The sequence below is a fragment of the Vibrio sonorensis genome, from assembly GCF_001854765.1.
Classification (GTDB): Bacteria; Pseudomonadota; Gammaproteobacteria; order Enterobacterales; family Vibrionaceae; genus Vibrio; species Vibrio sonorensis.
Genome location: NZ_LJJE01000036.1, coordinates 288356 through 339397 on the forward strand (window position 1 = coordinate 288356; position 51042 = coordinate 339397).

Consider the following 51042-nt stretch of genomic DNA (forward strand, 5'->3'; position numbering starts at 1 on the left):
AAATTAATGTAAATAAACATTCCCCTAACAATTATGGAACATTAGCTACAATTAAATTTAGTTAGTGTTCTATTTCTTAGGGGGAAGCATGAAACATTACCTTTCCTGCGTCGCTATTGTTTTGCTTTTTAGCGCCAGTTCGATGGCCTCTAGCGTTTCGGTTACGCCCTATATCGTAAATGGAACCAATGCGAATTTAGTAAATTACCCCAACTTCGCCAGTCTTTTCTATCGAACCAGTTCTGTCTATAGTACATCAAGCTTTTGTGGAGCTACCATGATCAACTCCCAGTATGCACTGACGGCGGCTCATTGTATTTATGGCGAGTTCAATACCATGCTCTATACCGTTGTAGTGCCTAATCTTGAAGATGAAGACAATTTTTTATCGGCGGCCCAAGTAAAGGCCGTTGAGTTCTACTATCCAGACGATTATGTCGAATCGCAATCTCAGTTATGGCCAAATGATATCGCTATTATTAAAGTAGAGGCTGGGCTGACCGTGCCCGACTATTTTAGCTTGCTAAACAGCACAACTGATACTAACTATCCGGCTGGTAGCGGGTATAAAGCGGTAGGCCACGGTAATGTCGCAACTAATCAGACTGGTGGCAGTGTCCTTTTAGAAACCGATCTAACTTTTGTGGACAATACCACTTGCAGAGGGATATACGGGAACGCCCTTAGTAGTAAGCAGATCTGTTTTGACGGCGTGATAGGGGCGTCTAGTCTTAAAAATGCTACCTGCTCAGGTGATTCGGGTGGCCCTGTTTATCAGTATGTGGGCAGTCAATACATTCAAATTGGCCTCACGAGTTTTGGACCAGCGGTTTGTGGTAACCCCAGCTCTCCGGTCGTAGCCGTTTTCACTGAAGTTTACGACTATATTGGATGGATATCTAATGTCATTAATGGGTTAGAAACCCCTAAATACTACATTACTACGCAAAATGGGGTACGTTCTTTAGTGGACAATTCTGGACATATGGCCGCGACAGAACCCACTCCTGTGCAAGAAAACACAAGTAATCAGACTGGAGGTGGGGGAGGAGCTGTTGAGGAAGGGCTCTTATTCGCTATCCTATTCCTCAACTTTTTCTATAGACGCCATCGGTGGAGAAAAAGCTGACAAGCGGTTAACGAAAGATCTATCACTACTGCTTCTCAATTATGAGACTCGTTCTATAAATGACTGATATATAGTTTCTTTATTTATCCTTGTCATAGTATTCTGCGGTTAAATCGTACAGGGGAAGTTGACTAATTGTAACTAAACGATAGTTTTAGTTACTCAGTTAGTCGATCCGGGGAGTTCTGATATGGAAAACCATAATATGCATAAGATTACTCTGCTGTCTGATGTCAGCATGCAGTCCAAGTTGTTTAAAGACTCACTGGAAAAAGGGATAGAACTTAATGTAGAAATCGTCTCTTTGGAAGAGTTGGCTGATGATACTCGTCAAGCAAGTTTGGCAGCAGATTATATTCTAATCGATTACCATTATTTGGATGATGATCATTTTGAAATATACAACCAAGCCAAACAAGCCATTCATAGTAGTGCGAAAGAAGTCGTTATCAACTGTCCGCAACAAGTACCGTCGACCACCTTGTTTAAGTGGAGAAACCTCGTTGGTGTCTTTTACATAGACGATGATTTAGACCTTCTTCTCAAAGGTATGAGTAAAATCATGCAAGATGAGATGTGGTTGTCTCGCAAGGTTGCACAAGATTATATCGAGCATTTCCGTTGTGCTAATAATGTGACCACCTCAAAAGCGTATGCAAATCTTACTAAACGTGAAAAAGAGATTATGCGCCTGCTTGGCCATGGAGCTTCCAATCTTCAAATCGCTGAAGAGCTGTTTGTTAGTGAAAATACGGTAAAAACCCATCTTCACAATATCTTTAAAAAGATTAATGCGAAGAACCGTCTGCAAGCTTTATTATGGGCCAACAACAATATCTCGCTGGAAGAACGCGTTTAATAAGCGAGTCCAATTGCAAAAAGGAGCCCTAAGGCTCCTTTTTTAATGGCTAGTAGATGCAGAGAAACTAGTCGTAGATGGTAGGGATAGGCGCTCGTTTGTGTTGAGTCGCTTTGTAAATAGCCACTAAGCGCTCAGAAACAGCGGCTTCTACGGGTTTCCCTTCTAGGAAATCATCGATTTGCTCATAGCTTAAGTTGAGCGCGTCTTCGTCCGCTTTTTGTGGGTCTAGTTCTTCTAGGTCTGCGGTTGGTGTCTTTTGAACAAGAGACTCAGGTGCGCCAAGGGTAGCGGCGACTTCGCGAACTTGTCGTTTGTTCAAACCAAATAGCGGGGCGAGGTCGCAAGCACCATCACCAAACTTAGTGTAAAAACCAGTGATGTTTTCCGCCGAATGGTCGGTTCCCAGTACCAATCCATTGACGTAACCAGCAATCTCGTATTGTGCCACCATTCGAGCTCGCGCTTTTACGTTGCCCTTGACGAAATCAATTTTTGCTTTGTCATCAGGAAGTAAGCCAGTGCTTTGCAAAGCTTGATGAGATGCCGAGTGAAGTCCGTCTACGCCGTCTTTAATGTTTACCGCAACAGAATGTGTTGGCTTGATAAAAGAGAGGGCTAATTGCGCTTCGTCCTCGTCCTTTTGCGTTCCATATGGCAAGCGCACTGCGATAAACTGATATCCACCGTCAGTTTCCTGATTGAGTTGGTCTACAGCAATTTGGGCTAATCTACCCAAAGTGGTGGAATCCACTCCGCCGCTGATGCCAAGAACCAATGACTTGCAGCCCGCAGCTTGAAGCTTCGATTTGATAAATGCGACTCGTCGGGTGATCTCAAAGTGAGGATCGATAGATGGTAGCACTCTCATTTCATCCCGAATTTGCTGTTCCATAGGTTTTCCTTTCTGCAAGCAATGTAAATTAAGGTTTTAGTGGTAGTATACCGTCTGTTGTGAGTGTCTCAAGTCCCCGTTTTGAATGAATATTGGAGAATTGAGTTTGTTATTAATTCATTGTGTTTTTAGAGACAACGCTAATGTGTGAAAGGGAAGATAGATGACCAAAATAGCTGTATTTGGCAGTGCGTTTAATCCGCCGAGCCTAGGACATAAAAGCGTCATTGAGTCACTAAGTCACTTTGACAAAGTATTACTTCTTCCAAGCATTTCCCATGCTTGGGGCAAGCAAATGTTGGATTATCAAATACGCTGCCAACTTTTGGATGCTTTTATCTCTGATCTTGCACTGGAAAATGTAGAACGCAGCCGAGTAGAAGAGCGGTTGCATAAGCCCGATGAAAGTGTCACTACCTACGCCGTGTTGAGTTCTTTAACAACAAGTTTTCCAGACGCTGACATTACGTTTGTTCTTGGGCCAGATAATCTCTTCAATTTTTCAAAGTTCTATAACGCTAAAGAGATCACCGAGCGCTGGAACGTATTGGCATGCCCTGAACGCGTAAAAGTAAGAAGTACAGATATCAGGAATGCGATATTACAAGGAGAAAGTGTGGAGACACTGACAACACCCAGTGTGGCGACACTATTGCAGCAGGGCAAATACTATCGGTGATACTCTCCTAAATTAGGAGAATATATGAGCCTGACTGGTTTAATTTTACTTGCTAGTGCGCTGCAATCCGATATCACACCCTGCCCGAATAGCACCCACACTAACCCGTCAAAAGACGTTTCAGTTCTACTTAAACCCAGTCGTTGTGATATTGAACTATCTCTACCTTTGCAGCGTAACTCGGCCGAATTTCATCTTGATAACCAGTCCGTAGATTATTCATCTTATTGGGGAAGCTGGCTGGTTGATACAGGCTCCGAACCGTTACTCTCTCAATCGTATCACTCAAACTATTTTGGAGTGGGTATATGGATGCCAGAAGATTTGAGTGAAGAGAGCGCACATATGAACACAAAGGAGTGGCTAGAGAACCAAGGTCTTCAATTCTCTTTAGGTTTTGGCGATCTCAATAGTGGTGAACCGCGTCTGCGGTTGGACTATCGCTGGCATGAAGTCTATCAGGCGATGTAATGATGAATGTTGAACTGCCATTTTAACTCGATAGACGCAGATCGTCCTTATGCGTTTTGCCAAACAAACCTTTAACCCGCATGAACCATTCTTTGGCTAGCCGCTTTTGTTTTGTGTATGCGCCGGATTAACGCGCACACAAAAATGACGCTTTGCAGTAATACAATGCTAGGTGCTGGCGCACTATCTATGTGGAAACTGAGGTAAACCCCGGCAAACATAGTGAGCAGGTTTACCAACGTCGCCACCCAAAGCATATTGGAAAACTCGCGTACGGTTAGAAAAGCAATCGCACCGGGAGCAATAAGGAGCCCTATAGCCAAAATAAGGCCAACAGCGTTGAGTGTCGCAACAATAGTCAGGGATAAAAACGTGAGAAGGGAGTAGTGCAGTAATTTGATGTTCAATCCACTTACTCGGGCTTGTATCTCGTCAAATGCGAGCAGTAGGTAGTCTTTCCAAAATAGTATTAAGCCAGTAGTGACCACAAGTGAGACGATGCTCGCTGTGATGATTTCACCTTTGTCTACCCCAAGCATATTACCAAACAGAATGTGATCGAGGTGGGCGTAGGTATCTAAAGCCACGTAAAGAACAATACCAGCGGCAAACATGCCGGAAAATACCACCCCCATGACAGTGTCTTGTTTAAGTCGTGAATTCGAAGCAAAAAAGCCAGTCAGTGTGCTACAAAGCATGCCGGCGACGAATGCGCCAATCAAAATTGGGATACCGGTGACATAAGCTATAACAATACCAGGTAAAACGGCGTGGCTTACCGCATCTCCCATTAACGCCCAGCCTTTCATTACTAAAAAGCAAGAAAGTAAAGCGGTAGGGACGGAGATAACTAAGCAGATCAAAAATGCATTTTGCATAAATGGAAACTGGAAAGGCATGGTTAAGTCCATCGTTATGCTCCTTGGGCTGACGTCGTTTCGAGGTGATGGCAAGAGTTTGTTTTGCTTAGATGAGTTAACGCCTCTTTAGAACGGCGCTTCGCCGCCCAGTAACCGTGTTTTGGAGCCAGCAAAAAGGTAACAATAAAAACAACGGTCTGTAAGCAAACAATAATCCCACCCGTTGCCCCGTCTAGGAAAAAGCTACTATAGGCGCCGATAAAACTAGTGCTACTACCAATCAAGACAGAGACAAGAATCAATCTTGGGAATCGGTCACATAAAAGGTAGGCGGTGGCGCCCGGTGTCACAACCATAGCAATAACCAACAAGGCCCCAACGGTTTGCATCGCGGCAACGACACATGCCGACAATAGAGTGAAGAAAACCGCTTTTAGTAAAGCAGGGTTTAGGCCAATTGAGCGTGCGTGGTTTTCGTCAAAGAAGGTCACCATTAAGTCCTTCCATTTAAGAAGTAAAATGCCCAAAGTAACGAAACCGATGATAGCGAGCTGAAGGGTATCACTCGGGGTAATCGCCAAGATGTTGCCCATGGTGATGGTCTCGACACTGACAGAAATCGGGTTGATAGAAATAAGAAACAAACCTAGAGCGAAAAAGGAGGTAAAAACAAGGCCAATTATCACGTCGATCTTTAGCCCTGAACGCTCTGATAAAAACAGCATAGAGCCCGCTGCGATGCCTCCAGAGATAAAGGCGCCGAAAGCGAAAGGTAGCCCGATGATATACGCTAGAGCAACACCGGGAACAACAGCGTGAGCAAGAGCATCACCGATAAGAGACCAACCTTTCAGCATTAAGTATGCCGAAAGAAATGCGCAGACGCCCCCAACCAACGCCGACACCCACATGGCATTTGTCATATACCCATAAGAAAAAGGTTGTAGCAAGATATCAATCACGGCGAAGCTCCCCTTTGTCGGTAGTGACATGCCTGCCACCGTATTGAACAAACGGACGCTCGTCATCGGTAAGAATAGTGAGCTCTCTAGCATCCTCATCATCGTGTAGCGCATCTCCTCCCAAGGTGAAGTGACGAAGAACGCCGCCAAATGCCCGTTGGAGATTTTGCTTTGTATAAGTGGTTTCAATTGGCCCCGAAACGAGTACCGTTTTATTCACCATTATGGTGCGGTCGCAAAACTCAGGTACCGAGCCTAAGTTGTGGGTAGAAACCAAAATAACGTGGCCTTCTTTTCTTAACTCTTTAAGAAGAGCAATGATCTGATGTTCAGTTTGGACATCAACTCCAGTGAAGGGCTCATCGAGTAAGATCACCTTAGCTTGTTGGGCAAGAGCTCTGGCGAGAAACACGCGTTTTTTTTGTCCCCCAGAGAGCTCGCCAATTTGCCGTTGCCTAAAATCGATCATATTGACGCGCTTAAGCGCCTGTTCAACCGCTTGGTGATCCGACGCTTTGGGCTTGCGAAGCCAGTTCATATGACCGTATCGACCCATCATAACGACATCTTCAACAAGGACGGGAAAACTCCAGTCGATCTCTTCTGACTGAGGAACATAAGAAACGAGGTTTTGCTTAAGCGCCTTGTTAACTGACTGACCGAGGATCTGAATCGCCCCCTGAGCGGTTGGAACGAAGCCCATAATCGCTTTGAACAGGGTGGACTTACCGGCGCCATTGACCCCTACTAGCGCCGTTACCGAACCACATGGTACAGAGAAGCTTGCATTGTGTAAGGCGGTATGGCCATTTCGGTAAGTAACCGTTACATCATCTGCTTGAATGCCTAGTGGTGAGTTTAATGCTGCCTGATTCATAGTCATTAGTTTGTGTTGGGTCGCGTTTTATGGCGAATTAAAAGAGACATCGCCCCACCTAAGAAGCGGGGCGATGAAATTAGTTTACAGAGCTAAGCCCTTTTGCAACGGTTTCCGAAGTTACGGTCAAAAGATCTAGGTATGTTGGAACCGGACCATCACTAGTCGAAAGAGAGTCGACAAACAACTCGCCGCCGTAATGCGCACCCGTTTCTCGGGCAACTTGTTTAGCCGGAGAAGTGTTAACCGTTGATTCACAGAACACGACAGGGATGTGGTTCTTTTTCACACCGTCAATAACAGAGCGAACCTGCTGAGGAGTGCCTACTTGATCGGCGTTCATTGGCCACAAGTACAGTTCGCGAAGGCCGAAATCTTTAGCTAGGTAGCTAAACGCACCTTCGCACGTTACCAACCAGCGATCGCTATCAGGGATCTGAGCAACACGTTCTTTAAGAGGCTCAATAGTGGCACGCAATTTCGCTTTGTAAGCCGCAGCATTTTTTACATAGATAGCCGCATTGTTAGGATCGTGCTCAGCAAAAGCTTCTACGATGTTATCGATGTAAATCAGCGCATTATCTAGTCCCATCCACGCATGTGGATTTGGCTTTCCTTGATAAGAACCCGATGCGATAGGAATAGGGTTAATACCTTTGGTCAGTGTCACCGCAGGCACGCCATCAAGGTTGGCTAGGAATTGTTCGAACCAAAGTTCTAGGTTCATACCATTCCACAAAATTAAGTCGGCATCCGAAGCGCGAACAATGTCTTTTGGGGTCGGCTCGTAACCGTGAATTTCAGCGCCAGGCTTTGTTACCGAAACGACTTCTGCAGCATCTCCGGCCACGTTGGAAGCCATATCTGCAATAACAGTGAATGTGGTGACTACTTTCATTTTATCTTCATCTGCGTGAGCAAAAGACGAAGAAGCAATAAGCAGCGATGCAGCAAACGCTAACTTGAGCTTGGTCATAATTATCTCCTTGTGAATACCAAAACTATCAATTCGCGTGTTTAAAATGTGCTAGCCTAGGATTCATACAAACTTGCGAACGATTTGCAACTGCTGGGGATCTTATTGCGAATGATTCTCAATTGCAAATAAAAACTAATGAAAAATAATGTGTTATAAAAAACGGACAATAAAGTGAGTAATGGAGCAACAATAATAAGAGAAGGGTTAGAGCAGATTTTAAGGTCTGAAGGGATCCGAATTACCCAGCAAAGAGTCGCGATACTTTCCGCGCTTGCTGAGTCAGAAGACCATCCAAACGTTGAAGAACTGCACGAGAGAGCGCGGAAGCTCAACCCCAACGTCTCGCTGGCAACTGTATATAGAACAGTTGCTGTGCTAGAAGAGCAAAAGGCGATAATCCGAAACGAATTTGAAGGGGCAAGTGCTCGGTATGAGCTAGCCAGTAAAGAGCACCACGACCATCTTATTGATGTAGAAAGCGGTGATGTTATCGAATTCTATTCCGAAGAGATTGAAGCGATTCAAGAAAGAATAGCCAAAGAAATGGGGTACGACATCGTTTCACACCGCCTTGAGCTATACGTGCGAAAACGCAAAAATTAGGTGATTAACCTTTTTAGACGACAACGAAGGTCAGTGCAAAGCACTGGCCTTATTTATATGTACAAGCCTGTTCGCTTTGTCTTTGGCAGTTTGCGCGCGGCACGAGCCGTTTTTATTGACGTTTAAATCTAACATGCATTTTAGGTGGGAATGCTTTAGAATGCGCGTTCGACTTATTGAGAGGTTCATCGGTATTTGTACCTAAAAGTAAGTCGAACATACTGATTTTGTTGTTTCTTATTGATTTAAAAGAAACCTTAACTTTCAAGTGTTGCTTGGTATGCAACACCACTGTAAAGGAATTTACATGCCTATTATTACTCTTCCTGACGGCAGTCAGCGCGAATTTGAAAACGCCGTAACTACTCTTGAAGTTGCTCAATCTATCGGTCCTGGTCTTGCAAAAGCGACCATTGCTGGTCGTGTTGATGGCAACCGCGTAGATGCTTGCGATCCTATTGAACAAGACGCAAGTCTTGAGATCATTACTGTAAAAGACGAAGTAGATGGTCTTGAAATTGTTCGTCACTCTTGTGCTCACCTTTTAGGTCACGCACTTAAGCAGCTTTACCCAGAAGCAAAAATGGCGATTGGTCCCACCATCGACAATGGCTTCTACTACGATATCGATCTAGATGAATCTCTAACCAATGAAGACTTAGAGAAGATCGAAAAGCGTATGAAAGAGCTGGCGAAAACCAAGTATCAAGTTATCAAGAAAAAAGTGAGCTGGCAGGAAGCACGTGACACGTTTGAATCACGTGGCGAACCGTACAAAGTGGAAATCTTGGATGAAAACGTCGCGCGCGATGATCGTCCAGGTCTATACCACCATGAAGAATACATCGATATGTGTCGTGGCCCACACGTACCACATATGGGTTTCTGTCAGCACTTTACGCTGATGAATGTTGCCGGCGCGTACTGGCGTGGCGACAGCAACAACAAAATGTTGCAACGTATCTACGGCACAGCTTTCCACGATAAAAAGGCGCTAAAAGCGCACCTAACTCGTTTGGAAGAAGCGGCAAAACGCGACCACCGCAAACTGGGCAAGCAGCTAGACTTGTTCCACATGCAACAAGAAGCTCCAGGTATGGTGTTCTGGCACCACAATGGTTGGTCTGTTTTCCGTGATTTAGAAGTATTTATTCGTCAAAAACTGACGGAATACGACTACCAAGAAGTCAAAGGCCCACTGATGATGGACCGCGTACTTTGGGAACGCTCTGGTCACTGGGATAAATACGCCGATGCGATGTTTACCACGCAATCAGAGAACCGTGACTACGCGATCAAACCGATGAACTGTCCGGGACACGTTCAGATCTTCAACCAAGGTCTAAAATCGTACCGCGACCTACCACTGCGCATGGCTGAATTTGGTTCATGTCATCGCAATGAGCCATCGGGTGCACTTCACGGTATCATGCGTGTGCGTGGCTTTACTCAAGATGACGCTCACGTGTTCTGTACTGAAAGTCAGATTCAGGATGAGGTTATCGGTTGTATCAAGATGGTTTACGATACATACCAAACCTTTGGTTTTAATAATATCGTCGTTAAACTGTCAACTCGTCCAGAAAAACGCGTTGGTTCAGATGAGATCTGGGATCAATCAGAAGAAGCGCTGAAGAACGCGCTAAACTCAATGGACATTGCGTACGAAATCCAAGAAGGCGAAGGTGCATTCTACGGTCCTAAGATCGAGTTTACACTTTACGATTGTCTGGATCGTGCGTGGCAGTGTGGTACAGTTCAGCTAGACTTTAACCTGCCGGGCCGTTTGGGTGCGACTTACGTCGACGAAAACAACGAACGTCAGGTACCGGTGATGATTCACCGTGCAATTTTGGGCTCTTTAGAGCGTTTTATCGGTATTCTTATTGAAGAGTACGCAGGCTTCTTCCCAACGTGGTTGGCTCCGGAGCAAGTGGTAATAATGAATATTACTGATAAACAGTCTGATTATGCTCAGGAAGTTGCGCAAAAACTGCAAAAAAGTGGAATTAGAGCCAAAGCGGACTTGAGAAATGAGAAGATTGGCTTTAAAATCCGCGAACATACATTGAAGCGTGTACCGTACATGTTAGTTTGTGGTGACCAAGAAATGGAAGCTGGCGAAATCGCAGTACGTACTCGTAAAGGTAAAGACCTCGGTAAATTTAAAGTGGATGACTTTATTGCCTACATCCAAGACGAGATCTCTACCCGCAAGCTCAATCTGGAGGAATAAGCTATTAAAGGCGGAAGACGCGGCCAACAACCGGCCAAACAAAATGCTCATCGTTTAAACGGTGAAATTCGTGGCGTTCGTGAAGTTCGACTAACAGGCGCTGACGGTGAATCAGTAGGCGTTGTATCAATCCAACAAGCGGTAGCTGCTGCAGAAGAAGCAGGTATGGATCTTGTGGAAATCAGCCCAAATGCTGAGCCACCTGTCTGTCGTGTTATGGACTATGGCAAATTCCTCTTTGAGAAGAGCAAAGCTGCTAAAGAGCAGAAGAAAAAGCAAAAGCAGATTCAGATTAAGGAAGTAAAATTCCGTCCTGGAACTGATATTGGAGACTATCAGGTAAAACTACGCAACCTGACGCGTTTCCTAGAAGACGGCAACAAAGTGAAGGTAACAATTCGCTTCCGTGGCCGCGAAATGGCTCACCAAGACATCGGTGTTGACGTTCTAAACCGTCTTAAGGAAGACACTGCAGAACTTGCTGTAGTGGAATCTTTCCCTAAGAAGATTGAAGGTCGTCAGATGATCATGGTGCTGGCCCCTAAGAAGAAGTAATTAAAGGCTTACAAGTAGTAACACCCAGTCGTTGCACTTTTGTTTTGCAAGAGATGGCGGCTGGGTTTTATTCGCCCTGATTACGTGTTTATTAAACTACTACAATGCGGAGTTATTCATCATGCCTAAGATGAAAACCAACAAAGGTGCTGCTAAGCGTTTCAAGAAAACTGCTGGTGGTGTTAAATACAAGCGCGCTACTAAACGTCACATCTTGACTAAGCGTACTACTAAGAACAAGCGTCAGCTACGTCCAAACTCTCTACTTCCAAAATGTGAAGTAGCAGCAGTTGCTCGTATGATGCCATACGCTTAATTCTTTTTAGTTTAATTATCGTTTAGTTTAGGAGAAGCATAATGCCTCGCGTAAAACGTGGTGTACAAGCTCGTGCACGTCATAAGAAAGTTCTAAAACAAGCTAAAGGTTACTACGGTGCTCGCTCTCGCGTATACCGCGTAGCTTTCCAAGCAGTTACTAAAGCTGGTCAATACGCTTACCGTGACCGTCGCAACAAGAAACGTCAATTCCGTCAACTATGGATTGCACGTATCAACGCGGCATCTCGTCAAAATGGTCTATCTTACAGCCGTTTCATCAACGGTCTTAAGAAAGCATCTATCGAGATCGATCGTAAGATCCTTGCTGATATCGCGGTATTCGACAAAGCTGCATTTGCAGTTCTAGTTGAAAAAGCAAAAGCTGCTCTTTAATTAGCAGTTAGGTTTAAGAAAAGGAGAGCATTCGCTCTCCTTTTTTATTACTCACTCAACACAAATATGCCCAAGGATACCAAAATGGAAAAAGTGGCGGTTTTTGCCGATGTCCAAAACATCTATTACACGGTGAGAGACAAATATCAGGCGAACTTTGACTACAATAAGTTTTGGTGTGCGATAACCTCGCATGGCAGTGCGCCTTATGCAGCAAGGGCTTATGCTATTGCTTCTAGCGACCCCAAGCAGAGGCAATTTCACCATATCCTCAGAGGTATTGGTTTCGACGTAAAACTCAAGCCCTATATACAGCGCTCAGATGGCAGTGCAAAAGGCGATTGGGATGTCGGGATCGCACTGGATGTATACGAAATAGCCTCACAGGTAGATAAAGTGATTTTGCTATCTGGCGATGGGGATTTTGAAATATTGGTGGAAAGAATACAGTCGCGCTTTGGCGTAACAGTAGAAGTGTACGGGGTGCCCGGTTTAACGGCCAACAACTTGATTAATCGCTGTGACCGCTACGTGCCGATTGAAGAAGAGTTATTGATCAGACGGTGATTGGTCTTCAGTAGGACTTTGATGCTCAGTGCTGAGCGTTTCATCCGCTTCCATTTTTGCTCGTTCAGCCTTAGAGATATAGCGTGGCTTATTGCTCTTATGCAATTTAGCGTTTTTCTTCTTTTGCTTGTTTTTTAAAATCTGATTGATTTTCTTTTTGCGGTTCATAGTCATTGCTTGAAGGTTGGGTGCTCAGCCCTGATTATACAACGATTTTCCAGTGACTTCTCAGCTTACTTCTTTTCGCATTAACACACCTTGTAACACCCAAACACGCTTGTTTGAGAAATGTATCGATGCACTTACAAAGTGAACACCATTCGTAACCTATAAGCCTTTGTTATTGAGTAAGATATTTTTTGTCCGAACGATACCTGAGTTTTTCGGATATGCAAACTCCAGAATGGAATAGGGCTTTTGTCCAACATTTGTGGACTCTCTGATTTTGGGAAACCTAACCCTCCCCCCGTCTCCTGTGCTCTTGTTATGCTCCTGAGTACAGGGGACATTTTTTTATCCTCTTGTCACTAAATGTCAGTGAACCCTGTTAGATTTAATAATCTACCGTTAACTTTTCAGCATTCAACTAACTGGTTGGATATATCGGTGTTGTATGGAGGAAGACATGGATCAAAATCGCGCTTTAGTGGAACTGGTGAACATAGGTGACAAGTTAGCTAGTCGGTTACAGGAGGTAGGCATTAACAATGAACAAGACCTTAAGTTTTACGGCGCGGTTGAGGCGCACAAGCGTCTGTGCAGTTTATACCCGAATGAGACACTTGCTGTTTGCTATTATCTCTATTCGTTCGACGGTGCAATAAGTGATACGAACTGGAGGGATCTTAGCAAAGAAAGGAAAAAAAAGTTGCTAAATCAATTGCTTTAGGTTTTTATTCACACTTCGTCGTTGGCTGAGGGTCTGGGATGAGTAAAACTCAAAAGTGGATACTACCAATTACATCGGTGGTAATAGCAATTGTTGCAACATGGCTTTTTTTGGTTCAAAACAATCAGGCTGTACCTCCGGACTTTGATTGGATCCAAGGTAAAAAGGATAACGACTGGTCAACGAGTCTACCTAATGAAGCAGGCTTTCAGCTTCAACCGCTTTACGATTTACATCAATACGTAAATGGGAAAAACCCCAAAAAGCGAATTCAATCTATTTTGATAGTTCAAAACGGAAATCTAGTCTTTGAACAGTATTACGCCGTTCCAGCTGTCAATGATGGCACTCCTATGCCGCAGCATTTTCCGCCAGCGTACGATACGCCACATCAAATGCGTTCAATTACGAAGACCGTTACCTCGACACTTGTTGGTCATTTGGTCTCCCGAGGCCAGTTAAATGTCGACGCACCACTTTACGCTTTCTATAACGAAATGAACCAGCCCTTAGATGAAGACAAACAGAGTGTGACTATTGAGCACGCGTTGAACTTTAATACAGGGATCAATTGGAAGGAGTGGGGCGTTTATCCAAGTGATGCCATGCAGATGTGGTTATCTGACGACCCTTATGCCTACATATTGAGTAAGTCAATGGCTTATCCGGTAGGAGAACACTTTGAATATCAAGGTGCAATGAGTGTATTACTTGGTGGCGTTGTAGAAAAAATACTAGGTAAAAGTTTGGCTAAAGCCGCAGAGGAAATCTTGTTTGAGCCGATGGGATTTGAAGGCGTCGAATGGTTTACTCACGAAGTCACCCACCAACATATGGGCTCGTCAGGTTTGTATCTTCGCAGCCGAGACCTCGCAAAGTTGGGTCAACTTTATCTCAATCAAGGTGAGTGGAATGGTGAGTTCATCTTCTCCCCTGAATGGGCAAAGGCGAGTCTTGAGCCCAAAGGAAAGTTCTGGCCAGACAAAGCAATCCAGTATGGCTACAACTGGTGGTTTCCACTCATGATGGAAAATGGCGAAAAGATTAAGATAGCTGCAATGAGGGGGAGCGGTGGTCAGGAAATGGTTATTCTCCCCGATCACGATCTTATATTTGTTATGACATCGGGTGCTTACATTGGACAAGACGAAGACTTTCCTTTTGAACTAATAGCAAAGTTTGTCTTACCTTCACTTGGTATTGAAGAAGTGAAGTATCAGCGATAAATCGTTGCGATATCGTTCTGAGAATAAAAAGGAGCATTAATGAAACTCTACGGTAGGTTAACTTCGTTTAACGTGCAGAAAGTACTGTGGCTTTTGGAAGAGCTAGCGCTGGATTTTGAACACGTTCAGGTAGGTGGCCGATTTGGAGGCCTAGATGACGCCGACTTTGAAAAGCTCAATCCGAATAAGAAAGTGCCTGTATTGATCGACGGGGAAAGGGTGATTTGGGAATCTCATACTATTTTGCGCTACTTGGTGGCAGAGTACGGACAGACTTCACTTTATAGCTCATGCCCATATCATAGGTCTTTGTATGAGCGCTGGATGGATTGGACACACACGGTTTTCCAGCCGGCATTTATGGCGGTTTTTTGGGGTTACTATCGAATGCCGCCAAGTAAGAGGGATATGCCAGTGATTGAGGAAAAACTGCTTGAGTGCCAACAATATTTGAGCACGTTAGAAAAGGAGCTAGCTGGTCGAGAGTATCTAGTGGGTTCGAATTTTAGTCTGGCCGATTTAACCGCAGGCGCAGTTATATACCGATTAACAGAACAAGGATTAGAGATAGAGCTCCCCCCAAGTGTTGCACAGTGGTTTGACCGTTTGAAACAGAGAAAAGGCTATCAAAAGTACATAATGAGCGATTTTACTGAGTTGCGGGCTAGGGAGGACTATTAAAATATGGAACTGATTAAGGCAAACCAGCTTTGGAAAAGCAGTTTTCAGGAAATGTATCAAGACTTTTTAAGTCACGACCCCGAAAATGCCAACTTTTATCGCGATGGTGTACTGGACTATTCGCGATATGTGAAATCGCTGGAAGATGAAAGTCAGGGCATCAATTTAAAATCAGGATACGTCCCTTGTAGCCATTTTTGGTTGATAGAAGAAAAATCGATTCTCGGCGTCATTCGCATTAGGCACCACATTAACAATGAGTTTCTATCTTTTGAAGGGGGACATATTGGCTATGACGTTGCCCCTTCACATCGAGGAAAAGGTCATGGTAAAACCATGCTACGGCTTGCTCTTCCGGCCGCCAAAGCGCTCGGTATACAAACCGCGCTAATTACCGCAGATGAAGACAACTATGCATCGCGAAAGATCATTGAAGCAAATGGCGGCGTGTTTGATAAAGTCATTCAAGGAAAAGTGTTTCCTGAACCGATCGCAAGATATTGGCTCAAGATTGAATAACAGGACTAACTGATTTGGTCCATTTGTTGGGCTTGTGCTATTGGTTAATTAATTCGAGGAAACGATATGCCAATAGCCCACTGCCACTACATGCCATCCGAGGGAATAGAAATCGACGCGCAGCGCGTTCTAAATCGTTGGAAGCAGCTTGCTCACTGCAACAGTGAGGAGATGACATTGATAACCAGCGCCATCTCTCAGCAAGCGGGAAAGCAATACAAAGTTGTGTGTTATCTCTATCTTCCGGATTGCTGGGAAAAAACGCAAAGCGAAAAGTTGCAAACAGCGCTGTCTCATGCGGTATCAAAAGAATTGGGGTTTTCAACACAGCATGTGATAGTGATGCGAGGTATATTGAGTTCCGGTTTTGTCGTAGAAAATGGCCACATAGTCAACTGGTAAAGGAGCAAGTTGAATTGATTATTAAAATACGCAAAGCAACCTCGGCAGACGCCAAGCAGATAGCCGAACTTTCTCAGGGTTTGGGTTATCATGCTGACCCAGAAACTCGTCTAGAGCTTGTTGAAAAGGTAATCACATGTGCTTGCCATACGGTGATCGTGGCCGAGGTAGATAAAACGCTCGTAGGTTGGCTTCACGCATTTTATTCTCCTAGAGTAGGTTCGCCAGCGTTTTATGAAATAGGCGGAATGGTGGTTGATGACAAGCTCAAAGGTAAGGGGATAGGCAAGCAATTAGTTCATTACGTGCAAGCTAAGTATCCCGGTGAATGGCGTGTAAGAACCAATGAAGTAAGAGAAGATGCGATTGCCTTTTATCGCGCTCTTGGCTTCTCACAAATCAAACACCAGCTAGTATTTAGCCAACAACCAGAGAGATAAGTGATGTTAGTTAGAGCGGTAGATAAGCGAGACTTAGCAGACGTGGCCGAAATCCATAAGGTGACATTTGTCCGTCAAGGAGACTCGTTAAAATGGCTTTCGTGCGCTTATCAAGCTTATCCCAAGTCATTGATGTATATCGCATGTGAGGGAACGGAAATCCTTGGCTTTGTTATCTGGACGCAAAAAAGTGGCTTTCGCAAGGAGGCAGTGCTCGAACTGGAACTGTTAGCGGTTAAGCCAGAATCGCAAGGAAAGGGTGTCGCTAAGCAGCTTATCTCAGATTCAAAGAGACAGGTTGAAAAAGTGCTCAAGGATCAAGGTTCGACTTTGAAACACATCCTAGTTACCACTCGCGCAGACAATTATGCTCAACAACTGTATAGAAGCACTTTAGGCGCAGAAGTGGAGTTTACTATTCCCAACCTTTATTCCGCCGATGAAGTTCTTATGATCGCAAGGAATGTCGAAGCGTAAGCTGGCGCTTCCCCTCCAATTAGGGCTATAGATAGTCTGCTCGGTCTCTAATTCAATACGCCAGGTAGTTAAGTAGTTTACTTTTTCTATTCCAAGTGCTTGTAATTTCATATGTTGTTAGACAATATGGCAGTCGTCACTTTACGACCCGTATCCCGAGGTCGAACCACTAGGAAGCGATTTATGCGCAAGGCAGCGCAAATCCATTTAATTTGGAGAAAAGTTCATGAAGATAAGATTGGCGACGAAAGAAGACTGCCACACCTTAATGCAGTTTATTGGTGCAAAGGCAGAGTTCGATCGCTCAATGAAGGGATTTGACGGTGAAATTTCTACTAACATAGAAAAGATTGAAATGACGATGTTTGGCGAAAGGCCTTTCGCTGAAGCACTGCTTTTTGAAGGACACGGCCAAACTCAGGGGTTTGCCCTGTATCACTTTCGTTATTCGTCGTTTCAAGGTGCCCCTTCAATCTGGTTAGATGATCTATATGTAGTCTCTGAGTACCGTTCAAACGGGGTAGGAGAGGCGCTAATGAAAGCCGTTAAAGAGCGTTCAGAAGTACTTGGGTGTACACACCTTGCTTGGACAGCAAGCCCAATTAACTATAAAGCGCACGCTTTTTATGAGCGCATTGGTGCAGAAGTTGATCGAATGGAAGGTGAGCGCCCTTTCTATCGTTGGTAAACCAAGATTCCTCCTGCCTTGTGAGTGCATAGGGTAGGGGTAACATCCTAATTGTGTCTATATCTGTCCTTGCGAATTACGGTTAAAACAAAACCTCCTGACAACCCCTGTCTTTGCGTTCTGCTTCAATGGTATTCAACAACCACCCTACATAAAGGTCAGCTTATGATTATTAACCACGTTTCAGTCGGTGTATCAGAGTTATCTTCGGCGATCGAATATTACGATAAAGTTTTAGCCACCTTAAACATTACGCGCAGTGCTTATGTTGAAGGTATCGCGGCTTCCTACGGAAGTGACTTTGAGTTTTGGATCGGCTTGCCGCATGAAGGCGAATTTAGCACTGGTAACGGCGTCCACATAGCGTTTAATGCATCGAGTATAGAAGCAGTGGGGCGTTTTTATCAGGCGGCGATTTCGTCTGGTGGCGTGTGCAAAGGCAAACCCGGATATAGGCCAGAGTATGGCGAGGGCTATTACGCCGCCTTTGTTACCGATCTCGATGGTAACAAGTTAGAAGCAGTCATAATTAAAGATGACTAGCAAAGGAAACCCCGCACGCAGTAGCCGTTTGCCCTAAGTTATTGACATAGCGCTAAGTCTATATGAGAGTGATATTGTTACTGACTCATAAGAGACAAGGAGAGCAATATGAGTGAAGAATACCGAGGAAGTTGCTTGTGTGGCTCAGTACAATTTTCGGTAACGGGTTTTGATGACCATGCGGCGCATTGTCACTGTAGTATGTGCCGCAAATTTCACGGTTCAGCGTTCGCGACTATTGTCGAGGTAAAGGGGCTGAAGTGGATTTGCGGTGAAGAAAACTTGAAGGAGTACCAAGCGCCTAACGGGACGATTCGAACCTTTTGTCAGGAATGTGGCTCTAGTATAGGGTTTCGCGTCAAAGGCGCAGATCGAAGAGAGATAGAAATTGCGATTGCCGCTTTTGATGATGCCATCCCTGTAAAACCAGATGCCCACATTTATACCGCCTATAAAAGTAACTGGTACCCAGTTGAAGATTCACTGCCAAAATATCCCGAAGGAAGAGAGAGTTAGCTGTCACTATTAACCACTCTACTGACATAGAGTGTCACTGCTGCAAGCTTTAATAGTGACCCTACAAGTCTGAGTAAAAGGCGGGTAGCGGTGGTATTAGCGTAAAAATTGCTGATATCTTCAAATAATTAGCAGTTATGGCAATTCATTTAGGGAAAAAAATGAAAATAGAACAAATAAAAGGTTTCTTAGTACACGGCTTAACAGTAGAGACAAAAAACCACGATGAGTTTAACGGACAAGGAAAAATCGCACCGCTTTGGCAAGATTTTTACACTAGGGCAGCTCCAACTTTACCAGAAAACTCAAATGTTTATGGGGTTTATCACAGTTACGAATCGGACTTCAATGGTCAGTACAGCGTGACCGCTGGAGCCGATACTTTAAAAGATCAGCAAGTGACAGGCTGCACACCCGTAGAAGTTAAAGATGGGACCTATGCTATCTTCGAAGCAGAGGGAGCAATGCCAGCAATAGTGGTCGATCTTTGGGGAGAGATATGGAATTACTTTTCTCAACCCGACTGTCCACATCAAAGATCGTTTACCACTGATTTTGAGCACTATACCAGCGCGCAAAGTGTAAAGATTTACATTGCCTTGGAATCAAAATAGCAAACAGGACTAGCCTTAGTGAGTGACAAAATTGACACCAATTCTTTATATCAATTAAGGGATTATGAACCAACTGATACTCAGAGTGTCACTCGCTTATGGCGTGATGCCTTGCAATCGGTTCTACACCAGCCTCCAGTACATTCATTCGATTCTCAAGCTTACTATCTACAAGAAATACTGAGCAACAAATACAAAATTGTTGTGGCAGTTAATGACAAGAACCGACCAATAGGGTTTATTGCTTTTTCAGAAACAGAAGTCGATCAGCTCTATGTTGATACCAGTAGTCATAGGCAAGGAGTGGGAAGTACACTACTAAAATTGGCTCAAGATTCAGCGCTTTTTGCACTGACGCTGCGCACATTCAAAATAAACCAACCAGCGATAGAGTTCTATCACAAACACGGATTCCACTTTACCGCAGGGAACTACGACAATGAAGAAGGCTTGGAGGACATAGTTGGCAGATGGATAAAGTAACAGTTTTTGCAAATGATGCTGAGGTACAACTGAGAAAAGCGACATCAGAAGACGTTGAGTATTTGATGAGGCTAAGGGATTTGACAATGACCCCTTACCTTAAACAAGCCCAGATGGATACCGACTATAAATCGATGCGGCAGCGAGTAATGTACCATTTTGAGGGGGCACATATCCTAGTTCTAAAAGACTTACCAGTAGGATTGTTCAAGGTGGTGTTTAATCAGGCTGAAAACCTTTGGAACCTAATTCAAGTTCAGATTCACCCAAAGTATCAAGGGTTGGGAATAGGAGGGGGACTTCTGGATTCTCTGTTATCTAAAGCGAAGTCGACAGGTGCATGTGTTGAGCTCAGTGTGATTAAAACCAATCCAGCCTATCGTCTTTATCGCCGAAAAGGTTTTGAGCTGGTGAAATCTACCGAGCAAGAGTGTATTTTAAGAGCGTACCCCTAAATAGAAAACGTGAAATGATAAAAAAAGTACTGCCAGAAGAAGTACCTATCTCCTTGCTCTTGGAAGCGGATCCCGATAAAAAAAGTATCGCCAGCTATTTGGATGGCTCAGATTGTTACGTGGTAGAGGAAAATGGACAAACGGTTGCCGCTTGTGTTTTGAAAGCGATCAGTAGCAGCGATATCGAATTGTTTAATATCTCGGTAAGTCCATCGCGACAGGGGGAAGGGCTTGGCAAAGATCTTTTAAGCCAAGTAATTGAGCGAGTGAAAGCAGATAAGTGTTATCGCCAAATGGTGTTAGGGACAGGGACCTTTGGTTATCAGCTTACTTTTTATCAGAAACTGGGTTTTAGAGTGACGGGCGTGCTCCGCAATCACTTTTTGGACAACTATCCCGAACCCATTTTCGAACATGGGTTACAGCACAAAGATATGTTGAGGTTATCTATAACTCTGAACCCTGAGAGAGAAGAATGAGATTAGAGAAAGCGACACTCAATGACAAAGATGAATTACAAGCGTTAGTGTTAAGAGTGTCGGAAGCGATTTTAAAACCCTACTTTGAAGGTGATGGATGGACATTTTATCTCGCCACCATTAATCCCAGTGTAGAGTCAGCCCTGCAGGATCCCAATTTTTATACCGTAAAGCTGTTGTGTGACGGTGAATTGGTAGGTTTTGCTGCCATTCGCGACAGCAACTACATTACACAACTTTTTGTAGAACCGAGCAAGCAAGGTAAAGGCCTTGGTCGACGATTGCTTGATGATTTAATTAACTCGTCTTTTGCAGATGCGATAGAGCTCAAGTCTTCTATTGCAGCGGTGAACTTCTATCAAAACAACGGATTTGAAATTGTTGGAGAAGAAGGGAACCACAATGGCATTCGATATGTGCCCATGAAGAAACAACTAAGTAGACAATAACGTAAGGGTAAGTGGTATGCCGCATTGTATCGTTGAACATTCTTCCCAGCTTACAGCTCGTTGTAAGCCAGAACATATCCTCAATGCCGTCTATCAAGGCGCGCTAAATAGTGGGCTTTTTGAAGGACCAGACATCAAGACCCGTTTACAGCCTTTTTATCACGCGTGGACAAAAAATCAACATGGTGAATTTATTCACGTTGTGGTGAAGATCTTAACTGGAAGAGACCGAGATCAAAAGAAAGCCCTTTCTAATATGGTACTTAAGGAATTGGAAACGTTGGGTTTGTCTCACCTATCTCTGACCGTAGAAATCGTCGATATAGATACAGCGAGTTATTCAAAGAAGGTGATAGATTAACAGGAGTAGATGAATGAATCCGTGGTTAGACTGGGCGAAACAATTGCAAGCGATCAGCCAAACAGGGCATGCTTACAGTAAAGACGATTACGATCTAGAGCGCTTTACGCAAATTGGCGATATAGCTCACCAAATGTTTGCAGAGTTATCGGATACACCCGTAGAGAAAGTGAAAAACCTCTTTATCTCTGAAAGCGGTTATCCGACGCCAAAAGTTGACCTCAGGGCTGCGGTAATAAAAGATGGCCAAATACTTCTGGTAAGAGAACGAGAAGATGGGCGCTGGACACTACCTGGTGGTTGGGCAGATGTATGTGAAACACCTTCGCAAGGCGTTGTCAGGGAAGTGTTTGAAGAGTCTGGCCTAGTAGTAGACAATCCAAGGCTGATTGCGATAAAAGACCGAGCGGTTCACGATTACACACCTGTCTTCGCTTTCCATATTTACAAATTCTTTTTTCTTTGCAATTACGTTTCTGGTGAGCCTACGTCGAACATAGAAGTGTCCGAAGTAGGTTACTTCTCGCCAAATAACCTACCACCATTATCAGAGAGCCGAGTGTTAGAATCCGATATAGAGACGGCCTTCTCGTGCCACAATAATCCTTCAGTTCAGGTTTATATTGACTAGTTTACCTTTGCTTAACTATCTGATATAAAAGAAAAATGTATTCTTTAATGTCTTGGTGATGGAAATGAAAAACCTGCCCGTTTTAAAGCAACCAGAGGGCAGCCTGATCTGCAGCCCCTGCTGTATTTTGGCATGTGCTACGTGTTTGATAAGTATCAGTCCAGTTCAATACGCCTTCAGGGTCTGAACTTAGATAGTATGACCTTCGCTGGGGAAACACTTGCGCTGGACTCTTTAACACCCACATTAGACAATGCGTACAAACTGCATGATCTGACCGGAATTTTAACACCGGGAGCCAAGCCAATTTACAAAAAGGGCGGCAATTACAATTCGTTAGCAGTGATGGTCTACCTATTGCGACAAATAGGGCTTAACTGCCGTGTGGTTGCGCAATCACAAGATACCTTACAGTTTTTACATGACACTTTCCCAGTCGAGTGTCAATTGCTGGAAGAACTAAATGCCTATCCTGAACTACTTAGCTCTCAAGAACTGAATGACGGGAATATTACCCCAGACAATGGATTGCTAATTACTCTAATTGGCTATGACAATACCACGCACTACGTTGTTAATAACAAGCAAGGGTTATGGTTTGAATCACTGCTACCCGAAGACTATTACCCTTGGGATTCAATTGAAAAGTGGCATGAATCGAGCAATAAACGCGAGGGTGCTTATTGGACGGGGGTCTCAATTCAAGTGACTGATTAGATTAATTATTTTTAATCTAACGGAATTCTCGGAAATGAAACTCTGTTATTGCTTTAATTAGCGAGTTTCATATCAGGAGTGTAACTTATGAATCAATTGTTTGATTACCACCTAGAACACAAGGTAGGAGATAGACAAATTGTTGCGGTGGTTTGCGCTGGTGGGATGACTTCGAGCATGTTGACTCAAAGAATGCAGAAGCATTTTGACGAGTTAAACATGCCTTATTACGCAATGTATGCATCCATACAGGCGTTAATCGATCCAGACTTTCACGCTTTGTATCTAGATAAACTCGCTATGGTGTTTACTTCTCCACAGGTCGCACATTATCACGATCAAGCGAAAGCGGCGATGAAGTCTATTCCAGTGGAAAAGATCGAACCTAGAGTGTTTGGAACTATGGACTACCAGAAGGTAGTTTCAATAGTACAGGAAGTTCTAGAGTCCCCATCAATAAAAACCGCTTAAGGTTGAGAGGCGAACAAAGGCAATATGGATGCCTTTGACGATAGGAATCGATTGTTCGCTCCCCTTGTAATAAAACCTCTTTAAGTTGAAGTAATTATCGCAAATTGATTATAATGCCAGCGCCTGTTGGATCGCTCTATATGATCCTATTGATGTAAGGACATTTCATGGCAAAAATAATGGTTAGTGCATGTCTTCTCGGTTGTAAAGTTCGCTACAACGGAAGTGACCTGCCAGTCGATAACTCCCACCTTTCTCAGTTAATTGAAGCTCATCAAGTCATTACTTTCTGTCCCGAAGTTGCGGCGGGACTACCCACACCAAGACCTGCAGCTGAAATCAGTGTAGGAAATGGAGAAGATGTTCTCCAAGGTCGTTCAAAAGTGCTCTCCCAAGATCAGCAAGATTTTACCGACGCGTTTGTGAAAGGGGCTAAGTTGGCACAAAAACTATGTCAGCAACACGATATTCAGGTCGCTGTGTTAGCAGAAGGAAGCCCTTCATGCGGTAGCCAACAAATATACGATGGTACGTTTAGCGGTACTAAAAAATCCGGCCAAGGCGTTGTGGCTAGTCTATTAACCGATAATGGCATTAAGGTCTATAACCAGCATTCAATCTCAGAGGCGATCAGTTTGATAGAAAAAGGAAACAGTAATTGATGGATATATCCCTTCGTATCTTAACTAAGGCAGATGCCAAGGCGCTTTTGGATTTTGAAACAGTTAACCGATATTGGTTTGAACATCAGATAGGTGGTCGGGGAGAAGGGTTTTACTCCCTAGGTGGGGTACAAGAACACATAGCCCTGTTTATGCTGGAGCACAAGATTAAAAAGATGTTTCCTTTCCTTATTTTTTGTTCTGAGGGGAGCATACTTGGCCGAGTAAATATCACCAACATTGACAGTGTAACTAACAGCGCCGAAGTGGGGTATCGAGTTGGAGAATCTCATACGGGAAAAGGGGTGGCAAAAACAGCGCTAAAAAAGGCGATAGAAGAGATGTCCAAACAAGGGCTGAGCAAGTTGATTGCTTTCGCATCAACGGCTAATCTTGCCTCCCAAGCGGTATTAACCAAGAATGGTTTTAAGCCTATGGATACGATTTATAAGTATGCAGTAGTAGATGGCAAAGATATCGACTGTATTCGATTTGAGTATGAATTTAAGTGACATTGTAACTATTAAGGGTAAGGAATGGCATTAACAATCGCCTTAGTACAGTTTGAGCCGACTGCTGGGAATATCGAGCTAAATTTAGAAAAACACCTAAATGCGATTCAACTCGCGGCCGAACAAGGTTGCGACATGGTGGTTTTTCCAGAACTTTCTCTGACGGGTTATGAACCAGAAATGGCGGATAAACTCTCCCACACTGACATAGAACCAATAAAACGCCAGTTGGGAAATGCTGCCAGTGAAAGTGGATTATTGGTCATCTCGGGTATGCCGTTGGTGAATAAAACGGATAAGCCATTTATTGGGGCGTTGATAGCCAAACCAAGCGGCGAAGTGACTACGTACAAAAAACAGTACCTTCACCCAGGGGAGGAACGCCATTTTTCTGTTGGAAAAGAAGGTCTTGTGCTCGATTGCGGTGACAACAAAATCGGTTTAGCAGTGTGCGCTGACTTTTGTCATGCAGAACATCAGCAACAAGCCGTTGCACTCGGCGCGGAGTTCTACGTGATGTCGGCCCTGATATCTCATCAAGGATACGGCCAGATGCAGAGATCTTTGCAACATAGCAAGCACCTTTGAAATGCCGGTGCTCTTGAGTAACTACACGGGGAAAACCGGGGGTTGGGACGCAGCAGGGAGAAGCGGTGTATGGCTGCCATCGGGTATAAGTCGAGAAACCGAGTTGCGCTCAAACCAAGGTATTGCCTTTTATACCTTCACGGACAAACAGTTAACGAACGAAGCATTTATTGAATTCAAATAAAGATTGGGCCGCTTGTTAAAAGCGGCCTTTTGTTTAGGAAAAGGTTATGTATCAACTTTATTATTACCCTAACAACGCCAGTTTGGCACCGCATCTACTTTTGCACTATATGGAACTTGAATATCAACTCTTGCTGGTAGACAGGAAAAACCAAGCTCATAAATCTCAGGAATATTTGAAACTAAACCCAGCGGGCAGGATATCTACCTTGGTGTATCAAGATCGCCCCCTATTCGAAAGCCCAGCGATATGCATATTTTTGTGTGAGCAGCATCCAGAGCACAAACTTATTCCTCCACTAGGTACTTTTGAACGCGCTGAGTTTTTTCAGTGGTTGGCTTACCTAAACAATACCCTTCAGTCAGAGCTAATGGTGCGCTACTACCCACATCGACACACTAACGATGAAAAGGCGATACCGGCGGTTGTAGAAGCACAAGACGAACGGATCGGGGAAGCACTGCAAGTGATCAACGATCAGTTGCAAGATAAAACGTACTTGCTGGGCAATACCATCAGCGCATGTGATTTTTTCCTATTTATGCTTGCCCAATGGTCACTGCCAGTTAAAAGGAACCCCATGACATTTGATAGGCTCGCCGACTACCTCGCTCGATTAGCCAAGCATCCAACGGTAATGGCCGTATGCGAAAAAGAGAATATCGACCTCACTCCTTTTCGAAGGTGAAGTGACAACAGGTGGCAATCACCAGTGGTTTTTATGAATCATTTCAGTATATATTTACATCTCTATCGATAAGCAAAAGGAATGTTGCTTGGAGTTTTCTAAGATATGGAAGCCGGACAACTTAGATGGGATTGAGCTACTTTCCGCTTCGTTTCAAAAGTTTGAGTTTTCACGTCACTGGCATGATGAACTGGCCGTCGGCATCATTGAACATGGTGCTGAGGGGCTGTTTTACCGAGGTGAAAATATCATCGTCCCGCAAAAGCACGTGGTCTGTATTAACCCAGGAGAGATTCATACAGGATTCGCGGGAAGTGACCAAGGTTGGACATACCGCATGTTCTATTTTGATCCAGAGTTGATTCGAACATTTTTCGACAAGGATGAAATGCTGCTAGAGCCCACTATCGATCAAGCTATTCTCAGTGACGGTGATATTTTTGAAGAGCTCGTTAGGCTCCATATTGCTTTGGAAGGCAATACTTTTGAAATTGCGAAGCAAACGCTTTTAACGCAAGCATTTGACAAATTGTTTCGTCGTTATGGGCAACTACCGAAACACAAACTTCGCGAAACCACCGATCAATTTGCAGCAAAAGTGGCAAGACAGTATTTACACGACCACTGGCAAGAGAATATTTCCCTTGATGAATTAGAGCCAATTACCGGTGTGAGCAAGTTTCAACTGATCAGAAGTTTTAAAGCCTGTTACGGATTTACTCCCCATCAATACCTCATACTGCTTAAAATCCAGCGCGCACGATATATGCTGCAACAGGGAGAGTCTTGTGTGGATACTTCACTGAGCTGTGGTTTCTTCGATCAAAGCCATTTTAGCAGAAATTTTAAGAAAGTTTACGGGGTTACACCTGGAAACTACATCCCGAGATAGATTTAACACCTGCCTCTATTCCCGCGAAAAATAACAGTTATTGAGAAAGTAAACACTAACTTCAACTGATCGGTAGTGTGGTGAAAAAACGTCCCCTAAGGGTGTAGAAGGCAAATAAAAAGGCGCTTTGCAATTTTATACAAGAGGCGAATTTCGCTACCCGTTACCTTGTCCTCATTCTAAGAATGAGGAGAGAAGTATGAGTTTATTAGTATTATGGCTTGGAGTGATGTTTCCGTTGGTGTTTAGCCCAGGGCCTGCCAATATCGTGTTTGCCGCATCTGGTGCAAAAGTGGGAGTGAGAAAAACTCTGCCATTAATGGCCGGCATAGATTTACTGTTTATTATCAAATCTATATTAATCGGTTTTGGTTTAGGCGAAGTGATTGCCCGATTCCCCCTAATTTTGCCCTCACTTCAGCTAGTTGGTGCGCTTTATTTGATATATCTAGCGTACGGATTTTTGCAAAGCGGCAAATCAGGGACGAAAAATAAGACCTCGACACTTGGTTTTAAAGATGGGTTGATTATTCAGTTCCTCAACGGAAAAGGCTGGGTAATGGTGATACTGATGTTTTCGCTGTTCACCGAGTCGGCCATCGAAGCTTTTGGTTCAATAGGGATCTGGGTTTTGGTGGTTTGGTTGGCCGCACTTAATATCTCTATGCATTTGCTTTGGATACGCGCTGGAGCATTACTGTCAAACTGGCTAAATAGAGGAAGCGCGAAGCGTCAAGGCAGCATTTATGCCGCTAGCTTATTGGCCGTTGCTCTTTGGCTTATCGCCGATAACCCATATTGGATGATGGGCTAGATTAATTATTCTTAATGTCTGATAGGGCGCGTATCTAAGCAAAACAAAGTAAAATATCTATCAGCGACGATGGCGGCTTAAAGTTGCGTTACATGAGCGTGATTTGCCGCCTGACTCGCAGTTTTAGCCGTTTAACTAAGCTAGGCTGGCGACTCAAGTGGTTTGATTAATAGAGGAGCACGCCAGTGCAACAAGTTTTGTTTTTATGTACCGGTAATTACTATCGCAGTCGAATGGCCGAAGCTTATTTTAACCACTTAGCCGAGGAGCATGGCTTGCCATTTAGGGCCGATTCTCGGGCTATTTTGCAAGATTTGTCCAATACAGGTAACGAAGGCAAAATTGCTCAACCAGTGATTGAAATACTAAGCGCAATCAATGTGCCTTGTGATACGGCTAATCGGTCACCTATTTGCGTGACAGTAGATGAACTCGATGCGTTTGATGTTGTTGTTGCTATGGACGACGACGAACACCGGCCGATGATCGAAAAATCGTTCGCACGGTTTGCGGCGAAAGTGAACTACTTAACCGTAGGTGACGATCATATCGAGCCAGTCTATGTAGCGGTGGTAAAACTGATCAAACAAGTTGAGAACTTAGTCAAAACGTTAGCAGGTGTCGATAAACTTTGACTTAGGGGAAAGGTCAATATGGAAAGTAAACAGCGTCGTCGATTTCTTATGGGTATGGTGGGTGCCGTACCACTCGCCTTGTTCTATTCTCGATTGGATAGCCAATCGAAAGCGAAAGAAATAGAGAAAGAGTATCAGCGCCTGTTGCCAGAGTTAGAATCCATAGCAAAAGGCACCAATGCGCCATTTCGCTTCCCCATGGACACACAGTCCCTGTTACAGGACTTTGCCGCCTACAACAAAGCTCCGCGCTTTCCAAATCGATACCACGCAGCAGTGGACTATTATGCCGCACCGGGAACGCCGGTTTATGCCATTGGCGATGGAGTCGTGAGTTACTCTAAGGAGATGCAGGGCTATGGCGGTTTAGTCATCATCGACCACCCAGAAGACGGTGTATATTCCTTGTATGGGCATATTTCACTTACTCGCTGGATGATCGAACCGGGTGAAGTAAAAAATGGACAATTGATTGGCTACATCGCCGATACCAACGAAGCTTGGGGGATTGGCAGTTTCCCACATCTCCATTTTTCAATCCGGTTAGGTATGAAAGATGACTATCCAAGCTGGGGTAAGGGCAACTGGATGGCAGGATACACGGGTTCACACCCTCTGCTACACCGCTACTTAGATCCAGAAACTTTTATCAATATGACCAAAAAATACCACACCGTGTAGTTTGCACCACAAACTTACAATAGGTGGCTTATAGTCACCTAACGTGGTTTTGGGCCGTCTCAGCACTGTTACCGTTCGCCCGTCCATAAAATAAACATTCATTCACCCCTTGAATAGTAATTAATCGACTATATGTAACTAGTTACTGCTGTCAAACATCTGGATGCCAGTAAATTAAAGGAGTAATTATGTTTCCGATGGATGTATTTCTAACGTACACCTTAGCGTGTGTGTTTCTCGTTATTTCACCAGGACCTGATAACCTACTTGCGATTGGTCGCGGGTTAAGCCAAGGGAAAATGGCTGCGACGGTTTCCGGTTTCTCTTCTGGCGCCGGCATCTTGTTTCATGTCATGGCGGCGACCTTTGGGCTAACGCTTTTAATTCAAACCTCGACATTGGCATTTTACGTAGTCAAGTTTGTAGGTGCGGGCTATTTGATTTGGCTGGGCATTAAAGTGCTTCGCTCAAAAAGCCTGTTTTCTGTAGAGAAAGCAAAAAAACAGCCCTTATCCACTATTTTTACCACGGGCTTTCTTTCTGCCGCGTTAAACCCTAAACCGGGGATGTTTGTACTGGCATTTGTTCCTCAATTTGTAAATCCTGAATTGGGATCAGTGACTGTTCAGATGGTGGTTTATGGTGTGTGGTTTGCGTTGTTGACCGCTGTTGGTTTTGCGCTGATGGGTGTTTTTTCTTCCCACTTAACCAAGTGGCTGACGAATCGACCACGAATCGTAAACGGATTAAACATTTCAGCCGGTGTCACTTTTGTGACCTCAGGGTTGGCTGTCGCGATGATGAAGCAGAGGTAATTTGATAACACGGGCATTCTGGCCCGTTGTGATGATTTGCAGTTATTATTCGGGAGATAATATGACGTCTGAAAGTCGAATCACAATCATTAATAAAACCGTTGTTCGCCCTCTAACTAAGAGCAGTGCTACGATTCATGCACTGCTAGGTTATCTAAGTGAACAGGGTTTTACTCACGGCCCTCGCGTTGTGCGCGTAGAGCAAGAGAACGAAGTATTGAGTCTTGTTGAAGGTGACACCTACAACTACCCCCTCAAAGGCCCAATAGCCACTATCGCGGCACTAGAATCTGCCGCTAAGATGCAACGGGCACTTCACGACGCTACCGTAGGGTTTTTAGAAACCGTTAAGTCACCGGATTGGATGCTAGAGCCTAAAGAACCGCAGCAAGTGATCTGTCATGGTGATTACACGCCATATAATGTTGCACTAACAGGAGATAGAGTCTCTGGAGTATACGATTTTGATACCGCGCACCCGGGGCCAAGACTCTGGGACCTAGCATGGTCCATATACTGCTGGGCACCGTTTAAAACTCATAGTTACGATGCTTTGGGAACGTTAGAAGAACAAATCAGTCGTGCCAAGTTATATTGCGATGCCTACGGCTTGTCGTTTATCGAACGAGAAGCGCTGGTGGATGCAATGGTCGCGCGACTTGATGCGATGGTGGACTATATGGTGATACAGGCCGAGTCTGGAAACGAGCAGTTTGCTCAGAACATCAAAGATGGCCACCACCATGCTTACATAAAAGATATTCAGTATCTCAGGGATAACCAATTTGCTATACAAGCCGGGATAAACTCAGGAGACAGAGGAGTCTAATACCATGGAATTTCAAGCTTTAATGCTGTTTTTGATTGCGTCATTATCTATTAATCTGATACCGGGGCCTGATGTGATTTACATTATGTCAAACTCGATGAAGGGCAAGACCTCTTCGGGTATCAAAGCGGCGTTAGGCTTGGGACTTGGATACGTGTTTCACACTTTAGCTGCGGTGTTTGGTCTTTCTGCGTTGGTACTTAGCAGTGCGTTAGCGTTTAGTATCGTTAAATATTTAGGTGCTGCTTACTTGGTCTATTTGGCGGTGATCGCGTTAAACAATGCGCGAAAAGGCAATAGTTCGCTGCCAAACCTTGAGCATAGTAAGCAGAGTGATAACGTCTTTCGTCAAGGTGTAATTGTCAGTGTTCTCAATCCAAAAGTAGCGCTGTTTTTTATGTCATTTCTGCCTCAGTTTGTCGATGTAAATGCAGGGCAAACAACGTGGCAACTCATGGTTTTGGGTAGCGTGTTCTGCCTTCTCGCCACTTTGTGCAATCTGATTTACGCCGCAGCGGGAAGTTGGTTGTTTAGCCATCCCAAGGCCTCTCAGTACAGCCGTAGATTTGAGGCGTTTTCTGGTGTGTTACTTTTAGGGCTGGCAGGTAAAATAGCGTTTAGCCGCAGCCAATAATCCAGTGAGTAATCGTGTATGGAACTGACTACGCCAAGGCTTACCTTAAGGCGGTTTAAGCCAAGTGATCGAGAAGATGTATTTGCTTATATGTCGGATGAGAAGGTAACTCATTACTTGTCCGAAGGGCAGCTTGACTTAGATGGCGCAGCTTGTTGTTGAACGATCAGCACAAGTTTTTTGCTATCGAGCTGAAAAGTGAAAATAGAGTGGTTGGCCATATTGAATTTTACCCTTGGTTTGGCGACCACACCTACGAAATTGGTTGGGCGTTGCACGCAGAACAACAAGGCAAAGGCTATGCCTTTGAAGCGGCTAGGGCGCTATTAACACACGGGTTTGAATCTTTAAATCTGCAACGAGTTATCGCCACTTGTCAGCCGGATAATCACGCTTCAGTACAACTAGCAGAGCGTTTACAGATGCGGCGAGAGGGGCACTTCAAACAGTGTTTACCACGGGATAACGATAACTGGTGGGACGAATATTTTTACGCCATGCTACAAGAAGACTTCGAGAAGTTAGCGAATGTGCAGAGCGCATGAGCGGTGTTTAGCTCGCTCGTTGCTTTCGATAAGCGCTTGGCGTCATTCCCACAATTCGTGAAAACTCTCGGTTAAAGTTCGACTTGGTTTGAAAACCTGAACGCATAAAAATTTGAGTAACAGGATCGCTTGTCTCAATCAACGCCCTTTGGGCGTGTTCAATGCGATAGGCGTTGATAAAGCGAGAGATACTCTGATTGTGTACTTGGTTAACGGCAATCGAAATCTGTTTGGCCGGAATGGTTAGCTTTCGAGATAGCCGTGAAAGTGTGAGCTCAGGATCTAAGAACCATCTTTCACTTAATAATTTTTCCTCTAATCGAGAGACAATCTCGTTGGCTTCACCAACCGCCATTGGTTTAGTCGCGGGCTGGCTCATCGTCTTTTCTTCTTCTGGCGCGGCTGTCAGACTGCCGTTGTCTTGGGTGTTTAGTCCTACAACCACCACGGAAACCGCGAGCACAGGCAGAAGTATTAGGTGAGCGATGGCGACGATAAATAGCGATAGTTCACCTTGGTTAAATGCAAAGTCGAGTGACATTAAAGTGTCTATCACCGCAGAGAATATCAGCATCCAGCCAGCTACGCTTTTTGCTTGTTTAACGCCTTCCCACTGTCCCAAGGAGACATTCATTAACAAGGTCTCTTTTCGTGCAATACGCAAAAGTGTCAAGCCATAAACGATATAGGTCAGAGTTAATATTTCATCTAAAGGCAGGGCGAACCAAGGTCGTGTAACAGCGCAAGCAAAAACTAAAATAGGAGCGACCAGATGCTGAACGGGTAACCAGCCTGATGGCGACTTCTAAAAGCAAAAACATACCACGCAGCAACAGGGATAAACGACGCAACTGACGGTTGAAGAATACTCAATATTGGCCACTGTAGTGTCCAACGCAACCCCACAATTGCTGTAGTAACAGCGCAAAGAACCAAAAAGCAGCAGGCGAGTTTTGCTTGCTCAGAGTACTTTAAAAGCAAAACGACAGCTAAAAGGCTGAGCATCATTGAAACGACAAAAGGGACTGGAATTGCGAGCATACCGAGCTGATGGCGTAGAAAAAGTATTTGAGCAATAGAATAACGCACTGAAAACGAAATAAAAGCCATTTTCAATGCTTATAGGAGAATAGGGAGCCGAGTATAAGTTAAAGTACGAAAGGCGTGAGAGGGGCAAGCCTTTGTGACCTGACCCCAATATAAACAAGATGTAAAAAGGCGCTATAGCTCTGCGCCGACTTCATCTTCTTCTACGATTTCGGTTTCTAGACTTGCTTCATGCAACCATTTTTTAAGTGATTCGCTATTTAGTACTTTTTGCTGATATATCTTAGCCGCGTCGGATAGTTCAATCCCGTAGGTCAAACATCGAAGGGCAACGGGAGCATACATGGCGTCTGCAATTGACCACTCACCAAACAGCCAACCATCTGGATAGAGTGACATCTGCTCTGCCCAAATGGCATCTATTCTAGCGATGTCTTTTAACGCTCCTTCGCTTAACTCAACTTTTCTTCGGGCGCGGATGTTCATTGGCAGTTCGTTGCGTATAGAGAAAAAGCCGGAGTGCATTTCGGCGGCGATCGCTCGTGCTTTGGCTCTCTCAGCAAAAGCCGTCGGCCACGCTTTGCCATCTAGGTACCTTTCGTTAACGTACTCCAATATGGCAAGTGAATCCCAAACCACTAAATCTTGATCGACTAGGGTAGGTACTTTGGCTGTCGGTGTCACTTCTTGCAGCGCTTTGTAGAAGTCGTCAGTACAAAGCTGCAGTTTGATAACATCTACTTTTAACTCGTACTGAGAGAAGATGAGCCAAGCTCTAAGTGACCAAGTAGAGTAATTTTGGTTGCCGATAAAGAGTTGCATTGTAGCCTCCATGACTTTTGTTTTGTGAGTAACTTTGCTGTAAAACACAATATCGGATTGTCTTCTATCGGACTAACGGATAGTTTTGATGGAATACTTCAATAAAAACGATGGATGGGCTTTGAATGGATATAGATGCGTTGCGCAGCTTTCTGGCATTTGTCGAAACAGGAAGCTTTACTCGGGCTGCAAAGCAGATAAATCGCACCCAATCGGCATTTAGTGCGCAAATGCGCAAGTTGGAGGATGAACTTAGCGTCAGCCTGTTTGAAAAGGATGGTCGCAACTTAGTGCTAAGTGAAGCAGGACTCGCATTACGCTCTCACGCTGAGCAGTTGGTCAGCCTTCACAATCAGGCGATAAAGAAGGTGAAGCGCTACGAGAATAAGCGCCCATTGCGTTTGGGGTGCCCCGAAGATTACAACGATAAAATCTTGCCTAACGTGATTCGAATGTTGAAGCAGTCAGAGCCCACTTGTTCTATTCAAGTTTACAGTGTCCCGAGTATCACTCTTCGAAAGATGCTCGATGACGGAGAGCTCGATGCTGCCATAGTGACTAGGGCAAATGGCAGTGAAGAAGGGTATTGGTTGGCAAGTGATAAAGGCGTTTGGATAAGTCATCCTGATTTTCAATATCCAGATTCAGAGCCATTGCCGTTGGCCTTGTTCCAAACCGATTGCCAGTATCATGCGGCTGCTATCGATGGTTTGAGTAAAAGAGGAATTTCATATCAGTTGTTAGCTTGCTGTAACACTGCTTCTGCTCAACGTTCTATCGTGCGGGCTGGAATGGCGATAGGTGCGATGGGAAAACTAAGCGTAACCGATGATTTAGTGGTAATCGATTCGTTGCCCTCTCTTCCTGCAGTAGATATCGTGTTAATCACCGGTATCGAACCCCACCCAATACTCGACAGAGAAAGGCTCTCAAGCCTTTTTGAAATTCAGAGTGCTACCTAATTTCGTACCTATAACCGGTTTTGGAACGTCCTAAAACAGGTTATAGGACGTTTTAATGGCAAAGATTCCCCAAGATGTTTGTGTTAAGCAACAAAAAGGGAGTCTTATGAAATTTTATTTATACGCTTGGAAACGGAGCTTTGATTTTACCGGCACTGCTGGTCGGAATGAATTTTGGTGGTTTTTTCTTATTCATTTTATGGTATCGATCACCTGCATCGCAGTAGATATTGCACTGGGTGATCTCTTGCCGTTTTCGTGGATTGACGCTTTCTATAGCGTAGTGAGTTTACCAGCGCTGCTCGCTGCCATAACACGCCGACTTCGCGATATTGGAAAGTCGGGTGTGTGGGGCTGGGTGTTTTTAATACCCGTAATTGGTCCATTCTGGCTGACTTATATGTTGGTGCAACCGACAAGCAAAAGAGAGGGTTGGATATGAAAGTGGTGTCTATCTTCTTTTGCATTGGCATTAGCGTTAGTCAGATATGTCACGCGGTGGTCTCAACTGACAACTTTGGTGTATTAAAGGCCAACGAAATGACACAAGGAGAGCTATTGTGGATGGAGGGCCGAGTTGGCAACGCGACATACCAGTTTCAGCGGTCAAAGGGTGAAATCTGCGAATTGAAGGTGCCTGTAGCGATTGGGCGATTTACTCGTGCTGGATTGGGTTTTAGCGATGCTCAAGGCGTGATGGTTAAAGTAGTCAGTGAAAGGTTACATCAGGCCTTACTGAAGGGAGAGCGAGTCACTAACCGAGATTGGAAGATCTCAATAATGTCAGGTGAAAGCACTGATCTACCCAATGACGGCTATATCGTCAGTGGCATCGAGCAAGAAGAAGGTTTCGTCTTTAATTCGCGAAGGAAATGGGTATCTTGGCTACTAGATGATGAGCCAACCACACTCTGTAAACGCGTTGACTAGAAACAAAAAATGCCAGCAGATGCTGGCATTTTTTATCAAAGCTTAGCGAGTGGCTTATGCTTCATCACGGCGTGTGCGGCCATGGCCACGTTCACCACGGTAATTACCGCGATTGTCACCACCGCGATTGCGATCGAAACGACGCTCGCCGTCACGACGGTTGCCACGGTTTCCGTCGCGGTTTCCATCTCTGTTACCACGGAAGTTACCATCGCGATTACCACGATGACCACCATCACGACGACCACCACCGTCACGACGTCCGCCATCGCGACGACCGCCGCGAGATTCGCGGAAGTCGTTGTATTCTACAACTACAGCACCGGCTTCTTTCTGACGAATGCGAAGTTTGCGCAGTTTAGATGCAACAGAAGTCGACATCGCTTTTGGCAACTGTACGTAAGTTTCTGAACGGTCCAGTTTAATCGCACCGATAGAACCTTTAGTTAGGCCTAGTTCGTTAGCTAGCGCGCCAACGATGTCTTTCACTTGAACGCCTTGCTCGCGACCAACTTGTAGCTGGTAAGTATCCCAGTCTTGGTTGCTGAAATCACGACGACCACCGTTTTCGCGACGCTCGCGACGACGGTTTTTATCACGTTCGATGGCTTCGATCATTGGGTCTTCGCCAATGTAGAACAGTGGACGCTTGCCTTGCTGACGCTTAAGTAAGATCGCCGCTAGTGTTGCTGCATCTAGCTCTAAAGATGTCTGTAGCTTCTCTACTAGCTCAGCAAACTTCTCTAGAGATTTGTGTTCTTTTTCAGATTCAAGTTCAACACCAAGCTTTTCAAGGCGAGCTTCTGCTACCTTGTTGCGGTGAGGAAGCTGGATTTCTTCCATAGAAGATTTAGTTACGCGCTCGATAGTGCGAAGCATGCGAATTTGGTTAGTACGAACTAACAGGATCGCTTTACCTTTACGTCCAGCACGACCAGTACGGCCAATGCGGTGGATGTATGATTCAACATCGAATGGGATGTCGTAGTTAAATACGTGCGTAATACGAGGAACGTCAAGACCACGTGCAACAACGTCAGTTGCCACAAGAATATCGATAACGCCTTTTTTGATGTGGTCAACGGTGCGTTCACGCAAAGATTGTGGAATGTCACCGTGAAGCGCTGCCGCTTTAAAGCCGCGCGCAGATAACCAGTCTGCCAGACGCTCAGTATCCTGACGGGTACGAACGAAAACAATAGACGCATCGGTTTCTTCAGTTTCAAGTAGACGAGACATCGCTTCGTCTTTCTCTACACCTTTCACTACCCAGAACTGCTGTTCTACTTTATCAACAGTGTGGTTTTTACCCGCAACGTCGATGTGTGCTGGGTTGCGAAGGAAGCGCTCTACGATGTTTTTAAGCATCGGAGGCATAGTCGCAGAGAAAAGTACGCGCTGTGCTGACTCTGGAGCGTGCTCCATGATTTCAGTTACGTCGTCAACGAAACCCATGTTTAGCATTTCGTCTGCTTCATCAAGTACAAACGTGTGTACTTCATCAAGCTGTAGGCGATCGCGGTTGATTAGGTCTTGTACACGGCCTGGAGTACCAACCACGATGTGAGCACCGCTTTTTAGCGCACGCATCTGGTCGACGATAGAAGCACCACCGTAGATCTCTAGAACCTTAAGGCCTTTAATGTTTTTGCCTAGGTTCTTCATCTCTGCAGCAACCTGAATCGCTAGCTCACGCGTAGGAGCAAGAACGATAGCTTGCGGTTTACGCTGAGAAAGGTCGATTTTGTTTAGCAGAGGAAGTGAGAACGCTGCTGTTTTACCAGTACCAGTCTGAGCTTTACCAAGTGCATCAGAACCTTTCATCAGGTGAGGGATTGCCGCTGCCTGAATTGGAGTCGGTGAAACAAAGCCCATTTCTTCTAGTGAAGAAAGGATAGCGTCATTCAGCTCTAAATCGCTGAATTGAATTGCAGAATCTTGCATTGGGATCCTATTAAGTTAAGTCTACATACGGTCCCACAAGCTCTACCAATTCCAATACCAATCCAGAAAAGAGCTGAATCCGTTCAGATGCGGACAAGTGTTAAATCGCATCAAGCCGTTAGGGACGTTTCATTAAGGGTGCGGATTATTCCCTATGAGCACAAAAAAAGCCAGAAAAAATTGAATTTCATCACATATTTTTCTCCAGATGAGCGTTTTTGTTCATATAACCGTCACAATGTGAGCTGGGTCGTTAGATGCACTTCATAAACACTAGTCGAAATGAGGCTTTTTGGTAGCAATCCGTAGTGGCTTTGTTATAGTGTCGCCACTTGTAGATGTTAGATAGTGAAAGATGTTCCAAGATAACCCGTTACTGGCTCAGCTAAAGCAGCAAATCCAAGAAACTCTTCCCAAAAAGGAAGGTACCATCAAGGCAACGGAAAAAGGCTTTGGCTTTTTAGAAGTTGATAATAAAACCAGTTATTTTATCCCACCGCCATACATGAAAAAGTGTATTCACGGCGATAAAGTAATGGCGATTATCCGCACTGAAAAAGAGCGAGAAGTGGCTGAACCAGAAGAGTTGCTGGAGCAGAACTTGACTCGATTTATCGGTCGCATCAAGTTGATTAAAGGTCGACTCAATGTCGTTCCCGATCATCCTCAGTTAAAACGACTCACCCTAAAAGCCAAAGCGAAAAAAGGCTTAAACCCAGAAACCTTGGGTGAAGGCGATTGGGTAGTTGCACATCTAACACGTCACCCACTTAAAGGTGATAACGGATTCTTTGCCGAAATTTCTCAAAAAGTAACTAACGCTAGCGACAAGATCGCCCCTTGGTGGGTAACGCTTGCGCAAAACGATTTGCCAAATAGTGAGCCCGCAGGTTTAGAAAGCTGGGAAATCAAAGACGACTCTGATCTAGAGCGCATCGATATGACGGACGTACCGTTTGTGACTATCGATGGTGAGTCTACCAAAGATATGGACGATGCTCTGTTTGCGAAGAAAACAGAAAATGGTGACTTTGAACTGACTATTGCCATTGCAGATCCGACCGCTTACATCACCCCTGAAGATGAAATGGATAAAGTTGCTCGCGAACGCGGCTTCACCATCTATATGCCGGGCCGCAACATCCCTATGTTGCGCGTGATTTGGCTGACGAACTATGCTCACTACACGAAGGCGAGAGCGACCTGCACTTTGCTGTAGCGTAACGGTTTCTAAAGATGGCGTTATTGGCGATGACATCAAGTTTTTTGCTGCGAATGTGAAGTCTCACGCTCGTCTGGTCTACGATCACGTTTCAGATTTCCTAGAAAACGGTTCTAGCGACGCATGGCAACCTGAAGCAGAGATTGAGACAGTTGTACGCGACCTTTATGCATTTTCTCAAGCGAGAGCAGCTTGGCGTGAAGAAAATGCGGTGGTATTCCCTGACCGCCCAGACTACCGCTTTGAGCTTAGCGAAGACAATGACGTAGTAGCGATTCACGCAGACCTACGCCGCAGCGCTAATCGCCTAGTAGAAGAAAGCATGATTACTGCCAACATTTGTGCAGGTAAAGTATTGGCACAAACCTTTGGCAGTGGCGTGTTCAACAGCCATTCTGGTTTTAAAGCAGAAAAGATCAAAGACGTTGTTGAGTTGGTTAATCCAGAGGGCGAACTGCCTTTCAACGAAGAGAGTATCGCAGGACTTGAAGGTTTTGCAGAACTTCGTCGTTGGTTAGCAAAACAAGAAACTAGTTACCTTGATAACCGCATTCGCAAATACCAAGCGTACAGTGAAATTGGCAACCAGCCACTTCCACATTACGCAATGGGATTAGACATCTACGCGACGTGGACATCACCTATTCGCAAATACGGTGATATGATCAACCATCGCCTACTCAAAGCGCATATCCTTGGTAAAGACCCAGTGCAAACGGCTGATGATACGGTAGGTGAAGAGCTTTCACTGCATCGTAAACACCACAAAATTGCAGAGCGCAATGTCGCCGATTGGTTGTACGCACGCACACTGGCGAAAGAGCCAGAGTTACAAACCAAGTTCAACGCAGAAATCTTTGATATTTCACGCGCAGGTATGCGAGTACGCTTGCTAGAGAACGGTGCTCCTGCCTTTATCCCTGGCTCAGTAATCATGGATAACAAAGAGCGCATCGAGTGCAATGGCGAAGCAGGAACGATTTCTATCGACAAGCAGGTTGAGTTCCAATTGGGTAGCACGTTAGAAGTGACTCTGATTGAAGTCAACCAAGAAAACAGAAGCTTGTTGGCAAAACCCACTCAGGTTTTTGCAGAGCCGCCAAAAGCGGAAGAAGTTACCGCACCAGAGCAAGAAAACTCTGCTGAGTAACTCAGACCAGTAATAACTCAAAAGGCACCTTATGGTGCCTTTTTTAATACCAAAAAATCGCTTTTGGGTCTTTTTCGACCTCGCGCATGATGGCGGTGAGATCCCCCGCCTTTGCGAGATAAGGGTAGGGCATCCACTCTTGCAGCTCATCTGCCATATAAAGAAGCCAAACTTGCTCGTTGTCTGACCAAACTACTCTGGCGACATAGCTCATGTAGTCGCGTGAGTCGAGTCCAGCAAATAGTGCTGCTTGATAAAGTTGACACCATTGTCCAATGGTTCATAACTCGCCTTGCCAAGTTCAACAGGAAGGTTGAGATTTCGGTTGTGGCAAAGCAGCTCAGCGCGATGCTCAACTTGCCTCTGAAGCAGACTCACCAAACTCATAAAATGCCTTATCCAAAATAGTTTGATTAATAGTATGGGTAACAATACGGCGCGTCTGCCACAGTAAACACATTTCTAAAGTTAGGATTCAGAGCCCTGTCACAGGATTCTGATCTTGTAGACAAAGCAAAGTTTCGTCACGTACCAGAGTTGCGGACTCGTTTGTAAAAAATGCAGGTATGCAATCAATCTATTGCAAAATCAGATGGCTGGATAGGGATAGACGCGTTGGTATTTGGGAATAAGTGTTCACATAACTGTCATCTAAACGAAATAAGATAGCCGCCAGTACCAAACACAGATATGGAGTTACACATGTTCAAGGCGGCAATCGCAACGCTACTTGCTTCTACCCTAATTTTATCCGCTGCCCAAGCAGAAGAAATTAATGTTTCAGGCTCAACTTCCGTCGCTCGCGTTATGGATGTACTGGCAGAAAACTATAACGCATCTAACCCTGAGAGCTATGTCGCCGTGCAAGGCGTTGGTTCTACTGCTGGTATTACTCTAGTGAAAAAAGGGGTGGCGGATATCGGAATGAGCTCTCGTTATTTAACCGAGAGTGAGCAAGACGAAACGCTAAGAGTGACCCCTATTGCGTTTGATGGCTTGGCGGTTGTGGTTAATCAGGCGAATCCAATTAAAAACCTCACACGCGAGCAACTGTTTGACATCTATAAAGGTAAAATCACTAACTGGAACCAACTGGGTGGTGCAGACCAAAAAATTGCCGTTGTCACTCGAGAAGTATCATCCGGTTCGCGCTATAGCTTTGAAAGTTTGCTTGGGTTAACTCGTATCGTTAACAACCGACTGGTTTCAGATATTAATCCAGACAACTTAGTGGTTAATAGTAATAGCATGGTGAAAACCATCGTTAACCACAACAAGCAGGCAATTGGCTTTATCTCAACAGGGTCGGTTGACCGTTCAATCAAAGCTATCACATTTGAAGGTGTAGAAGCGACCGCACCTAACATCGCTAGCGGTAAATATGAACTTTCACGCCCGTTTCTAGTGTTGTTTGAAAAAGAGGTGTTAGACGAAGAAGGCAAGGCGTTTATCAGCTACCTAAAAACGACTGAAGCAAAACGTTTGATTGAAGAATATGGTTATATCCCTAACAAATAGAGATAAAAAAGGAGAGCGTTGGCTCTCCTTGTTCTACTCACTTCTTTTAGAAGTGAAGTTGAATAACAGAAACCACGATTGCAGCAGGGCGACGAACGCCTTCTATTTCAACCTTAATTTCACGCTCAACCTCTAACCCCTTTTTGATCGCAGTGACCTTTGTAAGCTTAGAGTGTGCACGAACGCGATTATTAGCCTTTAAAGGATAAGGGAAACGAACCTGATTCAAACCAATATTTACTACCATCTTAGCGGTAGGAAACAGGGGATTTTCTGGATCGACACTGTCTGTTAAACGCGGCAGTAGCGCTAAGGTTAGAAATCCGTGAGCGATGGTAGTTTTAAATGGAGATTCTTGTTGTGCGCGCTCAGGATCAGTGTGAATCCATTGGTTGTCTTCAGTCACTTGACCAAACTGGTTGATTCGCTCTTGGGATACATCTATCCAGTCACCAGTGTGGATCACTTCGCCGATTTTGAACTGAAGATCGTTATACAGAGCTTGCGCCTCAGGTTTGAGAACGATAGCTTCTGGAGCGGGGTGCTCATCGTTGACCGCAGGTTCATGGAAATCGCGCAGACGAGCGAAAAACTCACGACTGTGAGTCTTGTTTAGGAATTCTGCCCAATACTGCCTAACAGCCGGAGACATCCACTGGATTAACTCTGACTGGTGCTTGTTCCAATTTTCACTTTTGTATTTAAAAAGATCTGCGACTTTCATATAAACCTCAACATCCACCTTTAATAGCAGACAACCCGGTAATTTTGACGCACTTCACATTTGCGTGCAATCACTTTCGGGCGTACATATGTAATCTCAAACGGCTATTTATATGTTAATTCAGTAGGTTATTTAATAAAACAATATTTTATTAGAACTCGTAAGACTAGAGCGCTTACTCAAAAACGGCAAGGTTTTGCCCCTCAACTACGACTTTTTACTGCTTTGACTACTAAATCACCACTTAAACCATAAGGAGACAATTAGTTCTTTACAAGAGTTGTGCCAAAAATTATGATAGCCGCCACAAAGGAGAGATGGCTGAGTGGTTGAAAGCACCGGTCTTGAAAACCGGCATACGTTAATAGCGTATCTAGGGTTCAAATCCCTATCTCTCCGCCACATTTAAAGAAGCCCGCTGACCTGTTCGCGGGCTTTTTGCTTTTTTGCTCCCCCCAGAGATAGGGTGCAGAAGCCTAGCTCAGGGTTTATTAGAGCGCAGCGAAAAAACGTTGTCAGCCGAAGGCGCTTTATGACAACGGCCCGAAGGGGGCGAGCTTGCGAGCATCAATCCCTATCTCTCCGCCACATTTAAAGAAGCCCGCTGACTTGTTCGCGGGCTTTTTGCTATCTTATTTAGATAAACTAATGCTAGATTTTTGCAACGAAGAGAAAGACGAGCTAGTTAACCCCTTCTAAAGCTTTTAGCGGTATCTTGAAAGCTTATACTCTAAGCTATGTTTAACAGACAACCACTCATTATTGATTATCGAGAATACGACTGTATCGCGATAGCCGCCATTGGGCAGTTTTTGGTGATTTCTAAGCACTCCATCTTGTTTTGCGCCCAATCGAGCAATGGCAGCTCTAGAAGCTTGGTTGTGCCAACTTGTTCTAAACTCAACGGCTATCGAATTGAGAACCTCGAATGCGTGGGTTAGCAGCAGTAGTTTACATTCTGTATTACAAGACGTTTTTTGATAGCTTTTGCTATACCAAGTGTAGCCAATTTCTAGTCGGTGGTTTACTGGGTCTGCATTGCAAAGGCGAGTCGTGCCAATGATTTTCCCAGTCGGTTTTTCAACCACTACAAAAGGTAAAGAAAGGCCTTTCGCTTTTTGTTCTAATGCTGTTGCAATATAGTCCGTCACATTTTCGTGGTTTGGAACGGATGTGAACCATAATGTCCAAAGTTCACCGTCGGATGCGGCTTCTACTAGAGCTTCTTTGTGTTCCATTGTTAATGGTACAAGCTTTACACTTTCTGATTCCAACTCTACGTCTTTTAACCACATACTATTTTCCATCTGTCCCTGTTTTTGATTATTGAGGCTAGCGCTTATCAGATGATAAGCAGGTACCTTTGAGGGTGCATTCTAGCGCATATTGGTTTAATCCCTAGTAAATTCGTTACATAAAATGATGAAAATATCGAGAGTAAGGCGCTGAAAGTTAGGATTCAATCTTGTTTGTATTAAAGCACCAAAGCTGAAACTTCTGCTATCGTGTCATGTACAAAAGCCTACTAGAAATTAGTAGGCTTTCATTTTTACGTACCAAGCAATTATTCTGGTGGTGTGGGTTAGTTTACTTTGTACTGATGAACCGTAAACGGAGCGTTCTCGCCTCGATAGGATGAGTCTCCGCCACGCCAGAAGAAGTTGCCTCGGTAGAAATTAAACCCGTCGCGTTCGATATAGTCGCCTCTAACCAAGTACTGCCCGTATTTATCTGAGGACATAAACTCCGAGATGGTGAGGACATCGCCTTCAATATGAACCATTCCGGTGTTTGTACCCGATAGGAAGTAGTTAGCTGTAACGTTTTTGCCCGATTCGTCCTTTAGATAGATATTGATAAAGTGAGGGGCATCGTCAAACTCTATCTCTACGGACAAGTCATAGCTGCTGAGTTTTATTGACTCGTTGAGCGGTACGTATATCCACGGTGCTTTATTGTTTGTCAGGCCCGTGACGCTACCATTTCTGCCCGTAGTTATGTCTTTGGCTCTTAAGATTTGGCTATAGTCAATAACCGACGGCGCGACGGCTATTTCATACTCGTGAACCGCAAAATCAGTGATGTTTTGGTAGGTACTGTCACCGAGTCGGTACACAAAGTTAATCTTGTTCGCAAAACCGTAGTTCAATTCAAAGTAGTCATTTCTAACGCCCCAGTTACCGTATGCCGAAAGAAACTCGTCGTAGGAGTTAAACTGCTGGTATCCATTGTTATCGCAGTTGCTTACAAAGACTTTGCCTGCGTGTGCGCCTGCTAAGTGGTAATCACCTCGGCATTTGGTACCATCTTTAATCAGATAAATATTAACAAAAGTGTCCGCGCTGCTATCGTCAACAGCAATATCTATGTCGATGTTGTATCGATTTAGTGGGTAAACTTCACGAAGGTCGCCAGACAGTGTACGCATCGGATAAACAACATGGACGGCTTTGCCTTGAACACCAGTGCTCGTACCGGATACAGCGCCGGTGTTGGTCACTACAAGGTCAACCGCATTCATAATACGATTTGGGTTGATTGATACTTTACCACCAAGATCGATTTCGTCTTCATCGTCGTCCAGAATCAAGTCGTTATTGTTTTCGTCGAGAACAAACTTGTACTGCTTGGCTCTACTGGAAGTGAAAGTTGCTAACTGAATCCCTAAGTCTGATTCAACAGCCAGTACTGAGTTCTCAACGGGGGCATAAGCGTACTTATAGCTAAATGCTTGTTGGTCAGTGTCGACGCGTTGCATGATCACGTCATTGAGTCTGGCCTCGTTGATGTAGAGCATCTGGTTAATGTCAACGGTGACAAAGCTGTACTCATTGTTATCCAGCACAATATCTGCTTGAGTCGATTCTTTATAAAGTAATGCACTACCATCTAGTGTTGATGTTAAAGTCGCTCCTGCATCTTTGTCTTGTACAAATCGTGGGTGTTCAATAGCAATTTCTACAGCATCACGGTTTTCCACTTCTAACGTAATCACTTTAGGAGTGTCAAAGTCTAGATTTATTCCTGACTCAACAACTTCACCGTCAACCACCAACTGATATTCTTCAGTTTCAATAAAGTGTTCGTAACCTTTGGCATCTAATAAGGCCGGACCTATATCATTCGTCGCGATATTTGGTATTAGCCTTACGGTGACTTGTTTGGTTGTTGGCTCTACCTCGTTGTCGTTATCATTGTCGTTGCTGCGTTTATTACTATTACAAGCAGTCAAAAGAACAATAGTACCCACCACGGCGCATGTCCGGCTGTATCTATTCGAAATAAATATATCTAGCATACTCATTATTTTTCCCTGATTTATTACTTTCTACTCTATGGGTTGCATAGAAAGGGAGATAACTTACTTGGATAAGCAATTGCATTTATAAAATTTAGCTAAAATTATGTTTTTACATGTAAATTTCTAACTGTTGACTTAATGGAGTTCGTTATTAATTTATTTTTAATTATGGATGTTCAGGCAGGCATAATTTTTAAATATATTGAAGTTGTAATTATGTGATACGGTTTTTTATTAATGTATGTTTCTATTTGATCTATTATGCTTTTATGCGAACTAATCGATTTAATAGCTGATGTAATAATATTTTTTCTTTGTATTATTTCCCTGTTCGTTAATGGTTTTATGAAGGTTACAACCTTAATTTTTATAATGTGTTATTTTTAACTTAGTTCTCAAGGAGCGTTTTTTCGTTTTTCTATTGTTGGTTTTGTACTTACTTTGGGCTCGATTAAGTGACTGTTGAGGTTTAGTGCTACTTTTAAAGAAGGCTAGGGGGTGCATGGTTATATTGATGAAAAATATAGAAAAATCATATTGGCTATTGTAGTCTGTATAGCACGCGGCAGTGTTTATAAGTCGCTTCTGGCCCATTGGGTAGCGTAGTGGTTCTTCGGATTTTCCTGTATCAAGCCTTGTTAATATATTCTGAGTAAGAGAACAATAAATGAATTTGGGTAGTAAAATAACTGGCAATCTTAATGAACTAGAACAATTTATAGATACAGCGCCGGTATACTACTTACCCATAAAAATAATGGCTTGGTTAGTTCTATTTTTCGCGCTAATACTTACCAATCTATTGGCAGTTTTAAAATGGCCTTTATACGTATTTGTTCCAAAAAATCGCAATAGTCGCTCATCTACGGGAGTACCCATTGATGCCGTCAGCAATGATCAAATCAAATCTATAGTGGAAAAGGAAGACCTAGTCGTCATTGATTTCTGGGCCAAATGGTGTGGCCCATGCGTCCTCATGGACACGACTCTAAACCAAGTCGCTTGCGAGTATTCTGATAGCGTAAAAGTGGTTAAAGTTGATGTGTCTTTAAGTTCATCATTGGCGAAACTTTACGATGTTAGAGGGCTACCAACGGTATTGGTGTTTAAAGATGGTATTGAAAGCTCAAGAAAAAGTGGCTCTTTAACAAAAGAGCAATTGATTCAACTTATTGAAAGTATGAGCTAAATACGGCTATCATTTTTGAAATAGAATAGTCCTTCATGGTGATTGCTAAGGCTCACTAGCTCGCTTTGGCCATTTCTACTAGCACCGTTTCTCGAATTCATTTTACTCAACTGGAAGGAAAATATGGTTGTACTCAGAAATATGCGTCAGGAAGAGTATCCTGATTACTGTCAGTACTTTATAGACGTCTATAGCCAAGAAATCGCAGAAAATTATGGTCATTCAATGGAGTATTCCATCGAGTTGGCAAAGAAAGAGTTACAACGTTGCTTTCCTAATGGGTTAGAAGGGAAAGAGCACTCTTTGCTCTGTATTGAGGCCGAAATAAAAGGACAAGCCTACTTAGTCGGCTATTTATGGCATTCAATAAATAGTGAAAGCAAGTCTACTTTTATCTATGATTTTTATGTGTCTAGTGAATATCAAGGTTTAGGTTATGGTACACAAGCATTGTCTGAGCTAGAAAAACAATTGCAAGGGAACGGTATTGAGCAAATTAAGCTACGAGTTGCTTTTCACAATGAGCGTGCTCTCAAGCTTTACCAAACCGTAGGCTTTGCGATTACTGGTTTCAATATGTCAAAAAATTTAACGGGTACGGCCTCAACATAGCAAACGATTGAAGTGTTTCTCACATTAAGTCATTAGTACATATAAAAAATCCGATAAACAATGTCTATCGGATTTTTTATACTTCGAGGGCCGCTTAACTGATTTACTCGATTAAATACTTAGCGTTTCGGTATAACAGGTTTTCCCTCATTTTTTATCAATGAACTAATATAGAGTTTAAAACATTCGTTGGTTCACTATAACCCGGGGTCGGCATCTCCAGTTCAGTTACCTGCGACGGGTCGATAATGGCAATACTCGGCATGATGTTATACCATCCTTTACTATTAAGGTATCGAAGATAAGAGTTATTACTATGACCAATAATCGCCAATTTTTTATCTATTGGGTTAACTAAAATCATAGGATTGTGTCGATAAAACTCCCAATTAGGTTTTGAGTTTAAGAATTGAACATACCCCAGATCATTCGTTAAGCGAATTAGCTTAACTTCATTATCTGAGTTCATATCTTCAATCAATAGTTTTTCAGTATCATAATGGATACCAGCGACGAGCATTGATTTTTGGCTAGGTTTAGCCGTTTCATCAGTACCATTGGTCATATAGTTACCTTCCAAATAGTAATAGTACCCATCACTACCTTTGAGTAACTGCATACCAAATACATCACCTGCACGCGCTACCCACTCAAATGTTGTATCATCTGATAAAACCTTGTCATCAGGGAAGTTTGCACTGGTTTTGGCATTGCCTTTTAAGTCACTATAGTTGTAATAATGAGTCACTTTTTTATAACTGTCCTGACCATCGGTCTGGTTGGAGTATATGAACCCATCTTCTGCCAAATATGTGGTTTGATACTGTACACCTGCGGAAGTGTCACTACCCACATAAGCCGCTGCTCCTAACAACGTTCGAACTTGATCACCAGCGGGAAGGTTTACCTTAGTATATCTATCCTCAGAAACTTCATAGAAATAATAGTTACCAGTTGTAGTTGCCACTATTAAGCTATCGCCGTCAAATAGAGATCGCATGTTTACAATAGTTTCGCCATTTGGTTTAGAAGATAACTTAGTCCAACCGCCAGTCGTAGCTTCAGAAGACGTTGCTAGTACAAACTGGGTACCGTTCTTCATAGCGGGACCAGATGACGGTTTCCAAAGCACGCCTTCATTATCTAAAATGTAGTTTGCCTTGGCTTCTCCACCTATCATAGTCGCGGTTTTTACACCTTCCGCATATTTTACCGGCATGTTATAGCCATTCCATGCGTTAGTACCGTACCCTCCCAGGGTTGGGGCCTTAGTACCAATAGACCATAGTTCACTATTTTTTGTCAGCATGACGTTTAATTCAGTAGGAGCACTAACATCGACGCCAATGCCTGCCAAATTGTTAGGGAAGCACACTTCTGGAGCTCCTGTCATAGCATGTTGAAGTGCTAGCAATGAAATGGTTCCTTCATTTACGGTATTGTTGGCATATTGCAACATTGCGTCTGGGTGGAACTCGCAGTTCGAAAATGGAGTAGTTTCAAATATCCCTTTACTGCCATATTCAGTATTTGACCCTTCTTCCTTAGTTCCAATATTTCTAATACCCATGGTCACATTTTTGTATGTTTCGGAGTATCCATCGATCACTAAGCTTTGAGGGCCGCTGCCAAATGACATAACAGATCCTCTATTCGTTATAAACAGTAGTTCAAAAGACTGGCCATTATCGAGTGAACCTAGCGTCGTTGATGCAATGACTGGTTGTGATTTAAGTGGTTGATTACTAAATCCAATATATGCTGTATCGTTGGCGCGTACTGTCGGCATTGAAGGAGAGTTCCAATCGGATTGAGGGACATTTTTCTGAGTAACCAAATTGCCATCAAAATCCGTCCAAACTTCGTTTGTGTTAAAGTTTACAAAGACTGTATTTTCAACATCTTGTTGTTTCTCGTAGTCGTACTGCTTGATGACATAACCCGATTGATAGTCATCGATAACAGGGTTGCCATTATCATCAATCTCAAGTTCAACTTTACCGCCATTGGCAGTGTGTATCTCATTGCCGTAAGCATCAATTACAGTATTGTCTGTGTCGACAATCAAACCAGGCTTCAAAAGCGATACATCGTTCGAGGTGTCAACTTGAGCAATACGCACTTCGCCGGTTGCATTACCATTACTGTCTACTACTTCAAACAACACGTTGCCGTTGATGTCTTTTCTAACCCCGCCATCAATAAGATGCAGTTCATTATGCTCTGGACCGTAAGTAACGGAATCATGAGAGTTGTCAACTAATGTATCTTCATCAATCATTAAGGTAGATTGTGTTGTTGTAGTGGTGACAGTACCATCAGCTGCCATGTTTATCGTAGCCCCAAGACTACTGGACAACGTTCCTTCCGCACTGTACACATTAACCACCGCATGGCCTTCCAGATTTGTAACTGGGTTACCGTATGTACCTAAATATGGTTGATATGTTTCACCATTGGAACCAGTGATCACAACGCCATTGCCATCAATGACATCTCCCGCCTCATTGACCAATACTGGTGGCAGTGGTGCGAGACTTGCTTGTCCTTGGTCATCAATTATCAAGACACCTTTGTTGCCAGTCGGTTGGTTGGTATTTGGGTCGAGCGCGTCGACAACAATATGGCCGTCAGAGGTTGTCACCAACTCACCGTTGTCAGTGGTGACAGGCGTGACTTCTTGGTAGCTGCCATTTTGAGTTACCGTTACCTTATTGCCATCGCTGTCAATCACAACGCCGGCTTCATTGACCAACACTGGTGGAAGTGGCGCTAGACTGGCTTGACCTTGGTCATCAATTATCAAGACACCTTTATCACCAGTTGGTTGACCGGTATTCGGGTCGATCACATCGACAACGGCGTTGCCATCTGATGTTGTCACTAACTCTCCATTATCTGTGGTGACTGGCTTGACCTCTTGGTCGTTGCCACTTTGAGTCACCGTCACCTTATTGCCATGATCGTCAACGACAACACCAGATTGGTTGACTAACACGGGTGGCAGTGGCGCGAGGCTGGCTTGACCTTGCTCATCTATTAATAAGACAGCTTTGTCGCCCGTAGGTTGATTGGTATCAGGATCAATCAAATTGACAAGTATGTGACCGTCAGGGGTTGTCACCAAAGATCCGGTATCAGTGGTGACCGCCTTGACTTCATGATCAGTGCCATTGTTTTCCACGGTAATCTTATTGCCATCTGCATCAGTTATCGATTTACCGGCTTCAATCACCATCTCTGGTTCAGCGCCGATGGTCACGGTGCCATTGTCAGCCATCTGCATTGTGGCGCCGTTGCTATCCACACTGCCGTCTGGACGTTGTACATCCAATACCAAATGACCCGTTGCGTCTGTGATAAGCGCGCCGTCATCATCGTAGTTAGGGTGGTAGGTTTCACCGTTTGAACCAGTGACCACATCGCCATTGCCGTTAATCACCACACCAGCGTCATTGACTAACACTTCAGGCAGTGGTGTCAGACTGGCTTGACCTTGCTCGTCGATCACCAAAACACCTTTTTCGCCAGTTGGCTGATTGGTGTTGGGGTTAACTACATCGACAATGATATTGCCGTCAGGGGTTGTTACTAGATCTCCGCTGTCAGTGGTGACCGCTTCTAGTTCCTTGTTGTTGACGGTGACCGCATTGCCATCGGCATCGGTAATAGCTTCATCGGCTTCAATCACCAGCTCTGGCTCGGCGCCGATGGTCAC

62 protein-coding genes, 1 tRNA gene and 3 pseudogenes (1 of these 66 running past the window's edge) are annotated in these 51042 nt (G+C 44.1%); 52 read left to right on the forward strand and 14 right to left on the reverse strand.

Annotation, left to right across the window (positions count from 1 at the left end; all coding sequences use genetic code 11):
- The 3 genes from BLO31_RS08035 to BLO31_RS08045 all read left to right on the forward strand — a co-directional run.
- A protein-coding gene (locus tag BLO31_RS08035; RefSeq protein ID WP_070964270.1) for a S1 family peptidase crosses the window boundary here: on the forward strand, positions 1-2 show a 2-nt sliver of it. 1021 nt of this gene lie to the left of the window's left edge; just 2 of its 1023 coding nucleotides fall inside the window; the start codon falls outside the window, past its left edge; only part of the stop codon is in view: it crosses the left edge, with 2 bases visible at positions 1-2.
- 86 nt (positions 3-88) lie between these two features.
- Positions 89-1129 (forward strand): S1 family peptidase, encoded by a 1041-nt coding sequence (locus BLO31_RS08040; protein ID WP_070964273.1) that lies wholly within the window; start codon positions 89-91, stop codon positions 1127-1129.
- A 190-nt stretch (positions 1130-1319) separates the two neighbouring features.
- Positions 1320-1988: a LuxR C-terminal-related transcriptional regulator gene (locus tag BLO31_RS08045; protein ID WP_070964277.1), complete on the forward strand. Its 669-nt coding sequence runs from the start codon at positions 1320-1322 to the stop codon at positions 1986-1988.
- A gap of 67 nt (positions 1989-2055) precedes the next feature.
- Here the strand turns inward: BLO31_RS08045 and nadE are convergent, their stop codons facing one another.
- A complete protein-coding gene (gene nadE / locus BLO31_RS08050; protein ID WP_070964281.1) occupies positions 2056-2883 on the reverse strand; it encodes an ammonia-dependent NAD(+) synthetase in 828 nt (275 codons plus the stop codon).
- A 163-nt stretch (positions 2884-3046) separates the two neighbouring features.
- On the opposite strand from nadE, the gene BLO31_RS08055 reads away from it, so the two are divergent.
- Both BLO31_RS08055 and BLO31_RS08060 read left to right on the forward strand, forming a co-directional pair.
- On the forward strand, positions 3047-3562 hold the full coding sequence (locus tag BLO31_RS08055; RefSeq protein WP_070964285.1) for a nicotinate-nicotinamide nucleotide adenylyltransferase: 516 nt from the start codon (positions 3047-3049) through the stop codon (positions 3560-3562).
- 24 nt (positions 3563-3586) lie between these two features.
- Positions 3587-4033 carry a hypothetical protein gene (locus BLO31_RS08060; protein WP_084659653.1) on the forward strand — a complete coding sequence of 149 codons (447 nt, stop codon included), beginning with the start codon at positions 3587-3589 and terminating at the stop codon, positions 4031-4033.
- 71 nt (positions 4034-4104) lie between these two features.
- On the opposite strand, the gene BLO31_RS08065 is transcribed toward BLO31_RS08060, so the two are convergent.
- From BLO31_RS08065 to BLO31_RS08080, 4 genes are all read right to left on the reverse strand, one after another.
- Positions 4105-4944, reverse strand: a complete 840-nt coding sequence (locus BLO31_RS08065) for a metal ABC transporter permease (protein ID WP_070964289.1) — start codon at positions 4942-4944, stop codon at positions 4105-4107.
- Between the two features lie 2 nt (positions 4945-4946).
- Positions 4947-5852 carry a metal ABC transporter permease gene (locus BLO31_RS08070; protein ID WP_139158966.1) on the reverse strand — a complete coding sequence of 302 codons (906 nt, stop codon included), beginning with the start codon at positions 5850-5852 and terminating at the stop codon, positions 4947-4949.
- Entirely contained in the window at positions 5848-6732 is an 885-nt protein-coding gene (locus BLO31_RS08075; protein ID WP_070964292.1) for a manganese/iron ABC transporter ATP-binding protein, read from the reverse strand. The genes BLO31_RS08070 and BLO31_RS08075 overlap by 5 nt, the downstream gene beginning before the upstream one ends.
- A 79-nt stretch (positions 6733-6811) precedes the next feature.
- Complete coding sequence (locus BLO31_RS08080; RefSeq protein ID WP_070964297.1) at positions 6812-7708, reverse strand: metal ABC transporter substrate-binding protein; 897 nt, start codon at positions 7706-7708, stop codon at positions 6812-6814.
- Positions 7709-7882: 174 nt separating this feature from the next.
- Here BLO31_RS08080 and BLO31_RS08085 point away from each other — a divergent pair, with 174 nt between their 5' ends.
- The 6 genes from BLO31_RS08085 to BLO31_RS08110 all read left to right on the forward strand — a co-directional run bounded on the left by BLO31_RS08085 (position 7883) and on the right by BLO31_RS08110 (position 12383).
- On the forward strand, positions 7883-8314 hold the full coding sequence (locus BLO31_RS08085; RefSeq protein ID WP_070964301.1) for a Fur family transcriptional regulator: 432 nt from the start codon (positions 7883-7885) through the stop codon (positions 8312-8314).
- Between the two features lie 307 nt (positions 8315-8621).
- A complete protein-coding gene (thrS, locus tag BLO31_RS08090; protein ID WP_070964305.1) occupies positions 8622-10550 on the forward strand; it encodes a threonine--tRNA ligase in 1929 nt (642 codons plus the stop codon).
- A gap of 3 nt (positions 10551-10553) precedes the next feature.
- Entirely contained in the window at positions 10554-11105 is a 552-nt protein-coding gene (gene infC / locus BLO31_RS08095; RefSeq protein WP_084659656.1) for a translation initiation factor IF-3, read from the forward strand.
- Positions 11106-11226: 121 nt separating this feature from the next.
- A complete protein-coding gene (rpmI, locus tag BLO31_RS08100) occupies positions 11227-11421 on the forward strand; it encodes a 50S ribosomal protein L35 (protein WP_070964313.1) in 195 nt (64 codons plus the stop codon).
- 41 nt (positions 11422-11462) lie between these two features.
- Positions 11463-11816 carry a 50S ribosomal protein L20 gene (rplT, locus tag BLO31_RS08105; RefSeq protein WP_004401084.1) on the forward strand — a complete coding sequence of 118 codons (354 nt, stop codon included), beginning with the start codon at positions 11463-11465 and terminating at the stop codon, positions 11814-11816.
- Between the two features lie 84 nt (positions 11817-11900).
- Positions 11901-12383 (forward strand): LabA-like NYN domain-containing protein, encoded by a 483-nt coding sequence (locus tag BLO31_RS08110; RefSeq protein WP_070964317.1) that lies wholly within the window; start codon positions 11901-11903, stop codon positions 12381-12383.
- Here BLO31_RS08110 and BLO31_RS08115 read toward each other — a convergent pair.
- Entirely contained in the window at positions 12366-12551 is a 186-nt protein-coding gene (locus BLO31_RS08115) for a DUF2986 domain-containing protein (RefSeq protein ID WP_070964322.1), read from the reverse strand. The two genes, BLO31_RS08110 and BLO31_RS08115, sit on opposite strands and share 18 nt — an antisense overlap.
- 457 nt (positions 12552-13008) lie before the next feature.
- On the opposite strand from BLO31_RS08115, the gene BLO31_RS08120 reads away from it, so the two are divergent.
- The 33 genes from BLO31_RS08120 (at position 13009) to BLO31_RS08275 (ending at position 31903) form a co-directional block, all read left to right on the forward strand.
- Positions 13009-13272: a TfoX/Sxy family DNA transformation protein gene (locus BLO31_RS08120; RefSeq protein ID WP_070964325.1), complete on the forward strand. Its 264-nt coding sequence runs from the start codon at positions 13009-13011 to the stop codon at positions 13270-13272.
- A gap of 38 nt (positions 13273-13310) precedes the next feature.
- Complete coding sequence (locus tag BLO31_RS08125) at positions 13311-14498, forward strand: serine hydrolase domain-containing protein (protein WP_070964328.1); 1188 nt, start codon at positions 13311-13313, stop codon at positions 14496-14498.
- A 39-nt stretch (positions 14499-14537) separates the two neighbouring features.
- Positions 14538-15179, forward strand: coding sequence for a glutathione S-transferase family protein (locus tag BLO31_RS08130; RefSeq protein ID WP_070964331.1), 642 nt, complete (start codon positions 14538-14540; stop codon positions 15177-15179).
- Between the two features lie 3 nt (positions 15180-15182).
- Positions 15183-15698, forward strand: coding sequence for a GNAT family N-acetyltransferase (locus BLO31_RS08135; protein ID WP_070964334.1), 516 nt, complete (start codon positions 15183-15185; stop codon positions 15696-15698).
- Between the two features lie 66 nt (positions 15699-15764).
- The gene (locus BLO31_RS23750; protein ID WP_070964337.1) at positions 15765-16100 is read left to right on the forward strand and encodes a hypothetical protein; all 336 of its coding nucleotides are present in this window, start codon (positions 15765-15767) and stop codon (positions 16098-16100) included.
- 14 nt (positions 16101-16114) lie between these two features.
- The gene (locus tag BLO31_RS23755) at positions 16115-16540 is read left to right on the forward strand and encodes a GNAT family N-acetyltransferase (protein ID WP_070964340.1); all 426 of its coding nucleotides are present in this window, start codon (positions 16115-16117) and stop codon (positions 16538-16540) included.
- 3 nt (positions 16541-16543) lie between these two features.
- Entirely contained in the window at positions 16544-17017 is a 474-nt protein-coding gene (locus tag BLO31_RS08150) for a GNAT family N-acetyltransferase (protein WP_070964347.1), read from the forward strand.
- A gap of 226 nt (positions 17018-17243) precedes the next feature.
- On the forward strand, positions 17244-17705 hold the full coding sequence (locus BLO31_RS08155) for a GNAT family N-acetyltransferase (RefSeq protein WP_070964352.1): 462 nt from the start codon (positions 17244-17246) through the stop codon (positions 17703-17705).
- A gap of 165 nt (positions 17706-17870) precedes the next feature.
- Positions 17871-18248: a VOC family protein gene (locus tag BLO31_RS08160; protein WP_070964355.1), complete on the forward strand. Its 378-nt coding sequence runs from the start codon at positions 17871-17873 to the stop codon at positions 18246-18248.
- A gap of 108 nt (positions 18249-18356) precedes the next feature.
- The gene (locus BLO31_RS08165) at positions 18357-18764 is read left to right on the forward strand and encodes a GFA family protein (protein ID WP_070964359.1); all 408 of its coding nucleotides are present in this window, start codon (positions 18357-18359) and stop codon (positions 18762-18764) included.
- A 161-nt stretch (positions 18765-18925) separates the two neighbouring features.
- Positions 18926-19378, forward strand: coding sequence for a GyrI-like domain-containing protein (locus tag BLO31_RS08170; RefSeq protein WP_070964362.1), 453 nt, complete (start codon positions 18926-18928; stop codon positions 19376-19378).
- An 18-nt stretch (positions 19379-19396) separates the two neighbouring features.
- On the forward strand, positions 19397-19861 hold the full coding sequence (locus BLO31_RS08175; RefSeq protein WP_084659660.1) for a GNAT family N-acetyltransferase: 465 nt from the start codon (positions 19397-19399) through the stop codon (positions 19859-19861).
- On the forward strand, positions 19849-20316 hold the full coding sequence (locus tag BLO31_RS08180) for a GNAT family N-acetyltransferase (protein ID WP_070964365.1): 468 nt from the start codon (positions 19849-19851) through the stop codon (positions 20314-20316). Before BLO31_RS08175 ends, BLO31_RS08180 begins: the two co-directional genes overlap by 13 nt.
- A 14-nt stretch (positions 20317-20330) precedes the next feature.
- On the forward strand, positions 20331-20795 hold the full coding sequence (locus BLO31_RS08185; RefSeq protein ID WP_070964369.1) for a GNAT family N-acetyltransferase: 465 nt from the start codon (positions 20331-20333) through the stop codon (positions 20793-20795).
- Complete coding sequence (locus BLO31_RS08190; RefSeq protein WP_070964373.1) at positions 20792-21244, forward strand: GNAT family N-acetyltransferase; 453 nt, start codon at positions 20792-20794, stop codon at positions 21242-21244. Before BLO31_RS08185 ends, BLO31_RS08190 begins: the two co-directional genes overlap by 4 nt.
- Positions 21245-21260: 16 nt before the next feature.
- Entirely contained in the window at positions 21261-21605 is a 345-nt protein-coding gene (locus BLO31_RS08195; RefSeq protein WP_070964377.1) for a 5-carboxymethyl-2-hydroxymuconate Delta-isomerase, read from the forward strand.
- Positions 21606-21618: 13 nt separating this feature from the next.
- Positions 21619-22236: an NUDIX hydrolase gene (locus tag BLO31_RS08200; protein WP_070964380.1), complete on the forward strand. Its 618-nt coding sequence runs from the start codon at positions 21619-21621 to the stop codon at positions 22234-22236.
- A gap of 141 nt (positions 22237-22377) precedes the next feature.
- Positions 22378-22953 carry a hypothetical protein gene (locus BLO31_RS08205; RefSeq protein ID WP_084659662.1) on the forward strand — a complete coding sequence of 192 codons (576 nt, stop codon included), beginning with the start codon at positions 22378-22380 and terminating at the stop codon, positions 22951-22953.
- Positions 22954-23040: 87 nt separating this feature from the next.
- Positions 23041-23424: a PTS sugar transporter subunit IIB gene (locus BLO31_RS08210; RefSeq protein ID WP_070964385.1), complete on the forward strand. Its 384-nt coding sequence runs from the start codon at positions 23041-23043 to the stop codon at positions 23422-23424.
- Between the two features lie 167 nt (positions 23425-23591).
- Positions 23592-24086 (forward strand): 2-thiouracil desulfurase family protein, encoded by a 495-nt coding sequence (locus tag BLO31_RS08215; RefSeq protein WP_070964388.1) that lies wholly within the window; start codon positions 23592-23594, stop codon positions 24084-24086.
- On the forward strand, positions 24086-24598 hold the full coding sequence (locus BLO31_RS08220; protein WP_070964392.1) for a GNAT family N-acetyltransferase: 513 nt from the start codon (positions 24086-24088) through the stop codon (positions 24596-24598). Before BLO31_RS08215 ends, BLO31_RS08220 begins: the two co-directional genes overlap by 1 nt.
- Positions 24599-24622: 24 nt before the next feature.
- On the forward strand, positions 24623-25186 hold the full coding sequence (locus BLO31_RS08225) for a carbon-nitrogen hydrolase family protein (protein WP_070964396.1): 564 nt from the start codon (positions 24623-24625) through the stop codon (positions 25184-25186).
- A 1-nt stretch (position 25187) separates the two neighbouring features.
- Positions 25188-25370: a carbon-nitrogen hydrolase family protein gene (locus BLO31_RS08230; protein ID WP_070964399.1), complete on the forward strand. Its 183-nt coding sequence runs from the start codon at positions 25188-25190 to the stop codon at positions 25368-25370.
- 46 nt (positions 25371-25416) lie between these two features.
- Positions 25417-26058, forward strand: a complete 642-nt coding sequence (locus tag BLO31_RS08235; protein WP_070964403.1) for a glutathione S-transferase family protein — start codon at positions 25417-25419, stop codon at positions 26056-26058.
- 88 nt (positions 26059-26146) lie between these two features.
- Positions 26147-26950 carry an AraC family transcriptional regulator gene (locus BLO31_RS08240; RefSeq protein ID WP_070964406.1) on the forward strand — a complete coding sequence of 268 codons (804 nt, stop codon included), beginning with the start codon at positions 26147-26149 and terminating at the stop codon, positions 26948-26950.
- 199 nt (positions 26951-27149) lie between these two features.
- Positions 27150-27764, forward strand: a complete 615-nt coding sequence (locus tag BLO31_RS08245) for a LysE family translocator (protein WP_070964409.1) — start codon at positions 27150-27152, stop codon at positions 27762-27764.
- A gap of 185 nt (positions 27765-27949) precedes the next feature.
- Positions 27950-28399: an arsenate-mycothiol transferase ArsC gene (locus tag BLO31_RS08250; RefSeq protein WP_084659705.1), complete on the forward strand. Its 450-nt coding sequence runs from the start codon at positions 27950-27952 to the stop codon at positions 28397-28399.
- A gap of 18 nt (positions 28400-28417) precedes the next feature.
- Positions 28418-29080, forward strand: a complete 663-nt coding sequence (locus tag BLO31_RS08255; protein ID WP_070964412.1) for a M23 family metallopeptidase — start codon at positions 28418-28420, stop codon at positions 29078-29080.
- Between the two features lie 188 nt (positions 29081-29268).
- Positions 29269-29895, forward strand: coding sequence for a LysE family translocator (locus tag BLO31_RS08260; RefSeq protein ID WP_070964416.1), 627 nt, complete (start codon positions 29269-29271; stop codon positions 29893-29895).
- A 61-nt stretch (positions 29896-29956) separates the two neighbouring features.
- Entirely contained in the window at positions 29957-30724 is a 768-nt protein-coding gene (locus tag BLO31_RS08265; RefSeq protein ID WP_070964419.1) for a phosphotransferase enzyme family protein, read from the forward strand.
- Between the two features lie 4 nt (positions 30725-30728).
- Entirely contained in the window at positions 30729-31358 is a 630-nt protein-coding gene (locus BLO31_RS08270; protein WP_070964423.1) for a LysE family translocator, read from the forward strand.
- An 18-nt stretch (positions 31359-31376) separates the two neighbouring features.
- Positions 31377-31520, forward strand: coding sequence for a GNAT family N-acetyltransferase (locus tag BLO31_RS24025; protein ID WP_217495106.1), 144 nt, complete (start codon positions 31377-31379; stop codon positions 31518-31520).
- Positions 31517-31903, forward strand: coding sequence for a GNAT family N-acetyltransferase (locus tag BLO31_RS08275; RefSeq protein ID WP_217495107.1), 387 nt, complete (start codon positions 31517-31519; stop codon positions 31901-31903). The genes BLO31_RS24025 and BLO31_RS08275 overlap by 4 nt, the downstream gene beginning before the upstream one ends.
- Positions 31904-31910: 7 nt before the next feature.
- Here the strand turns inward: BLO31_RS08275 and BLO31_RS08280 are convergent.
- Positions 31911-32944, reverse strand: a pseudogene (locus BLO31_RS08280) (helix-turn-helix domain-containing protein).
- A 180-nt stretch (positions 32945-33124) separates the two neighbouring features.
- The gene (locus BLO31_RS08285; protein WP_070964426.1) at positions 33125-33772 is read right to left on the reverse strand and encodes a glutathione S-transferase family protein; all 648 of its coding nucleotides are present in this window, start codon (positions 33770-33772) and stop codon (positions 33125-33127) included.
- Between the two features lie 125 nt (positions 33773-33897).
- Between BLO31_RS08285 and BLO31_RS08290 the strand changes: the two genes are divergently transcribed.
- From BLO31_RS08290 to BLO31_RS08300, 3 genes are all read left to right on the forward strand, one after another.
- Positions 33898-34734, forward strand: a complete 837-nt coding sequence (locus BLO31_RS08290) for a LysR family transcriptional regulator (protein ID WP_070964429.1) — start codon at positions 33898-33900, stop codon at positions 34732-34734.
- Between the two features lie 106 nt (positions 34735-34840).
- Entirely contained in the window at positions 34841-35176 is a 336-nt protein-coding gene (locus BLO31_RS08295) for a DUF805 domain-containing protein (RefSeq protein WP_070964513.1), read from the forward strand.
- Entirely contained in the window at positions 35173-35664 is a 492-nt protein-coding gene (locus BLO31_RS08300; RefSeq protein WP_070964432.1) for a hypothetical protein, read from the forward strand. Before BLO31_RS08295 ends, BLO31_RS08300 begins: the two co-directional genes overlap by 4 nt.
- Before the next feature lie 54 nt (positions 35665-35718).
- Here the strand turns inward: BLO31_RS08300 and BLO31_RS08305 are convergent, their stop codons facing one another.
- The gene (locus BLO31_RS08305) at positions 35719-37608 is read right to left on the reverse strand and encodes a DEAD/DEAH box helicase (RefSeq protein WP_070964436.1); all 1890 of its coding nucleotides are present in this window, start codon (positions 37606-37608) and stop codon (positions 35719-35721) included.
- A 355-nt stretch (positions 37609-37963) separates the two neighbouring features.
- Between BLO31_RS08305 and rnb the strand changes: the two are divergent.
- A pseudogene (rnb, locus tag BLO31_RS08310) lies at positions 37964-39980 on the forward strand (exoribonuclease II).
- A gap of 43 nt (positions 39981-40023) precedes the next feature.
- Here the strand turns inward: rnb and BLO31_RS08315 are convergent.
- Positions 40024-40367 (reverse strand): annotated as a pseudogene (locus BLO31_RS08315) (DUF3024 domain-containing protein).
- Positions 40368-40682: 315 nt separating this feature from the next.
- Between BLO31_RS08315 and BLO31_RS08320 the strand changes: the two are divergent.
- The gene (locus BLO31_RS08320; protein WP_070964441.1) at positions 40683-41498 is read left to right on the forward strand and encodes a phosphate ABC transporter substrate-binding protein; all 816 of its coding nucleotides are present in this window, start codon (positions 40683-40685) and stop codon (positions 41496-41498) included.
- A 46-nt stretch (positions 41499-41544) separates the two neighbouring features.
- On the opposite strand, the gene BLO31_RS08325 is transcribed toward BLO31_RS08320, so the two are convergent.
- Positions 41545-42222 carry a MaoC family dehydratase gene (locus BLO31_RS08325; RefSeq protein WP_070964444.1) on the reverse strand — a complete coding sequence of 226 codons (678 nt, stop codon included), beginning with the start codon at positions 42220-42222 and terminating at the stop codon, positions 41545-41547.
- Between the two features lie 311 nt (positions 42223-42533).
- Between BLO31_RS08325 and BLO31_RS08330 the strand changes: the two genes are divergently transcribed.
- Positions 42534-42624 (forward strand) — tRNA-Ser (locus tag BLO31_RS08330).
- A gap of 302 nt (positions 42625-42926) precedes the next feature.
- Here BLO31_RS08330 and BLO31_RS08335 read toward each other — a convergent pair.
- Entirely contained in the window at positions 42927-43529 is a 603-nt protein-coding gene (locus tag BLO31_RS08335; RefSeq protein ID WP_175443185.1) for a GNAT family N-acetyltransferase, read from the reverse strand.
- 275 nt (positions 43530-43804) lie between these two features.
- The gene (locus tag BLO31_RS08340; protein WP_070964451.1) at positions 43805-45526 is read right to left on the reverse strand and encodes a hypothetical protein; all 1722 of its coding nucleotides are present in this window, start codon (positions 45524-45526) and stop codon (positions 43805-43807) included.
- Positions 45527-46190: 664 nt separating this feature from the next.
- On the opposite strand from BLO31_RS08340, the gene BLO31_RS23040 reads away from it, so the two are divergent.
- Both BLO31_RS23040 and BLO31_RS08350 read left to right on the forward strand, forming a co-directional pair.
- On the forward strand, positions 46191-46712 hold the full coding sequence (locus BLO31_RS23040; protein WP_084659707.1) for a thioredoxin family protein: 522 nt from the start codon (positions 46191-46193) through the stop codon (positions 46710-46712).
- A 123-nt stretch (positions 46713-46835) separates the two neighbouring features.
- Entirely contained in the window at positions 46836-47324 is a 489-nt protein-coding gene (locus tag BLO31_RS08350; RefSeq protein WP_070964453.1) for a GNAT family N-acetyltransferase, read from the forward strand.
- A gap of 157 nt (positions 47325-47481) precedes the next feature.
- On the opposite strand, the gene BLO31_RS23760 is transcribed toward BLO31_RS08350, so the two are convergent.
- A partial coding sequence (locus tag BLO31_RS23760; RefSeq protein ID WP_175443186.1) for a hypothetical protein occupies positions 47482-51042 on the reverse strand: 3561 nt, incomplete at its 5' end.

Excerpts from the sequence above, each read along its gene's own strand:
- BLO31_RS08120 (WP_070964325.1), top strand. The coding sequence starts at position 13,009 with ATGGATCAAAATCGCGCTTTAGTGGAACTGGTGAACATAGGTGACAAG.
- BLO31_RS08075 (WP_070964292.1), bottom strand. The coding sequence starts at position 6,732 with ATGAATCAGGCAGCATTAAACTCACCACTAGGCATTCAAGCAGATGAT.
- BLO31_RS08080 (WP_070964297.1), bottom strand. The coding sequence starts at position 7,708 with ATGACCAAGCTCAAGTTAGCGTTTGCTGCATCGCTGCTTATTGCTTCT.
- BLO31_RS08235 (WP_070964403.1), top strand. The coding sequence starts at position 25,417 with ATGTATCAACTTTATTATTACCCTAACAACGCCAGTTTGGCACCGCAT.
- BLO31_RS08195 (WP_070964377.1), top strand. The coding sequence starts at position 21,261 with ATGCCGCATTGTATCGTTGAACATTCTTCCCAGCTTACAGCTCGTTGT.
- BLO31_RS08220 (WP_070964392.1), top strand. The coding sequence starts at position 24,086 with ATGGATATATCCCTTCGTATCTTAACTAAGGCAGATGCCAAGGCGCTT.
- BLO31_RS08260 (WP_070964416.1), top strand. The coding sequence starts at position 29,269 with ATGTTTCCGATGGATGTATTTCTAACGTACACCTTAGCGTGTGTGTTT.
- BLO31_RS08270 (WP_070964423.1), top strand. The coding sequence starts at position 30,729 with ATGGAATTTCAAGCTTTAATGCTGTTTTTGATTGCGTCATTATCTATT.
- BLO31_RS08255 (WP_070964412.1), top strand. The coding sequence starts at position 28,418 with ATGGAAAGTAAACAGCGTCGTCGATTTCTTATGGGTATGGTGGGTGCC.
- BLO31_RS08185 (WP_070964369.1), top strand. The coding sequence starts at position 20,331 with ATGATAAAAAAAGTACTGCCAGAAGAAGTACCTATCTCCTTGCTCTTG.
- BLO31_RS08060 (WP_084659653.1), top strand. The coding sequence starts at position 3,587 with ATGAGCCTGACTGGTTTAATTTTACTTGCTAGTGCGCTGCAATCCGAT.
- BLO31_RS08040 (WP_070964273.1), top strand. The coding sequence starts at position 89 with ATGAAACATTACCTTTCCTGCGTCGCTATTGTTTTGCTTTTTAGCGCC.
- BLO31_RS08150 (WP_070964347.1), top strand. The coding sequence starts at position 16,544 with ATGTTAGTTAGAGCGGTAGATAAGCGAGACTTAGCAGACGTGGCCGAA.
- rpmI (WP_070964313.1), top strand. The coding sequence starts at position 11,227 with ATGCCTAAGATGAAAACCAACAAAGGTGCTGCTAAGCGTTTCAAGAAA.
- thrS (WP_070964305.1), top strand. The coding sequence starts at position 8,622 with ATGCCTATTATTACTCTTCCTGACGGCAGTCAGCGCGAATTTGAAAAC.
- BLO31_RS08335 (WP_175443185.1), bottom strand. The coding sequence starts at position 43,529 with ATGGAAAATAGTATGTGGTTAAAAGACGTAGAGTTGGAATCAGAAAGT.
- BLO31_RS08285 (WP_070964426.1), bottom strand. The coding sequence starts at position 33,772 with ATGCAACTCTTTATCGGCAACCAAAATTACTCTACTTGGTCACTTAGA.
- BLO31_RS08165 (WP_070964359.1), top strand. The coding sequence starts at position 18,357 with ATGAGTGAAGAATACCGAGGAAGTTGCTTGTGTGGCTCAGTACAATTT.
- BLO31_RS08130 (WP_070964331.1), top strand. The coding sequence starts at position 14,538 with ATGAAACTCTACGGTAGGTTAACTTCGTTTAACGTGCAGAAAGTACTG.
- BLO31_RS08225 (WP_070964396.1), top strand. The coding sequence starts at position 24,623 with ATGGCATTAACAATCGCCTTAGTACAGTTTGAGCCGACTGCTGGGAAT.
- BLO31_RS08300 (WP_070964432.1), top strand. The coding sequence starts at position 35,173 with ATGAAAGTGGTGTCTATCTTCTTTTGCATTGGCATTAGCGTTAGTCAG.
- BLO31_RS08210 (WP_070964385.1), top strand. The coding sequence starts at position 23,041 with ATGAATCAATTGTTTGATTACCACCTAGAACACAAGGTAGGAGATAGA.
- BLO31_RS08190 (WP_070964373.1), top strand. The coding sequence starts at position 20,792 with ATGAGATTAGAGAAAGCGACACTCAATGACAAAGATGAATTACAAGCG.
- BLO31_RS08065 (WP_070964289.1), bottom strand. The coding sequence starts at position 4,944 with ATGGACTTAACCATGCCTTTCCAGTTTCCATTTATGCAAAATGCATTT.
- BLO31_RS08245 (WP_070964409.1), top strand. The coding sequence starts at position 27,150 with ATGAGTTTATTAGTATTATGGCTTGGAGTGATGTTTCCGTTGGTGTTT.
- BLO31_RS08135 (WP_070964334.1), top strand. The coding sequence starts at position 15,183 with ATGGAACTGATTAAGGCAAACCAGCTTTGGAAAAGCAGTTTTCAGGAA.
- BLO31_RS23750 (WP_070964337.1), top strand. The coding sequence starts at position 15,765 with ATGCCAATAGCCCACTGCCACTACATGCCATCCGAGGGAATAGAAATC.
- BLO31_RS08305 (WP_070964436.1), bottom strand. The coding sequence starts at position 37,608 with ATGCAAGATTCTGCAATTCAATTCAGCGATTTAGAGCTGAATGACGCT.
- BLO31_RS08290 (WP_070964429.1), top strand. The coding sequence starts at position 33,898 with ATGGATATAGATGCGTTGCGCAGCTTTCTGGCATTTGTCGAAACAGGA.
- BLO31_RS08200 (WP_070964380.1), top strand. The coding sequence starts at position 21,619 with ATGAATCCGTGGTTAGACTGGGCGAAACAATTGCAAGCGATCAGCCAA.
- BLO31_RS08325 (WP_070964444.1), bottom strand. The coding sequence starts at position 42,222 with ATGAAAGTCGCAGATCTTTTTAAATACAAAAGTGAAAATTGGAACAAG.
- BLO31_RS08230 (WP_070964399.1), top strand. The coding sequence starts at position 25,188 with ATGCCGGTGCTCTTGAGTAACTACACGGGGAAAACCGGGGGTTGGGAC.
- BLO31_RS24025 (WP_217495106.1), top strand. The coding sequence starts at position 31,377 with ATGGAACTGACTACGCCAAGGCTTACCTTAAGGCGGTTTAAGCCAAGT.
- BLO31_RS08295 (WP_070964513.1), top strand. The coding sequence starts at position 34,841 with ATGAAATTTTATTTATACGCTTGGAAACGGAGCTTTGATTTTACCGGC.
- BLO31_RS08110 (WP_070964317.1), top strand. The coding sequence starts at position 11,901 with ATGGAAAAAGTGGCGGTTTTTGCCGATGTCCAAAACATCTATTACACG.
- BLO31_RS08215 (WP_070964388.1), top strand. The coding sequence starts at position 23,592 with ATGGCAAAAATAATGGTTAGTGCATGTCTTCTCGGTTGTAAAGTTCGC.
- BLO31_RS08125 (WP_070964328.1), top strand. The coding sequence starts at position 13,311 with ATGAGTAAAACTCAAAAGTGGATACTACCAATTACATCGGTGGTAATA.
- BLO31_RS08180 (WP_070964365.1), top strand. The coding sequence starts at position 19,849 with ATGGATAAAGTAACAGTTTTTGCAAATGATGCTGAGGTACAACTGAGA.
- BLO31_RS08350 (WP_070964453.1), top strand. The coding sequence starts at position 46,836 with ATGGTTGTACTCAGAAATATGCGTCAGGAAGAGTATCCTGATTACTGT.
- BLO31_RS23040 (WP_084659707.1), top strand. The coding sequence starts at position 46,191 with ATGAATTTGGGTAGTAAAATAACTGGCAATCTTAATGAACTAGAACAA.
- BLO31_RS08320 (WP_070964441.1), top strand. The coding sequence starts at position 40,683 with ATGTTCAAGGCGGCAATCGCAACGCTACTTGCTTCTACCCTAATTTTA.
- nadE (WP_070964281.1), bottom strand. The coding sequence starts at position 2,883 with ATGGAACAGCAAATTCGGGATGAAATGAGAGTGCTACCATCTATCGAT.
- BLO31_RS08170 (WP_070964362.1), top strand. The coding sequence starts at position 18,926 with ATGAAAATAGAACAAATAAAAGGTTTCTTAGTACACGGCTTAACAGTA.
- BLO31_RS08340 (WP_070964451.1), bottom strand. The coding sequence starts at position 45,526 with ATGAGTATGCTAGATATATTTATTTCGAATAGATACAGCCGGACATGC.
- rplT (WP_004401084.1), top strand. The coding sequence starts at position 11,463 with ATGCCTCGCGTAAAACGTGGTGTACAAGCTCGTGCACGTCATAAGAAA.
- BLO31_RS08045 (WP_070964277.1), top strand. The coding sequence starts at position 1,320 with ATGGAAAACCATAATATGCATAAGATTACTCTGCTGTCTGATGTCAGC.
- BLO31_RS08265 (WP_070964419.1), top strand. The coding sequence starts at position 29,957 with ATGACGTCTGAAAGTCGAATCACAATCATTAATAAAACCGTTGTTCGC.
- BLO31_RS08160 (WP_070964355.1), top strand. The coding sequence starts at position 17,871 with ATGATTATTAACCACGTTTCAGTCGGTGTATCAGAGTTATCTTCGGCG.
- BLO31_RS08115 (WP_070964322.1), bottom strand. The coding sequence starts at position 12,551 with ATGAACCGCAAAAAGAAAATCAATCAGATTTTAAAAAACAAGCAAAAG.
- BLO31_RS08055 (WP_070964285.1), top strand. The coding sequence starts at position 3,047 with ATGACCAAAATAGCTGTATTTGGCAGTGCGTTTAATCCGCCGAGCCTA.
- BLO31_RS08155 (WP_070964352.1), top strand. The coding sequence starts at position 17,244 with ATGAAGATAAGATTGGCGACGAAAGAAGACTGCCACACCTTAATGCAG.